The organism is Cellulophaga sp. BC115SP, from assembly GCF_009905545.1.
Lineage (GTDB): Bacteria > Bacteroidota > Bacteroidia > Cytophagales > Spirosomataceae > Flectobacillus > Flectobacillus rivi.
Genome location: NZ_JAAALB010000001.1, coordinates 115,344 through 173,014 on the forward strand (window position 1 = coordinate 115,344; position 57,671 = coordinate 173,014).

The following is a 57,671-nucleotide window of genomic DNA, read 5'->3' on the forward strand; positions in this document are numbered from 1 at the left end:
CTTTTATAATTATTCTTGGTGTATCTCCTTTTATTTACTTACTCGTAATCTATGTTATTTACGAAAGTATTCATGTCAACTTTGTTTTCTTTATCAAATACTACAACAAAGATTTTAGAAAAGTATGGTACTTTCCATTAAAATTTGCGATGCTTAACTTAAATAAACTCGAATATCTCAGTAATAATTTATATAAAATACAATTTGACACACGATATGAATCATTCGAAGACTTTAAACGAATTATCCGTAGTCCTGTAAAGTACGATTAATTTTATCCTACCAACCCAAATACCCCCCCCTTACCTTGGTATAGAATAATCAAACTATTCTATACCAATGAATCTTGTAGAAGAAAGCACCGTAGTTTTTCGCCTTGATGGGCGCCCCTTCCTTAGCGAACTCTCCCAAATAGAAGCTCAACTCGTAGAAGCCAAAGACAAACTTGCTGGCCTTGAAAAAGGAACCAAAGAATGGGCTGACCAAAAGGCTGTTGTCCGTGAGCTGGCTAGTGCTGTCGAAACAGCTCGTCACCAAATGGACCTTAGCGAGCTAACCGTTAAACAACTCACTGACCTTCAGCGCGACATGGTGAAAGTCATGAAGGATAGTGTTGTCGGCTCTGACGAATATAATGCTGCGGCTCAAAGGCTATCTGAAATCAATCCCATTTTACAAGGTGTACGAGACGATATGCGAAGCCTTGGCGAAGAACCCGAAAAGCAAAAAGGTATTTGGGAACAATTCAAAGAAGATTTTACTCGTGCCTTTTCGGTTGTTTCAGTTTTTGAAGCAGGAAAAGCCGTTTATGATTTCGTATCAGACAGTGTTAGAGAATTTAAGGTTTTCCAAAGTGCAGCGGCTGATTTATCTGCCGTTACTGGAGCAACAGGTGACGATCTCAAATATCTTACCGATACAGCTAAACAAACAGCACCAGAGTTTGGCATGATGGGAAACGAAATGTTAGAAGCTTACAAAATGATGGCTTCTGCTAAACCCGAATTGCTCGACCAAAAAGAACTACTTGCCTCTACAACCAACGAGGCCATCAAATTAGCTCAAGCAAGTAAAATGGAGCTAGGTCCTGCAACCGATGCCCTTGCCAGTAGCTTAAACCAGTTTGGAGAACCAGCCAGCTCAGCCAGTCGCTTCATTAACGTAATGGCAGCAGGTGCCAAAGAAGGCTCAGCCGAAATCAACGAAATGGCAGCCGCCCTCAAAAATTCAGGTACTGTGGCCTCTGCTTCCAAGGTTAGTTTTGAGCAAACCAATGCCATTTTACAATCCCTCAGTACGATTGCCTTAAAAGGTGGCGAAGCTGGTAATCAGCTAAAGAATGTTTTGCTAACCCTATCCGCAGGTGCTAAAGAAACCAATCCACAGGTGGTAGGTCTGGACAAAGCCATTGAAAATTTAGGTAATAAGCAACTTTCAACGGCTGAAATTGCCAAGCTTTTCGGTAAAGAAAACGTAGTGGCTGCACAACATATCATTACACATGGTAAAGAAATCACTGAATTAACCAAGAAACTTACTGGTACTTCTGAGGCTTATTCTCAAGCCGCTAAAAATACAAATACCCTTGATTTTCAAACAAAGCAAGCAAGTTCAACAGTTTCAACACTTAAAACAGAAATTGGATCAGGTCTTGAACCTATTTTAGTAAAGGTAACTGCAGGCTTTATCACTTTTATAAATACCATAAGGGCTGTACCCTCATTCGTTCGTGAAAATAAGGATATGTTCATTGCCCTTGGGGCGGCAATATTGGCTTTCAATGGGCATTTAATTGTAGCAACGGCCTCAAGTTTAGCTCATGCGGCAGGTGAAAAAGCGGCTACAATTGCCAAAACTGCAAGCACATCCGCTCAATGGTTGTTAAATACAGCACTTACAGCCAATCCCATCGGAGCAGTAGTAGCAGGTATCGCCTTACTAGTTGGTGGTCTAGTTACCTGGTACAAAAACTCTGAATCTTTGCGAGCTGTAATAAATGGTTTATGGGAAAGTATCAAAGTAGGGGTTGATTATGTACAAAAGCTCACCACTAAAATCACGTCATTTATCCAAGAATCAACCCTGATTCAAGGAGCTGTAGGCGTAATAAGTACGGGAGTAGAAAAAATGATGTCCATTCTAAATACAGGCTGGGCAATTGTTAGCACTGTGCTGGGATACCTAAAAACTGGAATTGTTGCTCTAACTGCTCCAATCAATAGTTTTATAGCTCTAGCGCAAAAAGCAGTTGGAATATTTACAGGACTATTATCTGCTATTACTCCAGATATATTCAAACAAGCTGGTAATAAAATTGGCACTGCATTTTCTCAAGGCTATGCAGAAAAGATGAACGAAGGTAGAAAAGCCCAAGAAAGTGAACATCAAAAGCATCTTAATAATACCGCCGACGCTTCCAAAAAGACTACAAAAGCCATTGCCGAAAATGACGTTTCGGAGCATAAAGAAACCCTTTCTAAAAAGGAAATAGCAGCGGCTAAACATCGTCAGGAGGAAATAAAACGTGCCAAAGAAAAAGCACAAAAAGAACGTGAGGACCAATTAAAAGAAGAAAATCAAGCGCTCAATGAAATCAAAAAGATGGATATTGAGCGTATCAAAGACGAAAATACCAGGGAAGTTGCCCAGCTCAAGTTTAAACACCAACAAGAATTGGCGCAAATTGCCCAATCCAAGGCTAGCCAAACTACCAAAGCTGCATGGGAAAAAGCCCTTAACGATAAACTCATTCGTGATATTGATGCACTAGAAACCAAAGCTCGAAACGAAAAAGTAGCCGATGAGAAAAAGGCAGCTAGCGAAATCGCCAAAGACCAAGATACTAAACGTCAAGCCAAAATAAAGAACTCATTCGATGCTGAAAAAGCCATTAATGAGTTTGAATTACTAACGGCTCGAAATAATCAAAACGAAATTCAAAGGTTAAAGCTTCAGCGCCTCGATATCGAAAAGCGAGAAACCTTGGCTAAACTTGATGCTGAATTACAAGCCGAAAAACGAACCCTTCAGGAAGCGTATGAATCTGAAGTAGCCAAAGCGGCAGCCTCTGGACGAGACACTACTGAAATTCATAGAAGGTACCGAGCTGACCAAATGAGTCTCGATCAAAAGTATTTGGCTGAAAGTTCGCTTGCAATCGCTAACTATCAACAAGTAAAAACCAAGGAGCAGGAAGACCACAACAAACTAAGAGAAGAAAATCACAAAAAGTTTTATGCAGGTCTCAAAGCCTTAATGGATGGCGATTATAATGGTTTTATCGATGGACTCACCGCCAAACTTGGAGCTGATACCAAAAACCTAGATGCTAGAACCAAAAATTTTATTAGTCATACCGATAAGGTTGGAGAATATGCCAATATGGGTTTTGACTTTTTGAAAAAACTCAGTGATTTGCGCCTACAACAAGATGTAAATAACCTCAACAAAGAAAAGGAAACTCAGCTTAAAGCTTGGGAGGAAAAGTACAGTAAAGGACTCATCAGTAAAGATGAGTACGAGTCTAAAACCGACGAACTTAACAAACAATATGCTGCCAAAGAACAACAGCTAAGAAAAGAGGCCTTCGAAAAGCAAAAGAAAATGGATATTGCCCAGGCACTGATTAATGGCGCTTTGGCAGTGGTAAAATCCTTAGCGATGTTTGGGTGGCCTTTTGGTCTCATTGCAGCGGCAGCAGCTGGTGTAATGACAGCAGTACAAGTGGCATCTATCAGCTCCAGAACTTTTGCCCAAAAAGGGGCAGTCATCAAAAACGCTGGTGTACCACAAGGCTCTAGACATGGAAACAAATATGGGGATGCAGGTATCCAACTAATCGACCGTACTACTGGCCATGAAATTGGAGAAATGGAGGGTGGTGAACCTATCATGATTTTGTCGAGGAATACCTACCAAAACAACAGGCCTGTAGTAGATAAGCTTTTACACAGCTCTCTACACCGGAACGGTGCACCTATTTACCGAGATGGTGGTTTGATGTTCGACAACGGTGGTACACTTGATGAAAGTGTACAAGACCGTATTCGAGAAAAACGAGAAGCAGAAAGACAACAACAAGAGGAAAAACAGCAAAGTGATGCAGTTCAAGCCGAAGCAAATACTACTGCAGGGGACGGCAATAGCCCAGCGGCAAACAATGGCATGGGCGATACCACTGCTCAAGAACAGGCCATTGCCGAAAATACCAAGCTTCAAAAGGAAATAGCTTCAGGGGTTACCAACACGGTACAAGAACTCAAGGATAGTAATCTAACCGAAAGAGAGATTTTGTCCGAGCTTAGAGGAATGCGAGGTGACATGAATCGTCTTTTGAATAGTATCAATTCAAACACCGCCAAAACAGCAGACCGAACCGCCAACCTTAGCTCTTTGGCAGTTATTGCTAGTAAGTTCAAGTAATCCTATAGTACTGGGAATGATTCCAAAATCTCAGATTCAAGGAACATTCCCAGGCTTTTCAAGTACTTATCAGTTTGCTCAAGTGAGCTATGACGGCACATTCTTTGAATCAGTTTAATATCCTTGGTAGCCCGATAGAGCGCAATTACACCAGTATCTTTCCACGAGTATTGAGAGTAATTTTTATTCTTCAAATTCAGTGCATCAAGTACTTTCGCATGCTGAAGATAAAACCATCTATCCCCTGGACACTTCAACCCCGGACGACCTTGTAAAGTAAAAATGTAAAGCTCTGGATCATAATCTCGGAGTTTGTATTCCTGTATCAATTCTTCAAGTCCTCTCGATATCTGAACATATTGAGTTTTTCTATTTTTGGCGTCATCAGAACGTACTCTAATATAGTGCTCTCCAATATCTCCAATTTTCAAATTACGAACCTCTTCCCCAGGGCGAAGGAAAGTATAATACATAATGGCCAAGTATAACCATAGTTGCGGATTTGGATTAGTTTCTGTAAGATATGTTTTAATTAATGCTCTATCAGTATCTGAAAAAGCCACTCGTTTTCCAATTTCTATAGGCAAACTTTCCATTTCAGTAAAGGGATTCTCTTTTACAATTTTCCGACGCATCAAAAAATTAAAGAAGATACTCATCGTTCCAATGCTAGTCTTGGTGGTCTTATTCGAGAGCTCCAAACCTCCCTCTCTCCTTGTCTTCAGAAGGTGGTCGAAAAACTCAAAAGCCATTTGACCAGAAAACTCCGTAACCTCTCTAAAATTTGGATAGTACTTAATCAGAAAATTAGTGTAGCGTTTAAGATGTGATTTATAAGTCCGTAGAGTATTTCGCTTTTTGGTATTTTGTGTAAACTTGAGAAACAAAGAAACATAATCAAAGACAGTACTTTTCTTTTCTTCAGCCTGAGGGCTTACGGGTAAAACCTTCTTTTTCTTATCAACGGTATAGGCTCCATTCTTCAACCAGGTACTTATCTCTTTAATAAGGTTTTTAGAATCCTTATAACGCTCTTGTGCTGTAGTTCCTTTAGGAGTCAAACGTTTCCTTTCAAGCTTCGCTAAATCAATATTCCAGATATAGAAAGTTATCAACCAAGGCTTAGAAACATCCCCGTTGTAGTCATTCAAACGGGGTAGTCTAAACTCGTATTTGTATTCCTCTTTTGATGCTTTTACTGCCATTTTTTGTCTGTTTACTGCCAAATTTTTGCCATTCCGAGGGGTATAAACGCAAAAAACCGCTTATACAGGCCGTATAAGCGGTTTTTAATAGTGGAGACGGAGAGATTCGAACTCTCGTCCAGACAAGGAAACTCATAGCTTTCTACACGTTTAGTCTTGATTAATTGTCGGGAATACTTTGGTTCAAGCCGGACCAAAAATACTCCTTAGACTCGGTATACTAAATTTTACTCAGAGACATCAGTAAAACCCGACTCTGCTTGTCGTCACCCCAATTCCACACGGCAGAGTTTGGCATGGAGGGATGTGGCAGGAAGCATCAACCTAGTTGAAAGCGACCTAAGACTTATCCTAAATTAGGAATTAAGCTGCCATGGCATACGAAGTATTGCCAGTTATTGTTTGAGTTGATTTTTAACAGGAGGTCTACCCTACTCCCGACGTGCTTACTATCAGAATACACAAGCTGTCAATACCGGTCGTCCCCAGTATTTTATCTTATTAAGGTGCAAATATAACAATAATTCATCAATTTCTAAAATTCAAATCAATTATGCGTATATCGCTCCTGCAAATCTCATAATCGGTGAGATTAAAAAATCTTCAATACTCTAATAGCTAATTATTTCACATTGGGTATTTGTCGAAAGCCTCAACATTTTAAATTCCCAGTTTTATACCTGCATAAATCGTCCTTCCCGCTGCTGGTTCATAATATCTGTTAGCAGTGGCATTGATTTGAATATTGGCAAAATAAGCAGTATCAAAAAGATTGTTTACTCCCACAAATGGCTCAATTATAATTCCTTTCAAATGTTTTTGCCAACCTGCACGCAAATTCAAGGTTTGGTATCCATCTACAGAAACACTATTGGCATCATTGGCATACATCGACGATACACTTCGGAATTGCGCTACTGCAAATAGTCCTGATTTTGGAAAATACCTTAACTCTGCGTACACTTGATTTGTAGGAATCCCAGGCAAACGATTTCCAGCAAATTCTCCTGCCAAAGTTCTATAACTTGAGTACACAAAATCTGAGTAAGTATAATTGAGATACGTCGTCAGTGCTGGGATAATTTGATAACTTAATCCCAATTCTACACCTTTTCGGACAGACTCTCCTGCATTTCTATAAAAAGTACGCCCCACTTGATTAGGTAATTGATAAGGGACAATTTCACCCTGAATATTGATCTGAAAAATGCTTAAGTCAATTCTGGTTTTATTACCTAACCACGCTTTATACCCTAATTCATAATTTTGCGATTTTTGAGGATTCAGGTCTGGATTGAATCCTCCTTGACCAGTTGGATTATTAGTCAATTCATTGAGAGAAGGAGTTTCGAAATTACTTGTAAAGTTGGCATATAAGGTATTTCGAGGAGAAAGACTGTATGATACTCCAAACATAGGGCTAAATCGTTGAAAATCTCTCTGAGCCGACTGATTGCCATCTGACAAAAATTTATCAACAACTCCTATTCTTATCCAGTCATAGCGTGTATTTAATACTACTCTCAAAGCTGGTAGTGGGGCAAATTCTTGTAAAATATATGCTCCCGTATTATCAAAACTCTCTTCTTGGTCGAGGCGAAGCGTAGTGCGTACTCCTAATTTGTTATCATATCGTTGACGATTATCGGTTTGATTTTCCAAATCTAAACCTGTTCGTAATTTATATCCTTTCGTAGAAAACTGATATGCAAGTCCTCCACCCCAAAATACTCGTTGAAAGGCTATTTGTCCACTTGCTTCAAAGGCTTGATTGGTATTGAAATCACGATTTATTACAAAGGCTCTTGCGTTGATAGCACTTTTTTCTCCAAGTTTTTGGTCAAAAATTAACGCATTCCTCAACTGATTAAAAGATTCAGTAGTATTATAATCAACATTGGCTTTTCGAGCTTGGGTTCGGTCTTTATTTACCTCCTCAATAGTCAAGCCTCCTGGGTCTTCAGCTTTAGGACTATTGATATAAGTGGTCAGCAAACTTAATTGTGTTTTTTCCGAGGGACGAAATCCTATCTTGAGATTCAACAAATTGCGTTCTAAAGCACTCTTTTGACGATAACCCACACTTTCTAGTCTTGATACACTTCCCAACACCGACCATGCACCCCAAGAAGAGCCAAACTTTACTTGATAGCGCTTTAGACCATAACTTCCAAAAGTGCTCGATATTTCAGCGTAAGGCTTAGTAGGCATACTTTCGGTCTGCAACGAAATTACCCCTCCTGAGGCATTTCCATAGATGCCAGCTGTTGCTCCTTTTAATACTTCTATTCTTTCTATTAATCCCACATCTATATTCCCCAATTTGGCGGTTCCATCTGGCGTTGATTCTGGCACGCCATCAAGGACAATTTTTAGCCCACGAATCCCAAAGGCAGCTCGAGCACCAAATCCTCTAATCGAAATTCTTAAGTCCTGAGCAAAGTTCTCAGAGTTCATGGCAAATACCCCAGGAACTGTATTGAGTGCATCAAACAATGACAATTTGGTTTGCCCTATTTGCAAACGAGCTTTTCCTAGTGTTGTAACTGATACTGGTAATTGGTTTTCTTTTTGAAGAATTCGTGACGAAAGTACGGTGACTGGCGCTAATTCTTTGGCTATATTGAGCGTATCCGGAGAAGGTTTTTGTGCCTGAATACTAAAAGGAATTAAAAATAGAAATAGGGCGCATTTCATGTGTTATACAGAAAAAGAAGGGTTGACTTGGTTGCATTAAGACTATTGTAACTCAAAGCATAAAGGTACAATCAAAAAAACAAAACCCCGAAAAGTTTAGCTCTTCGAGGTTTATTATTTGATTAGGTATTTACTGGTAAAGTAAGGATTAAGGTCTTTTGATAAATACAAATCATGTATTTGTATAGCAAGGATTACAATGCTTTTGATAAGGATGAAAGATGGGGTTCAAAGTCAAAACATCCGCCAATGTTTATAAAACCCCACCAATTCAAACCTGTTCTACATTGAGACAATCACTGCTTTATGCTCCAAACATCCGCCAATGAAAGAGCACGATTTTAAACAGATTGTCGCCAAAATATAGACTGAAGGTTACTTAATAGAAACCAAATATTGTTACCTATCCGCTATTGTGCGAAAGAGGAATTAAAGACAAAACAAATTTCATGTACGTCCAAATTAACTTTGGGTACAAAATCAAAAATTGAGATTAGTTGAAGTATTCTTTAAAGCAAGCTAACATCTTTATCAAAAGATGCTTTTTAAAGAAGTTTTAGCTAATAGACTTTCTGTATATTAGGCGAACACAAAAAATCAATAACTACTCCATGTGCTTTTGTAGCGGCAAAAGAATGGAATAAAAAATTAGAATAACCTAAGGCTCAATGTTATTCCAAGGCGATTATGTTATCTCAAAATACAATCATCATGCCAAATGGCAGAAAAGAAATGAAATCGTCCAAATTTTATAACTTTGCTCAGATTATTGGAGTCATTCACTCAGACGACTGAGATTGAAACGTTCACTACTAATTTTTATTTAAAATTACAACGTTTATACTAGGTATTGAAAAATATTCTAAAAAAACACATGAATTATTAAAATAATTTATGAACTGCATCTTAGCTACCAATCTTCTCGGACAAGCATCAAAATTGCTGACTGCGAAATGATGATATATTTTTCATGATCTACCTCTACTTCGATACCATTTCTCTTCAAAAACAACGCCTGATCGCCCTCTTTTACCTGAAGAGGAATGTAGCGTACTTGGTCTGAATCTTTCCAAGGCTCATCTTCTTGAACCGCAGGAATCGGAAATCCTGGGCCAATTTTGATGACATATCCTTTCAATATCTCCTCTTTTTCTTGAACTGTTGGGGGCAAAAATAAACCCGAACGAGTCACACCATTGCTTTCTTGTGGGCGAATTAATACCTTATCACCCATCATAATCACTTTATCCAAAGTATTGATACCTCCAATTGTTGTAATCATATTTTAAGTATTGCTAAGTAAAGTATTTTGTTTCTGTGCAAAATTAAACAATATTTTTTACTCAAAAATTTAATACAGGTCAAAGGAAAACTAATTAATTCTCGTTTTGGTTCTTGGCATACTTATTACTTCCACATCAAAAATACGCTTACCATCAATTTTTAGACGAATAGCCGTCTGCACTGGATGAAAACCATGTTGTCCTGCGGCGCCCGGATTGATAAACAACATCCCTTTTCTATTCAAATCTCGTTTGACTTGTAGGATATGTGAATGTCCACAGACAAAAATTTCAGGCAACTGTATATCAAAACATTTTAGTGCATCTGGTTTGTATTTGGAAGGAGCACCTGCAATATGTGTCATACCAACTAAAACATCTTCGCAATAAAAATGGTTTATTAGAGGATATATCTGACGAATGGGTGTACCATCGATGTTGCCATAAACGCCAAAAATTGGTTTTATCGCCGATAATGTATCTGATACCGCAACGTCGCCCCAATCGCCTCCATGCCATATTTGATCACACCATTCTACATGCTCCATCAATCTTGGGTCAAGGTAACTGTGTGTATCTGATATAATTAATACTTTTTCCATAATATCACTCGGTCATATTTTGTTAGTACTTCTTGTGATTATTTTATACATTTAAGTATATTTTTTCAATTACATTCATTGACTCTCAAAACTAAAATAAGTAGGTGACTAATCGTTCACCTCAGAATTGACCGGCTCCCCAACCTTCTGTTAATTCCTTTATGAGCACTCAAGCATTTGAAATACAGTTATATGAAAAACTCAACCAGTTTTTCTTTGAGCATGATTACCTGTTGATGGTAGATAAAAAGCAGTATAGAAAAATTACTAGCTCAGGGTTTCTGAACGTTATTTTTACCTGCACTTCATACGAGAATGAAATTTTGCTAGATGTAAATATCGGCTGCCGAAATGAAAAGATTGAGCAAATTGCCCAACAATACCTTGGAAACTCGCGTGATTACTGGGGAGATGCCAACACTTTTGTGATTTCGATTGGAAAATTCAACGACTCCAAAAACTTTCGATACAAAATTCAAACTGATTCGGATTTGGATGATGTTTGTGAAGAAGTACGAAGTTTTATGCTAACTCATGGCTTTGAGTTTTTAGAAACTCATTCATCGCTTGGAGCAATAAACCGTATGTTTAATGCAACTCCAAAGCTTTCCTGTAAATATGTTTATAATCAATCACATAGACGATTCAAGGGATTAATCGCATCAAAATTGGTAAATGACGAAAACTTTAGGGATTTATTCGAAAAGCATCAACGAGGTCTTATTTTTTCAGTAGCTCCTGAAGAAGAACTTCAAAAGTTTGATAGGCTTATGGGATTTTTGATGTATGTATCAGATAACTAAGATTTTTATATGATAGACACAAGGCAATATTAGACAGTTTACCTATTGCCTTGTATCTACAACAGCTTAGTTTATCGACTGTCCTACCGACTCAATCCACTGATTGAACAATGTAGTTTCTAATTGACAAGCAACTGAAGCATGTTCTTCCCAATTACTTGAAAACTCTTTTAATTGAGAAATCATTTCTGCCAAATGCCCTTCTTCTTCTACAATAATGGACTTCATATTTACTTTTGATTTGGCATGGTCTAATACCTCTTGGTACACAGGATATAACTCATCTGCACGAACCTCGATGGCATAAGTCACCAATAAATAAGCCGCGTATTTAAGTTCAACACCTGATAATTGTAAAGTAGATTTTAAGTATTTACAAACCTGCAAATCAAGCAAATTTAGATAAGAATAACTAGCAAAAGGAGCTATCAAGAACTCATCGTCATAGGTTGCATAATCATCTATTTGAGCAACTTTTTGAATTTGTTTCTTTAGATAAAAAGCGTGACGAGCCTCCTCGGCTGCGTGTTTCAACACAATATAAGAAACCTTTCTTTTGTGTTCAGATGCCGAAATTTTTCTAGCACCAGTGTTTTCCATCAACGACAAAGTATTCAAAAAACGAGCATGAATTGCATTGTCGGATACGACTTTTCCTAAAATTTCTTGTAATTTCATATTCAAAAATATATTAATCGCAGTACGCTGAGGTTTTCTTCGTCAAAAAATTAAACACTTTGTTGATTTTATGCAATTTCACTATGTAAACTATTCAAATCAAGAACTCGCCATCGTTCAGGAGTTATTTGAAGAATACTCTCGCGAACTTGGGGTAGATTTGTGTTTTCAAAATTTTGAGCAGGAGCTTCAAACACTCTCAAAAGTTTACGCTGCTCCTACAGGTTGCATAATTATTTTGTATCATGAACAACAACCCGCAGGTTGTGTTGCACTAAAGCCCATCGCCGAGGGAGTCTGTGAAATGAAAAGACTTTACATTCGTCATGCTTTTCGTGGTTTTAAATACGGGAAAAAACTAGCCCAAGAATTAATCTTATTTGCTTACAAAGCAGGGTATTCGACCATGAAATTAGATACCCTCACGACCCTTACAGACGCCATCGGACTGTATCGTTCGATGCAGTTTGTCGAAACAGCGCCTTATGTTTACAACCCGCTAGACAATGTTTTATACTTTGAATTAAACTTAAAGGACTATTTTCAATCCAAACCTGAGGAGCTTTTCAAATAACCATAAAATCAATTTTTTTGTTTTTGTTATTTGTATTTATCACATTACCTACAGCTCATTAGTTGTTATTTTAAAAATTTAATGAAAAAACTATTCATCACTTCTTCAGCAATCGTATTGCTTGTGGCTCTTGGCTCGTGGGGATTTTTGGTCCACCGCACAATCCACCAAATTTCAATTTACTCACTTCCAAAACCTTTACAGTTATTCTTTGGAAGCGAAATGGATTATCTAGTTTACAACTCTGTTCGCCCTGATGTTCGTCGTAAAGATGACCCCAAAGAGGAAACCAAACACTTTATCGACGGCGATGCGCCAGTTTTCGGCAAAGAAGGTCTCGACAATATTCCTCACAAGTGGGAAGATGCCGTAAAAAAATACTCGGAAGATACTCTTCGCAAATACGGTACTGTACCTTGGGAGGTTTTGTGGCTCAAAGATAAGCTCACCAACGCATTTAAGAACAAACAAAAAGACAGTATTTTGTATTATGCCGCCGATATGGGACACTATATTTCGGATGCACACGTGCCTTTGCACACTAGTTACAATTATGACGGTCAGTTGACTAACCAAAAGGGCTTGCATTCTTTATGGGAAAGTACTGTTCCTGAACTGCATTTAGACTCGTATAATTTATATCAAAAACATAAAGCTCGTTATTTGAAAAACCCTCAAGCTGAGATTTGGAAAGTAGCGAAAAAATCAAGCGAAATGCTTAAGGCTGTTTTTGAGGAAGAAATCAATGCTTCTGAAGGGTTTACTGAAGCTCAAAAATTCAAACGCTCAGAAAGATTTGGACAAATGCGTAAAAACTACACGCCTGAATTTGCGAAAGCCTATGCCAAACGTCTTGGTAATTCAGTAAATGAACGTTTATTAGAATCATCGCAATGTGTAGCTGACTTTTGGTACACTAGTTGGGTCGATGCTGGTTGTCCAGATTTGAGTGATATAACCAAAAACATGGACGCTACTAAGCAAAAAATCAAAACTGAAAGTAAAGCTTGGAAGAAAAATGAGCTTTTAAAGAATGGCTTACTTCAATCTCGCAAAGCCACTCCTGAGAACTAGGTTATTGAGTGATTTGTGATTGAATGAATGAGTGATTATTCCTTGAATAGTAGAGACTCAATGATTGCGTCTAAAGATATGTCATTCTGAAATATAGTATCAAAAAAGGCGGTCGAAATTAGTTTTTCGACCGCCTTTTTTTGGGTACACAGTTGGAAAATAAAATTTGAGGCGACTCATTTTTAGACTCAAAATATAGTCTCTATACACTTAAAATTCATCTTGAAAGTAATCACTCATTCACTCAATCACAACTCACTCAATAACTAAACCTTATCTCTCATTTCAGAAGGCGATTTGCCGTATTCCTTTTTGAATATTCTGGTAAAATACGATGGATCATTAAAGCCCACTTTGTACGCAATTTCTGAAACGGTATAACTTTCTGTTTCTAGCAACTGTACTGCACGCTTCAGACGAATATTTCTAATAAATTCATTACCAGAAAGATTGGTCAAGCTCTTGAGTTTTCGATACAACTGCATGTTACTCATCTTCAGCTCAGTTTCTAATTGTTGAATATCAAAAGCTGGATTATCGATATTTTCTTCAACTGTACGAATGGCTCGCTCAAGAAAATGCTCATCGGCTGTGTTCAGCGTAATTTCTTTTGGTTGAATTTCTACTTCTTGTGTAAAACGCTCACGGAGTTTACGACGAATTTCCAAAAGATTCTTCACACGAACTTCCAATAAATTTGCATTAAATGGCTTTGTGATATAATCATCGGCACCAACTTCCCAACCAACAATTTTACTTTCGTTATTACTTTTCGAAGTAAGAATAATCACAGGAATATGGCTAGTTTTAACATTTTCTTTTACCAAACCACAAAACTCAACTCCTGTCAACTCTGGCATCATCCAGTCTGAAATGATCAAATCTGGGATAAAATTGAGCGCTTTCTCCCAAGCTAATTTGCCATTATCTGCTTCTAATACCTCAAAATTTTCACTTAATACTTCTTTAATATACTCACGAAGCTCTTCATTATCTTCGGCAATTAAGACAATTGGTTTATCTGTATTCGTGTTTGGCTTATCATTTTTAGGAACTACCTTTTTCAATATAGTTGGCGTCTCGATACCTATTTCTTTGACTGTTTCTTTAATCCAACTTCTTTCGAAGGAATTGGCAGACACTGGTAATATAACTTTGAAAGTACTTCCCTCCTTCGGAATACTTGCTACCGAGATATCGCCTCGGTGTAACAAAATCAGTTCTTTACAAAGTGCCAAGCCAACCCCAGTACCAACGATTTGTGGTTGAGTAGACTCTTGAATTTGATAAAAACGATTAAAAATATTGGATATATGCTGTGATGAAATCCCTGAACCAGTATCTTTCACCAAAATTTGTACCTTATCTAACTGTCCATCTAGCTGATAAATAGGCTCAAGATTCACTTCGATTTTACCTTTTTCTGGAGTATATTTAAAGGCATTTGATAAGAGATTGGTTACGACTTTCTCCAAAATATCTGCATCGTAAAAAGCCATCAACTGTTTTGGCTCTGTCACAAATGTCAAATCGATTTGTTTTTGTTCTGCCAAGTTTTTGAAAGAAAAAGTAAGTTTTTCTAAAAACTCTACGATATCACTCTGAGAAATTTCAGGCGTAAACTTTCCTGCTTCCAATTTGGACAAATCCAACAGTTGGTTAATCAACTTGAGCAATTGTTTTGCATTGCGATGAATCAGTTTAAACTGAGATTTTTGTTTTTCGGGCAAATCAGGATTTTCAGCAAAGAATCGTTCCAACGGTGAAATAATCAACGTTAGAGGTGTGCGGAACTCATGCGAGATATTGGTAAAGAAATTGGTTTTGAGTTTGTCTAATTCTCTAATTTGCTCTTTCTCTTTTTCCTTCAATCTCAAATCAGATTTGAAACGCTCACGCATTTCAATCATTCTCCGAAGAAATACCAAGCCTGCCACCAACATCATGGCATACAGGAAAAATGCCCACCAAGTACGATACCATGGCGGTAATACCACCACTTGTATCTCTGCTGGTTTTTCATTCCAAACACCGTCGTTATTAGTAGCTTTTACTTTGAAGGTATAAGTGCCAGGGTTAAGGTTGGTATAACTGGCTGTTCGCTGCTTTCCAACGTAGTTCCAGTCTTTGTCGAAGCCCTCCATGATGTAGGCATATTGATTATTTTTGAGCTGTTGGAAATCCAAGGCTACATAATCGATAGCAAAGACATTCTGACTTGATTTAAAAACAATTTCCTCTGTTACCGAAATATCTTGCTCGAGAGGAGAATCTTCTCCAATAGAAACAGGCTTATTAAACAACTTTACGCCTGTCAGATAAATATGTGGTACCTCGTTGCTTCCTTTTAAGCTATCAGGGTTAAAAACATTGAGACCACCTGTTCCACCAAAAAACATATCGCCTTTTTGGTTTTTGGCATAGGCATTAATCAAAAATTCTTTTCCTTGTAAGCCGTCCGACTCAGCAAAGTTTTTGAACTTCCATTTTTTAGTATCAAAAACAGCCAAACCTTCATTGGTAGCAAGCCATAGGTTCTGGTGACCATCTTCCATAATACCTTTTACGGCATTATTGGGCAAACCGTCTTTGACTGTTAGGTTTTTGAAAGTTCTGGTATTGGGATAAAACAAGTTTAGTCCTCCACCATTGGTCCCTACCCAAATTCTTTTTCTAGAATCTTGAAAAATACGAAATACGGCACTTCCTCTCAAACTTCCTTCGGCGTCAGTTTGCTGGTAATGAGTCACGCGACGTGTACGAGGATTGTAGGCAAAAATGCCATTGTTATTTGAACCAACCCACAAATTTCCTAGAAAATCTTCCATCAAGGAGTTGACATTTACTCCTAATAGGCGACCTACTTTATTTAGTTCGGGAATAGGCGTAAACGTTTTAGCTTGTTTGTCAAAAAGCAAAACGCCAGAACCTTGAGTACCCAACCACACTTTATTGGGGTATCTTGACAGCGCAATGGCGGTCATATTCATTCCGTATTTACCTCTTAAATAAGTGAAATTTTCAAAACCTCCACTTCCTTTCTTCAATAACCTCAAACCAACACCCCAAACGCCTACAAACATATCGCCATCTCGGTCATGTTGAAGAAATACAATATCATTGTTATTCTGAATTTTGGCAGATTCTTGGTCGTTGATATAATGAGTAAATTGGTTATTAGCTCGGTCAAGTAAAGTCAAACCACTATTGCTACCTATCCAAATGCGATCGTTAGTTTCGCAACTTATAGAAGTTACGCGATTACTTAGTAAGCTTTGAGGGGAATTAGATTTATGACGATATAAAGCAAACTTTGAATGACGACTATAATGCACATTGACACCACCTTCCCAAGTTCCAATCCAAATATTATTGTCTCTATCGACACATAATGACATGATCGAAAACGAACTCAATCCTGTATCTGAATCGAGATTTGCTTGAACACGAGAGATATTGGCAAAGTCAGAGCTTTTTACCAAAATCGCCCCATTGTCAGTTCCTATCCATAATGTACCTTCCTTATCACGTACCATTGAGGTAATGATATTTTCTTTGTCTGTTACATAAGGATTATACAATAAGCGAGTGAATTGTTTGGTACGAATGTCAAATTTATAAAGACCATTACCACGAGTCCCGACCAACAAATCGCCATTGAGATCTTCAAACAAACAATTGATTTGATTTTTTTGTGGTGGCAGTTCGTTTTCTAACCTGAAAGTATGTGCTTTACGCTGGGTGTCGAGCATGGTCATTACACCATAGTGTCCTCCTAGCCAAAGGTTTCCTCTTTTATCTTTATAAAAACGAGTAATATCATTGGCATTGAGTTGACGAGACTCTGTCAAACGCCAAGCAATCGAGTTATCTTCGAGATTGAAACACAACAAACCATAGCCATACGTAGCAGCCCAAATTTTGCGGTCTTTGGTAGCCACAATGCCTGAAATACTTCTATCGCTAATGTTGGATTGATATTTGGCTTGTTTGAAGCGAATAAATTTTCCTGAAGCTACATCTAATTTATTAACTCCACCATTGATTGTCCCAATCCATAAATTACCATCGGGGTCTTCGGTGATACAAGAAATATTGCTGCTGGAAATAGAATTGGGGTCGTCGAAATCGTGACGATACACGGTGAAGCTGTAGCCGTCGTACTTATTGAGACCATCGGAAGTAGCAAACCACAAAAAGCCTTTACTGTCTTGAAAAATATTGAAAGCAGTACTTTGAGAAAGACCATGCTGAGTACCAATACGGTTAAACCTCAGTTGCCCTGTGGTTGTGTGTACGTATTGTAGTATTATCAATATAATCAGTAAACTTCTGACTCTCATTAATTTAAACCTCCTTGATGCAATTTAAAGGGAAAAGCGCAATTTTCGAAGCTTTTTTGCCTTTTGACTAAATCTCTTAGTTCATTGCTATCGTTCGCTCGATAAGATACGAATGTATTAAAGTGAATTTCGTTGAATAAAGCGAATAGGTGTTTTGATATGTTCTTTTTTACGTTGTAAAATTAAATCGGCTGCTTGTCGACCAAGTTCTTCGTAATTGATGGTTACAACAGATATTCCTCCAAATAAAACTTCTTTCAGAGGTGTTTCATTGTATGAAATGATACCAATATTTTTCCCTAATGATAATTGGAGCTTGGTACATAGTTTCAAAATATCTGCAAGTCCTTGTTCTGAAAGGACCAAAAATACTTGATTTGGTTTAACAACCTCTTCTTTTATCTCATTTATTACATGAAAGTCAAAAGAATATTGTTTGGCAAACTTCTGAATTCCTTCTTCTAGTGACTTCGCAATAGTATTGGATTCGTTTACAACCAAATTAATGGTTTGGTATTTACTTAATGAAGCATTCATTTCTGTAAATATCCGCTGAATTCCCTCCTCGAAGTCGTGATACACACAAGCATATTCGCCTCGGATAAATTCATTTCTTTTATCCAAAATTAGTAGTTTTTCCTTAGGAATACTATTAAGTGTTTTCAGAACATCTTCATGAAGATAGGACGAATGCAACAACACCGCCACATGATCATATTCGGTAATTCTTTCACGAATCACTTGATCAAAGTGCTGGGTTGACAGTGGCGTAACCTGATGAACATATACATCGACATGAGCTTTTTCTCCCAATTTTTCGAGAAAACTTTGGTAGATTTTATCTTTGAAATCACTCAGTTTGTTAAAGACTAGCAATACCTTCATGGAAGCAACACCAGTCTGATTGTCGATAATAGTTTGAGGTTTTGTCACGTGTATATGTGGGTACAATGGAATGCTATCTATTTTCAAATTTTTATTATTTTCTACTTATCCAAAAATACATTGTATATAATATAGGTAATGTCCTGCACTGTGCCGTAAAGAATATCTGAAGCATGACAGCCACCCACAGCAGGGTATTTCAGGACAGGGCTTGGATGACCGAAAGTCTACCTTTGATGGAAAGTTTTGGTTCAAAAACTTACTTCAACAATTCAATGAAGTTTTAAAGTTTTTGTTAATTAAAGTCCTTTACCTCTGGTATAGGACTTTTTTGTTTTCTGGGGTATTCACAGAAAAATACAAATTTAAAATTTCTATACTTCACTTGTCTCAAACCATATTTTCTTCTGACATTTTTTACACAATCTGCAATATATGTCCTACCAGATTCAAAAAAAGAACTTTTTGCAAGATATGTACTAGTATTTGCCAAATGTGTCCTAACAGAATCGAACTTTAATGGTCTATCTTTGACTTATCAAAAAACTGGATTTTATCATAATTTTTCGGTACTTATCCAATTCAGTAAAAAATTAAATCAAGCCCTTTTAGTCTTACCTCAATACAACTCGAAGGCATTTAAAACCTATAATAACTTTAGCAAGTACTATAAAGTGATATACCAGTTTTTTGAAAACCCTTTTTCGTCAAGTACCCCAATACCTTATAAAAACTATAGTATTTCCAAAAATTAACGTAATGAAGACTTTTGTAGAATTTGCCCAAATTAAGCACGACTCAAAAACCCCGAAGTACCAACAATTGGTAAACTCGCTTTTGACCGATATTGAATCGGGAGTCCTGAAAGTTGGAGAGCGTCTCCCTTCTATCAACGAAGCTAGCGAAGAATGCTATCTTTCAAGAGACACTGTAGAACGTGCTTATGCCGAGTTGCATCGTTTGGGGGTAATTACCTCTATCTTCAGAAAAGGTTATTTTATTTCTGGAAAATCTGCACAAAAGAAAACTAAAGTTTTTTTCTTGGTTGGTAAGATTACCGAAAGCAACAAAGCTATCTTCAATGCTTTTGTAAATGCAGCAGGTAAAGAAGTGATTGTAGATATTTTTACTTATAACTACAAGAGTGATAATTTCCGTGAGATTATCAACAACCATTTAGGTAATTATCACTACTACGTGATTATGCCTCACCTTATCGAGGAAAACGAAGAAAATATCAAATGCCTCAAGAAAATCTCTGGCGAACGCTTGATTTTGTTGGACAAATCTCTCCAAAATCTTAACGGTACTAACTCTTCAATCGTAAATAATTCAGGCGAGGAGATTTGTAATGTTATGCAAAGCCAATTAGAGGTATTTAAGAAATATAAAACACTCAACTTAGTACTAACAGAAGAAGAATATTTCGATGCTGAGTTGATTACAGGTTTCCGTAATTTCTGCGAAAATAATGGTTTCGACTTCCAAGTGTTGGATGGCTTAGAAGGAGAAGAAGTAGAAGAAGGAAATGCGTATTTGACGATGGATGATACCGATTTGGTATATGCCATCAAGTCGAGTACAACACAAGGATTTACTTTAGGAAAAGAAGTTGGCTTGATTTCACTCAATGATTCTTGTTACAAAGAAATCCTTGCAGGTGGTATCACAGTAATTTCAAGTCCACTGGAAGAAGTTGGCAAAATTGCAGCATCTGTTGTGGTAGAGGGCAAAAAAACCAGTACGCAGATGCCAATGCAAATCATTTTAAGAAATTCATTATAATAAGGTATATTAGAAAATAATAAAGCAACTTTCCCTTGGATTGTTGCTTTTTTTTGTGCCTTATTTTATTCTGAAGAATGTGTTTCGAGTAACATCTCTAGCCTCTTAACTGTATTTGGCAAATAAACTTTTTCTAATTGATGTAAAATATCTTTAGCTTGTAGTGGTGGATTTTTTTTATACTTGAGCATTTCTAAGAAAGCGACTAAGCAAACGTCAGGATTAAGTTCGATGATATTTTCTAGAAACTCATCCGCAGATAAAACCTTTATCCCAAATTGCTCAAGATAGTCACTAGGGAAGTCTTTTTTATTATTCGTAACAATTACTTGGGCTTTTGCCTTAATAGCCGCTGCCAATACATGACAATCATTCGGATCGGGGAGCGACAATGTTTCTATCAACACCTCATAATGCTCGACCAAGGCATCTGGAAATGCGAGATGAGCTCGTGCTATTCTATTTTGTGCTTGTTCTACAGTTAGACCTTTTCTCAACATAACATTTGACCACTCTTCAAATATATGCTTTGTCCATTTGGGAGTAAATAAATCATAGTGTGCAAACCAAAATAATATATCTCTTATTATGATAGGGTAGATAACATTTGTATCCAAAACTGCTTTAGTTCTTATATTATGAATCATAAAGTCCAATTTCTTCATCTAAGTTCATCATTTCAATTAGGTGTTTTTTCTGTTCCTCTTTCATGGACGCTTTAAACTGTAAAACATCTTCAAGTAAGATTCTACGATGTTTTCCAACTTTAGTAAAAGGTATTTTTCCTTCTTCTAATATTTTCACAAAATGTGGCCTAGAGCATCCCAGTATTTCCGCTGCTCTTTGAGTTGTCACTTCATGAGATACAGGAATAATAGAAATAGATTTTCCTTCTCCCATAGCTTTGAGTATATCTCCAAGCATTTTTAAAGCACTGACTGGAATTGAAATTTTGGATTTTGTTTCTTCTATTTCTATTTCTGTTTGCTCTGACCTGATAGTCTCAACAACAGATGCTAAAGACAAATAGGATTTGATGGCTACTAATTGTTCTAGCTTTGTAGGTATCTTTATTTCGTCTAATACTAACATAATTGTATAATTTTAAACAAAATAAACAAAATATTCGAAATAAACGAAATTAATTTTCCTACTTCTCATTCCATCCAATAAAATCAATATTTCTTTTCAGTCCCTCTAGTTTAGTTCTCTTAACTGGTGATTTTTTAAACACTTGGTTAAAAACCTCTGTGGTTATTTCTTCCCAATCTTTATTGGTAAAATCTTTCAAATCGGGATGTAGGTTAAAAAGGGGCTCTTTATGTGGTTTTGAAAAACGATTCCAAGGACAAACATCTTGGCAAACATCACAACCAAACATCCAATTATCAAATTTGCCTTTCATTTCGATGGGAATTGCGTCTTTGAGTTCAATCGTAAAATAGCTAATGCATTTTGAACCATTAACCACATAAGGTTCTACGATTGCCTCGGTCGGACAAGCTTCGATACAGCGTTTGCAAGTACCACAAAAATCTTTGACAGGACCATCAGGCTCTAATTCCAAATCGATAATGAGTTCTGCAATAAAGAAAAAGCTACCGTGACCTTTGTTGATCAGATTGGCATTTTTACCAACCCAACCTAAACCCGATTTTTTGGCCCATGCTTTATCCATCACAGGAGCCGAATCAACAAAAGCACGCCCTCCTACCTCACCTATGCTCTCGTGAATAAAGTCAAGCAACTGCTTTAGTTTGTCTTTTATCACAAAGTGATAGTCCATTCCGTAAGCATACTTGGAAATTTTATAGTCTTCCTCCTTTTCAGAAAGTTTTTCATCTGGGTAATAATTATAAAGCAACGACACCACTGACTTAGCATCATCGACCAACAAACGCGGGTCAAGACGTTTATCGAAGTGGTTTTCCATGTAGGTCATCGCACCATGATAATTATTGTTTAGCCACTTTTCTAATCGGGGTGCTTCTTCTTCCAAAAAAGTAGCTTTTGAGACTCCACAAAAATCAAATCCAAGCAATTTTGCTTGCTCTTTGATGAGTTGAGTATGATGTTGTTGAAGTTGATTCATAATGTCAAAAGCCTGTTTGTTCTATCACAAAGGTAGTTTGGAATTATGAAACTTGAAAAATCAGGCTACAATCTGTAATTTTGACAAAATTACAGTTATCTCTAATACTATCTGAATAATTATTTCATGTCTCTTACTGCTCCATTCTAGCGTAGAAGCTAGTGTCAGAATTTCTTTTTTTTGTTCTAGAAACATCTTTTCTCGAACAAAAGATGTCTTTATCAATAATATTTATCTAGTGTATAAAATCATGAATTGTATGAAACGAAGTTTATTACTCCTATCTATAGTACTACTATATTCATTAAGTTCTATAGGACAGGTTATTGGAACTACCAACTTTTCGGCATTGCCAAGAGATTATCAGTTATATCCAAGAGACAACAATAACCAAGGGCTAATCACCATAAAAGGCTCAACAACTAATCAAAATACCAATTATTACTCTGTTGTAGTAAATCGAGATAATGCAAAATATCTTTACCAAAAAGCAAATATCAACTTATCTTCTTCCCTGCAAGGGAATTTTGCCTTCCCGAATATTTTTATCAAAGCCGAAAAATCCAATTATGATTTCTACATTTACCAAGTATTAAAATCAGGAGACTCTACTCTAATTACCCAAGCAAAAAATGTTGTTGCAGGCGATGTAATTGTTCTTACCGGACAATCAAATTCGACAGGCTTTTTTAACGATTCCCGGACAAACCCTTTTTGCAGAACTTTTGGTAAAATTACAGACATATTTAATACAGCTTATTATAATGCCGCAGATACATTGTGGACCATTTCAAATAAGGAATCTTACACATTTGGAGTCGGAACAATGGGATTTGAATTACAAAAGCTCATATTAGACAATTATGGAATACCTACTTGTCTTATTAATGGAGGAACCCACTGGAGTGGTGCACAGCAACATGCTCTTCGTACTGTAGATAACCCTACAGACTTGACCAATACCTATGGAAGGTTATTATATCGTATTCAAAAAGCTGGCTTACAAAATGCTGTGAAAGCATTTATTTATAGACAAGGAGAAAGTGAAGCCTACGGTGAAGGAAGTAATTTTAAAAAATTCTTCAATATCATTTTATCTAATCTTGCTCAAGATTTGCCATCAATAAAAAAGCTCTATCTTTTTCAAATAGATATTATCGAAAATGCTGTAGGATATGCACCTTTTGTCCGTGAAGAACAAAGGGAGTTTGGCATCACAAACCCTTCTCTTATTGATGTCGTCCCTTCTATTGGTACAGTAGGTTTTGATGGACTACACTACTCCCCTGAGGGCTATCAGCAAAATGGAGCAGAATTGTTTAGACTCTATAAAAGAGATTTTTTAGGAGCTACAGACGATGGTAATTTCTCTGCACCAAATATTCAAAAGGCTTATTATACCACACCTCAAAAAAATCAAATTGCCTTAATTTTTCAGAAAGGTCAGCAACTCAAATGGCCAGATAACTTTAATGGTTTGAATATCAAAGATTTTTTCTATCTCAATGGTACCAATGGATATGTTAAGTCAGGAACTATTTACAAAAATACTTTATTGTTAGACTTAAATAATTCTAACTCTTCAACAACTATCGACTATTTACCTCCTATCGTTAATAGAGGTGACCCCATGTTCCCATATATAGGTCCATACGTCACGAACCAATTGGGTATGCGAGCGCTTACTTTTTATCAATATCCTATTGGGGAGTATGACCCCAAAAACTTAATTCCAGAAAATACTGACCCAGTGATTTCTTTCAGTAAAATTCCTCAAAACTTACAAATGTTCCCTCGGAATAGTAGTAATACTTCGGAGATAGAAGTTAAGGCTACCTTACAAGAAGCTCCAATAAAATATGATTATGTCTCTATTTTAACCAAAAGAAATAGTGTCAATTATAGCTACAGCAAAGTGGCATTAAACTACAATAATAGCAAAACTGATTTTAGTTTAAAAACAAATATCAAAGCAGAATTAGCTTCTTATGCTTTCAGTATTTATGCTGTAACAGGAACAGACTCTGTCCTTCTGGCGACAAGAACCGATTTGGCATCTGGTGATTTCTTTACGGTTATGGGACAAACAAATGCCAAAGCATGGCATACCGAAAATAATACTGTAACCTATAACTTTTACAGTCCTTACTGTCGCACATTTGGTACAAAAGCAAATTCAAATTATGCATTGACTGATACGACATGGAAAATTAGCGGTGATGTTCGTTCGGATGTTGGTGTTTGGGCTATGGAACTTCAAAGAAAATTGGCTGAGCAATATGGTATTCCTAGTACCATTATCAATGAGTCTGCAATATCGACACCTCTTTCACAGCAAAACATTACCAATTCATCTGGCGATGACATTAATACCGTTTATGGACGATTATTGTATCGAGTTAAAAAAGCTGGAATAGGAAACCAAATCAAAGCTGCCTTTTGGTGGGGTGGAGATGTTGATTCTCGAAGTGGCGCCAGCACTTCATATCCGAGTGAACTTGATAAACTTTATAAACGCTTGAGAAGCGATTTTCCAAGTACTATTCCTCTTTATACATTCCAGAGCAATATCTATTATAATGGCGTTCAAGATGCTGGAAAAATGCGTGATTTTCAAAGAACTATTGGTAATAACTATGCCAATACAAAGGTATTTTCAAGTTTAGGTTACGATGGTTTTGATGGTGTAACAGGTCAATATTCATTAGAAGGATACACGCAAATTGCTAATACCTTGTGGAATACCATCAACAATGACTTGTATGCTACAACTAAGACTAGTATTTCAACAAGTCCGCAAGTGCAGAAAGTATTTTATACTGATACAAACAAAAAAGAGGTTGTGGCCATTTTTGACGAAGGACAAACGCTCCAATGGCCAAACGATGTAGACCAAAATGGTAATAAATATGAAATGCGTTTTTACTTCTATCTCGATAAATCGTCGGCTGATATTGGTAGTGGAAGTGTAAACCAAAACCGTTTAACACTAACCAGTAATTCTAGTAGTTCAGCAAAAACACTTACTTATCTTCCAGATTTTATGCCTTCGAGTGGCAATACTTTTGATACTAGAGCAACCTTTAATGGTCCATTTCTAAAAAACTCTCTAGGTTTAGCAGCCTTTAGTTTCAAAGATTTTCCGATAGCTGATGCGCTAAATAGCCCCGTTTTGTCAGTTAGCAAAGCAACAGCTACGTCGTTAGACATCGCATGGTCTGCCATCGCTACGGCAACTAGCTATATCATTGAAATCTATAAGGCGGGCAATAATACCTTACTAAAACAGAACATTGTTTCAGGTACCACACTTAGTATATCTTTTACAGGTTTGGAAGACAAAACGCAGTATATCATCAAGGCGAAAGTAATTTCGGCAACTTCCGAATCACCGTATAGTTCCATTACAGCGCTTACTTTCAATCCCCTCAAAGCTCCAATATTAACTGGGAATGCGACTTACTTTAATGCCATCCAGCTAAATTGGGGAACATCAGATACCGATGTTACTGGATTTGTACTGGAGCGTAAAACACCTGATGCTTCAAACTACACAGTCTTGCTTCAGCCTAATATTGGAACAAATTCGTTTGCTGATGTTAATCTCACCGCCAATACAACATATCAGTATCGAATCAAAAGTAAGAACTCGGTCACTGAGTCACCGTACACAACGCTCGAAATCAAAACACCTGCGTTACTCAATACTCCAACGCTGAAAGCAACAGCGGCAAATGAATTCAGCATTAATTTATCATGGGAAAATATCGGAGGCACCAATACTTATCAAATTGAAAAAGACGCAGGCAATAGCAATTTCCAACTCTTAACAAAAACCGATGGAAATACCTTAACTTTTACTGATACTAAACTTGAAGCTAATACCTCTTATAGTTATCGGATAAAAGCATTTTCAAGTTTTTCAGAGTCAAATTATGCTTTTGCCACTGCCAGAACGCTAATTATTTTGGGGTTTGATGATCCTAGTTTTAGCAAAACGCTACTTTACCCTAATCCAAACAATGGGAAGTTTGTGATAAAGTTTGAAAAACCATATTCGGGAGAACTTCGTGTGATAGATTATTTAGGGCGTGAAAACTATAACATTAAACTAAATCAAAGTGTTGAAAAAGAGCTGGATTTATCACATTTACCCTCTGGCAATTACTTTATCAATTGTCAATCAGGAAATGTCTGGCACACGATAAAATTCCAACTCATTCAGAATCCTTAAAACTTTTCACCTGAAAACTGACATTCGGGAGAAAAGCCGTAACTTTGTGATTCTCTAAATCTGCCAAGTTGGCAGAAATCATGAAATGGCAAAAAAATTGAACATTTTTCAGAAAATTAAAAATAAAGCGAAAAGTTCACTGAATATGGAAAATAAAGAGGAATTACAGGCGGAAGAACAAGTTTTACAACAAGATACTGACAATCAGACAGTCGGAACAGAAGAGAATACTTCAGAAGTAGAAAATAAAGAAGCAAGTCAATTAGAGAATTTGTCCATCGAATTGGCAGAGTTGAAAGATAAATATATCAGATTATATTCTGACTTTGATAACTTCCGTAAGCGTACAGCGAAAGAAAAATTGGATATGATTCAATCTGCTTCGGAAGGAGTTATCAGAGATATTCTTCCAGTGGTTGACGATATCGAAAGAGCCGTTGCTAATGCGCAAGAAGGCGAAATTTCGGAAGGTGTTACTTTGATTTTCAATAAGCTAAATCATGCGCTTACGAGCAAAGGCTTGAAGCCAATGGACGCAAAAGGCGATGTATTTAATCCAGATTTACATGAAGCTATTACTCAATTCCCTTCTCCTACTGAGGAAGACAAAGGTAAAGTATTCGATGTAATCGAAAAAGGATATTACCTCAACGACAAGGTAATTAGATTTGCAAAAGTTGTAGTGGCTAACTAACATATCATGACATAATGCCACTGTGGCATTATTATCTATTATAAAATCATGGCAAAAAGAGATTATTATGAGGTACTTGGCGTAAGCAAAACTGCCAGCGATGACGAAATCAAAAAAGCGTATCGTAAGCTTGCGATTAAGTATCACCCAGATAAAAACCCAGGCGATAAGCAGGCTGAAGAAAGCTTCAAAGAGGCTGCTGAGGCGTATGAAGTATTATCAAATCAACAAAAACGTCAGCAATACGACCGTTTCGGACACGCAGGTATGGGTGGTGCCGCAGGTGGTGGTGGCGCTTATGGTGGCGGTATGAACATGGAAGATATCTTCAGTCAGTTTGGAGATATTTTTGGTGATGGCAGTCCATTTGGCAATATGTTTGGCGGTGGAGGCGGCGGTGGTCGCCGAGTACGTAAAGGTTCTGACCTTCGTATTAAGTTAAAATTAAACCTTGAAGAAGTAGCGAATGGTGTTGAGAAAAAAATCAAGGTAAAACGCCACGTGACTTGTAAAGCTTGTACTGGTAATGGTGCCAAAAATGGTACAGAAGTACAAGGTTGTCAAACTTGTGGAGGCTCAGGTCAGGTTCGCCGTGTTCAACAAACCATGTTAGGACAAATGGTAACTACCTCTACTTGTCCTACTTGTAATGGCGAAGGCAAGATGATTAAAACTCGTTGCGAGGTTTGTTTTGGTGAAGGTCGTGTACTTGAAGAAGAAATCATTCCAATCAAAATTCCTGCTGGTGTAGCCGAAGGTATGCAGTTGTCTATGGGTGGCAAAGGTAACGTGCCTCCTCGCGGTGGTGTAGCAGGTGATTTGTTGATTGTAATCGAAGAAGAGCCTCACGAAATTTTACACCGCGATGGTAACAATGTCATTTATGAATTGTATCTCAACTTTGCTGATGCAGCATTAGGTACTTCTGTAGAAGTTCCAACGATCGGAGGTAAAGCCCGTATATCAGTTGAAGCAGGTACTCAAGGGGGTAAAATTTTACGTCTAAAAGGAAAAGGTATCAAAGAAATCAATGGATATGGTACAGGTGATCAACTTATCCATGTGAATATTTGGACCCCGAAAACACTGAGTAAAGAGGAAACAGATATTCTTGAAAAATTAAAAAATTCACCAAACTTTGCACCAAAGCCAAGTAAAGGTGAAAAATCTTTCTTCGAAAAAATGAAAGACTTTTTTAATTAATCGATAAGTTTTTAAAAAAAAGGGTTCAATAACAAATCTGTTGTTGAACCCTTTTTCGTTGCTACTAACCACGTAAAACAATAAGCGATATAATACAACCTTAAGCATCAAAAAAAGCGTGATTTAGCTTTAACACTAAATCACGCTTTTTATATCAATTCTACTATATAATTTTTAGATAAAATTCTGACTTGCAAACTTTTAAACTAAAATTTAATACTCAAACATAACTATGAGCTAGCTCTTTGCAACTGACTATTGAACATTTGTTCATATTTTGCTGCTTCAGGCATTTTAGCTTCTTTCAAGCCATTTACGATAATTTGCATTTCGTACAAGGCTGTCTGAATCTCTCTAGTATCGCTACCACGACGTTCAGTCAAGTAATATTCTAGAGCTTTATTATTACGATTCATCATGGTATCTGCAATTTGAAGAGCCGTTTTCTTATCTCCAACCGCCAAGTATAAGGCTACATAATTAGCACTCAACTGATCATAAGGAATAGTCTTGTCAGGCATTACCTTCATTTCATAATCCAATGCTTGTTTTGCTTTTTGTAATTTACCTTCACGTACCAATTGGTCTACCAATCTTAAGAAGCTCAAGCGAGCTGTAACTACTGGTACTTCCAAATAGAAGTCTGAATGATAATACGTTTGAGGATTATCCAAATCACGCCAAGCCATTTTGGTGGTCATGTTGTTATACATGATATCTGTATTCACGAAACCGTCTTTAGCACCAGGAACCTTGAATGGCATCAAACGATACGCATAACCTTCCAACTGCATAAACTCTTTCATATTCAAATAGCTACTGCTTGCCAATGTTGTTGCAAAGTAAATTGGGCGTTTCCAACCCTGAGCAGCATTCTGTGCAATAATGTCTAATTGAATCAATTCAGGTTTCATAATACCACCTTTACCCACATTCCAGCTAATTTGATCTGTCAAGAACGGATCCATTTCTTTTGGAACAATACCTGATTTTTTCACTTGATCTACATTCACAGGAAGGAATACAGTTTCTGAAGGCATTGTATTAATCATAGAACCATCTTGCAATGGAACTTTAATCGCTGGATTATCATCCTTCACCAACTTCATATATTCTTGCAAATTGATACCTGTTTTTACATTAGGGTTTTCGTAGAACAAGATTTGGTCATTTACACCTTCTAAGAAACGATCTTTTGTCAAAGAAATCGGTAAAGCTTGAGACTCGTAAGTCTTACGTTTCATTTGGTCAATGTACCAATCAGTACCCAACAACGACAAGTTACATACTCGCACGTCTGTACGGAAACCTTCCACCTCTTGAACATACCATAATGGGAACGTATCGTTGTCACCTCCCGTAAATAATATAGCATTTGGCGCACAAGAGTTCAACATATTTCTTGCGAAATCTACTTGGTGATAACGATGATTTCTATCGTGGTCATCCCAGTTTTGCTGAATCAATATCACAGGAACAATCGCAGAAAGTGCTGTTGCAGCAATACCACTCGAAGCTCCATTTTTAAAGAATTTCGACAACCATTCTGCTAATTGCATTACCCCCAAACCAATCCAGATAGCAAAGAAATAGAACGAACCTACATAAATATAGTCACGTTCACGTGGTTCTGTTGGCGGTGAGTTTAGGAATACAACCAATGCCAAACCTGTCAGTAAGAACATTAGAATTGTTACCAAGAAATCTTTTTCGTTTTTACGATATAAAAGATAGAAACCTAATAGTCCTAAAATTAAAGGAAGATAGAAGTAATTATTTCTTGCTTTGTTAGTAGCCAAAAGCTCTGGTAAAGCTCCTTTTCTGGTATAGTCAATTACTCCAGCATCTTGAATGTCGCTTTCGCGTCCTACAAAGTTCCACAGCAAATAACGCATATACATGTGTCCCATTTGATGCGAGAACATGAATTTTAAGTTATCCCCAAAGCTCGGTTTTTGTCCTTCTGGAATACCCAACATTTCTCGATATAATTCAACGTGTTGTGGTGAACTAGAATAGATACGTGGGAAAAGCATCTGACCATCTTTTGAATACGTTACTTTTTGCTTGTGGTCATATACCACATATTTGCCATCCTGCATTTTGTAAACAGGAGCTCCTTGCTCTACACTTTCAACCTCTGCTGTATAGATAGGGCCAAACAACAATGAACGGTCTCCATATTGCTCACGACGCAAATATTTCAAGAAGTTGAGGATATTACTTGGGTCATTTTCGTTGATTGGTGTATTATAATTTGAACGAACTAAGGCCAAAGTATAAGACAAATAACCAATTAGTACGAATGACAACGCCAACATACCGATATTCAAATTAACCTTGTTTTTCTTCTGAGAGTAGGCAATTCCGCCCACCATAACTCCGATAAACAAAATTAAGAATACCACAACGCCAGAACCGTACGGCATTCCCATGCCATTTACCATTCCTAATTCAAAACTGAATGCAATTGATGGAAGTCCAGGGATAATTCCAGAGTTGATAACTCCTAAGATAACCAAACCCGCAAAAATAGAAGCAAACCCGCCAAGGTAAGTAGGTTTTGGATATTTTTTGAAATAGTATAACAACGCTAACGCTGGAACAGTAACCAAGTTCAATAAGTGAACTCCGATTGATAAACCAACGATATAAGCAATCAAAATCAACCAACGGTTAGCCGTAACTTCATCCTCAATGATTTCCCATTTAAATGCTGCCCATACTACCAAAGCTGTAAAGAATGATGACATAGCATATACTTCGGCCTCTACTGCAGAGAACCAGAACGTATCTGAAAAAGCATAAGCTAATGAACCAACAACACCTGAGCTTAACAAAATAAGTGCTTCGTTGAAAGTAAGTTCTTCAAATCGCTTGTTAAGAACTTTTCTACCAATCAACACAATAGTCCAGTGCATAAACAAAATAGTCAAGGCACTCGAAACTACCGATAACATGTTTACCCAATAGGCTACCTGCAATACATCACCTGCTGCAAAAAGGGAAAATAATCGACCCAACAAGAGGAATAATGGTGCCCCAGGAGGGTGTGGAACTTGAAGCTTGTAAGCACAAGCAATGAATTCACCGCAATCCCAGAAAGAAGCTGTTCTTTCTACAGTTGCAGCGAATACAATTAATGAAATAACAAAAACGGCCCAACCAACTAAGTCGTTAATCTTTTTAAAGTTGTTCATTAGGAGATACTTTATCTGTTTTAGAGTCTATGAATACTGTATCCGACAGTATTGTGCAAACGGAATATTTCGCCTTTCAAAGTCAAAAATAGCAAAATAGGCCGGTGTATTTACTTTTAGTTTAGTTAAAATGTGTTAAAATGACTGTTTAATGTCAGCTTTTCCAAAAGAAATGATTAACTGAAGTGGCTCATTATTCAATTATTTCAACCGTCTAAACAACAAAAGACCTCACAGAGAGTTGTCTGTGAGGTCTTTCTGAAGACATTTAGACACCTTCAAACTGGCGCAGGAATCGTACGTCGTTCTCGGTAAATAATCTTAAGTCTTTAATACCATATTTTAGCATGGTGATACGTTCGATACCCATCCCAAAAGCAAAACCTGTATATTCTTTCGAATCGATACCACAGTTTTCTAATACATTAGGATCTACCATACCCGAACCAGCAATTTCTACCCATCCAGTGTATTTACAAACGTTACAACCAACTCCTTTACAAATCAAGCAAGAAATATCGATTTCGGCTGAAGGCTCTGTAAAAGGGAAATATGAAGGACGATAACGTACTTTTGTATCTTTACCGAACATTTCTTTGGCAAAGTGATAAAGTGTATCTTTCAGGTCTTTAAAACCAACATTTTTATCAATATATAAACCTTCTACTTGATGAAACAAACAGTGTGCACGTGCCGAAATAGCTTCGTTACGATATACACGGCCTGGCATAATCGAGCGTAATGGAGGTTGCTTTTGCTGCATCAAACGAATCTGTACGTTTGATGTATGTGTACGCAACAATACATCATCTGCTACATTTCCACCTTTTTTCTCAATAAAGAAAGTATCTTGCATCTCACGAGCAGGGTGATTTTCTGCAAAATTTAAGGCTGTAAAATTATAGAAATCAGTTTCGATTTCAGGACCGTCAGAAACGTTGAAGCCCATTTTCTCGAAGATTTCGATAATTCTTGCACGAACTACATTCAATGGATGCAAAGTACCATTCTCTTGAGGAACAACAGGCAATGTCAAGTCAAACTCAATACTAACTGCATTCTCAGAAGAAGCCTCAAGCAAAGCTTGCATCTCGTTAAATTTGTTCTGAGCAAAGTCTTTGAGACCATTCAATTGCTGACCAATTTCTCTACGCTGTTCGGCTGCTACATTTTTTAGTCCATCGAAAAGCTCGCCAATAACACTCTTACGCCCTACGTATCCTATGCGGAATGCTTCTAGCTGGTCTTTGTTTTCAATCACGAAAGCATCAACCTGCTGATGTATTTCTTGAATTTTCTCTTGCATTTATTCTAAATATCTTAAGTAAATGGCTTTGTTCGAATCCCAAAATCTTGAATCTGCATCGCTAATTGATTCAAGCCAGTACAATGGGTCTGCAAAATTAATAATTTAAGCCGAAGCAACGAGGTTTTAATAGGAGGTTTTTCGAAAATGTCAATAGAAGTTATGAGTAGCGAAGCATTCGTGTTCTGAAATAAATTAAAATTAGATGAATCTTCTATTGCTTCTTCGTTTTGTCCGTATCATAGCCAACTTTTAAACGCACAGGAGGGTTATCCGAAAAATTCAGGATTGCATCTACCAGTCCTTTCACTTTTGCAAATACACTTTTCTTCTTAGCAGTAGAATCTTTCTCTTCCTCACTAAATACCAATTTTATCCTAAGTTTCTTTTTAGGATTATCCATAAATTTTTCGACTGCTAAAACTGGAGGAGCTTCCTCGGAAGCATAAATTGCTGTACCATTTCCGAGCATTGATATACTAAAAACTAATAGGACCGTTTTAGTAAAATACTTTTTTGAAGGGAGAGCGTTCATCATATAAGTTCAATTAGGTTGAGTCGATTGAGTACGTTCTAGAGCATATTATTAACTATATAACAAATTAATCATCAATCGTCCATAAAACCAAATCATAACAAAACAAAAAGCTCATCACCGAGTCTGATAATGAGCTTTTTGTCTATGTCTTAAATTTCAATCTTATGCTCGAACTCTCACACGATTAAAATGCTTGTATAACTTCTGAATTCTACCTTCTACATCTTTATCAGAATCAATGAGCACGCTGATATTTTGCACAGCATGAATAACAGTACTATGATCACGACCACCAAAATGATAACCGATAGATTTTAAAGGTAAATTGGTAAATTCCTTCATCAAATACATGGCTACCTGACGTGGAAATACAATTTCTTTTTTACGACTTTTACCTTTCAAATCAGTCATTGTGACGTCAAAATGAGCAATAATCGCATCAAAAATATTGTCTACAGTAATTTCTTTTTCGTTATCGACTACAATGTTTTTCAAGGTAGTACGAGCCAAATCCATATCAATTTCACGACGATTCAAAGAGGCATGTGCCATCAACGAAACAATCACACCTTCTAATTCACGTACGTTGGTGTCTACACTATGAGCCAAATATTCAATAACTTCGTCTTTGATATAAATGCCATCTGCTTGCAATTTCTTTTGAATAATGGCAATACGAGTCTCAAAATCAGGCTGTTGCAAATCTGCGGTCAAACCCCACTTAAAACGAGAAAGCAAACGGTCTTGCATACCTGCCAAGTCACGAGGAGGGCGGTCAGAAGACATAATAATTTGCTTACCTGATTGATGCAAGTGGTTGAATATGTGGAAAAACGACTCTTGCGTTTTTTCTTTTCCTGCTAAAAACTGAACGTCATCCAAAATCAATACATCAATCTGCATATAGAAATTCGTAAATGCTTGCAAAGTATTATTACGAATCGCATTGATGAATTGATTGACAAATTTTTCAGAAGACACATACAACACAAATTTGTTAGATTGTGTGCTTTTAATATAGTTCCCTATCGCTTGAATCAAGTGTGTTTTTCCCAAACCTACTCCACCATAAATCATCAAAGGGTTAAATGACGTAACGCCAGGGCGTTGTGCCACAGCCAAACCTGCCGAGCGTCCCAAACGGTTACAATCTCCTTCTACAAAATTGTCGAACGCATAATGTGGATTTAAGTAAGAATCCAACTCCAAAGAATCCAAGTCCTTTAATTGAAATGGGCTTTCGTAAATTGTTGGCTCAGGACGTCTCTGTACTGGTGGTGGTGTAGTACTTTTCTGATTAGGTACATTTAAAGCAATAGGAGGATTCTTACGATCGCCTTTATCTACGATAATAGAATACTCAAGCATCCCCTGACGACCCAAAGTATAATCAATAGCTTTGCGTAGGGCATGTACATAATTTTCCTCAAGCCATTCATAAAAAAACTGGCTTGGGACTTGTATGGTCAATGTGTTATGTTGAATTCGAAGAGGAACTATGGGTTCGAACCACGTCTTGAAGCTTTGTTCATTGACTTCTTGACGAATAATTTCGAGGCACTTAGCCCACACTTGCCTTGTTTCGGTTTGCATGGTTGGGGTAAATTTTTAAAATAATGGCGAAATCAGATGTCCTATACACAAACCTCTGGTAGTTAAGCATTTAACTTTTTTGTAAAAAGCAATGACTTGTCTTGTGCCAAATCAAGCCACAAAAATAGTAAATTTTATCATCAGAAAACGCTATTGGGATGAGATAAATCATTTTTTGAACAATCTCAAAACGATTCTCCTTACTCCTTTCCTTGACTATCTTATTTGAGCAGAGGTTTTGTTTATTTGAAAGATTTTACCGTATTTATCAAACAAAGTAAAGCCTAAATTATAAAAAAACTCAAAATACAACACACTATATTTCAGTATATTAATCAACCGTTTAATAAGTTATTGACTATTATGTCTGTTGAGTTCTCCCCAAAATAAAGTCATTCGTTCGTGATATCTACTATAGTTTTGTTCTATAAAAAATACAATAAAATCCTTTTGAATATCAAGTTTTGGAGATTTTTTGGTTTGATAAATCTAAGACATTACATTTGTCCAACTTTGAAAAATTAAATTATTTGAAATCTATTTTCAATATGGCAGCATCACTCTTTGAAGACTTTCAACCTCATTCTAAAGAGGTTTGGAAAAATCAAGCAATCAAAGATCTTAAAGGAAAAGACTTTGACCAAACGCTGATTTGGCAAGCCGAAGGCGACTTGCGTATTGAGCCTTATTACAATCATGAAGACTTATCTTCGTTGCCAATAGAGTTGGTACAAAGTGCGCAAAATAATGCGATTATTGCGACTTGGCACAATCGTGAAAAAATCATTTTTTCAACCGAAAAGGCAACAAATCAGCTTATTTTAGAAGCCATCGAGTGGGGTGCTGATAGTGTAATTATTGATTTTGAAGAAAAAGATATTACTTCTGTAGACTTCAAAAAACTATTACATCAGATCAAACTTTCTGAGATTTATGTCTTTTTTAAAGTCCAAAATCAGAGTGCACAACTACTAGAAACACTAGCGTCTTTGATTCCTTATCAAATGAAAGGAGGAGTACAAGATGACTATTTAGCAAGTTGGATGAATACTGGTGTTTTATCAAAAGATAGTACAACACAATTAACACAAACTATTAGAAAAGTACAAAATCATCCTCAGTTCAAAGCTCTTTTGGTATCGGGAGAAGTGTTTCATAATGCAGGTGCAAACAGCGTACAAGAAATTGCCTTTACTTTGGCCAATGCGCTGGAATATATTGACCAACTTACCGAAGCTGGTTTATCTTTGGAGGATATTTTGAACAAAATTGAATTTAGTGTTGCCGTTGGGACAGACTACTTTACTGAAATTGCCAAAATTAGAGCCATGAGATATTTATGGCAAAAAGTATTATCTGAAGGATACGGTTTTGAAAAAGCGAGTGAATTTCCAGTTGTGATTTCGGCGCATACTTCAACCTATTTTGATGCAGCCCTAACGCCAAATACCAATATGCTTCGTGCTACAACCGAGGCGATGTCTGCTATTGTTGGTGGTGCCAACGCCCTAGTTTTACATGCTTATAACTCGACCTTCGAAAATGAAGAGAGTTTTGGGAAAAGAATTGCTCGCAATATTTCAACCATTTTGAAAGAAGAATCGTACCTTGATAAAGTAAATGATCCATCGGCTGGAAGCTACTATATCGAGCATTTAACCTTCGAATTAGCTCAAAAAGCGCTACTACTTCTGCAAGAGGTAGCCTCATTAGGCGGCAGTATTGCAGCATTTGAACAAGGGTTCATTCAAAATACAATTGCTCAAAATCACAATAGTCGTCAAGAAGCTACAACTTCTGGCAAACGTGTTATGGTGGGTGTCAACAAATTTAGATTTGATGAAAAGCCGTTTGTTTATGAAGCAAAAGAAGCTCAAACATCAACAATACCATTATTAAGAGCTCAAAGATTATCAGAAGTTGTAGAAGCTCAGTAATCGTCTCAGTGAGGAATAACAAAACAAAGCTGTAAAACCAAAAATTTGTTTGATGACTTTATGAAACCAAACCTTTCAAATATTCAATTACAAGAAGGAAAAGCCAAGGCTGTTGCTTCTACGTCTTCCAAATTTTGGAAATCTCCCGAAGGAATTCCTGTAAAAGTGCATTTTACCCAAGCAGACCTCGACGATGCCGAGCATTTGAGATTTGCCGCAGGTTTACCACCTTATCTTAGAGGTCCATATTCGACCATGTATGTCCAACAACCTTGGACTGTACGTCAATATGCAGGGTTTTCAACTGCCGAAGAATCCAATGCTTTTTACAGACGTAACTTGGCAGCAGGACAAAAAGGACTTTCGGTAGCCTTTGACCTTGCTACTCACCGAGGTTATGATTCAGACCACCCACGTGTAACAGGCGATGTTGGAAAAGCAGGGGTAGCAATCGATTCGGTTGAAGACATGAAAATTCTTTTCGACCAAATTCCTTTAGACCAAATGTCGGTTTCGATGACCATGAATGGCGCTGTATTGCCCATAATGGCTTTCTATATTGTAGCAGCAGAAGAACAGGGCGTTGGTCCTGAAAAACTGTCTGGTACTATTCAAAATGATATTCTTAAAGAGTTTATGGTGCGAAATACCTATATATATCCGCCAGAGCCTTCAATGAGAATCATTGCAGATATTTTTGAATACACCGCTCAATTGATGCCAAAATTCAATTCTATTTCTATTTCTGGCTATCACATGCAAGAAGCAGGTGCTACCGCGGATTTGGAATTGGCATATACCTTGGCTGATGGTTTGGAATATCTTCGAACGGGTATTGCGGCGGGTCTAGATGTAGACAACTTTGCTCCTCGCCTCTCCTTTTTCTGGGCTATTGGAATGAACCATTTTATGGAAATTGCCAAAATGCGAGCGGGTCGTTTGCTATGGGCAAAAATTGTGAAACAGTTTAACCCAAAAAATGACAAATCCTTGGCTTTACGTACGCACTGTCAAACGTCGGGGTGGTCATTGACGGAGCAAGACCCATTCAACAACGTTACTCGTACTTGTGTGGAAGCCATGGCTGCTGCTTTGGGCCATACCCAAAGTTTGCATACCAATTCACTTGATGAGGCTATTGCACTTCCGACTGACTTTTCGGCTCGTATTGCTCGTAATACGCAATTGTATATTCAAAACGAAACTAATATTACCCGTGTTGTTGACCCTTGGGGAGGCTCGTATTATGTAGAATATTTGACTAAAGAATTGGCTAAAAAAGCTTGGTCATTGATTGAAGAGGTAGAAAGTTTGGGAGGAATGGCAAAAGCAATCGAAACGGGCTTACCCAAAATGCGTATTGAAGAAGCGGCAGCTCGTAAACAAGCCAGAATCGATTCAGGAAAAGATATTATCGTTGGGGTAAATAAGTACAAATTGGCAGAGGAGACTCCAATCGAGATTTTGGAAGTAGATAATCAGGCTGTACGCTTATCGCAAATACAAAGATTAGAGCAAATTAAGGCTGTCCGTGATAATGATAAAGTAGCAAAAGCTTTAGAAAAAATCACAGAAGCTGCCAATACCAAACAGGGAAACTTACTAGCTTTGGCTGTAGACGCCGCTCGCGAGCGTGCTACACTCGGCGAAATATCTATGGCACTCGAAAAAGTGTATGGTCGCCACAAAGCTATTATTCGTTCAATTTCAGGCGTATATTCATCAGAAGTGACAGACGACGAGAATTTCAGAATTGCCAAGGAAATGGCAGACGATTTTGCCAAATTAGAAGGTCGCCGACCACGTATTATGGTAGCAAAAATGGGACAAGACGGTCACGACCGTGGCGCCAAAGTAATTGCCACAAGCTTTGCCGACTTAGGTTTTGATGTGGATATTACCCCACTTTTTCAAACACCAGAAGAAGTTGCCAAACAGGCCGTCGAAAATGACGTTCATGTAGTTGGAGCATCAAGCTTGGCTGCTGGACACAAAACGCTTGTTCCAGAGCTTATCAATGAACTTAAGAAACTCGGTCGCGAAGATATTATGGTAATTGCTGGAGGAGTAATCCCTGCCCAAGACTATGCATTTTTGTATGAATCGGGTGTAAAAGGTGTTTTTGGTCCTGGTACAATCATATCAATTGCAGCACAAAAGATTTTAAAAGAATTGATGGACTAGTTCATTTTTATGAGACATTACTAATTGAGTGAATGGTGATTGAGTGATTATTTCATAAAGAAATTTACTAAATCACCATTCACTCAATAGTAGAGTTCTTATACCTTTTTGGCTTTATAACCTTGCTGAATTAGCCATGTAACTACCTTTTCTCTAAAATCACCTTGCAAGATGATTTCGCCATCCTTCACAGAGCCTCCACAACCACAAAGATTTTTAAGTTTTTTACCCAAAGTATTCAAGTCATCATCATTTCCAACAAAACCTGTAACAAGTGTTACTTGTTTGCCAGCACGAGCCTTTTTATCTAGTAAGGCTTTCAAATTTTGTTGATTAGGAGGAAGTGTTTCCGCCACTTCTTTTTCCTCAAATTCATATTCAAAATCAGGATTTGTAGAATAGACAACTCCTAATGGTATTTTTTTATTTTTTGACATGGTTTTTCTATTTTTCAAAATACGAATAACTCACTTACTCCACTACCCCAGCCACAACTTTTAGCGATTTTGGTTTGATATATACCCGAATCTCGTTGGTATCTAACTGTAAAGGTTCGCCATCAAAGTGAATCAATAAAGGCTTTTCAGACTTGAGAACATAGTCTTCCGAAACCTCCATATCAATGTAACGAGAGTTAGGCAATGTTCCTCTAAACAAACGTACACCAATAATTGGAGCTGCTCCAAAAGGGAATGGCTTCAATACAACGAGGTCGATTAAGCCATCATCGATTTTAGATTTTGGCGAAATCAAGGCATTATTTCCATATTGTGTAGCATTCGCAAAGGTGATAGAAAAGGCCATTTTAGCATAATCTTTTCCTTGATGCGAGATCACATAGGCTTCGGGCTTATAAGTTCTAAATGACTTTAAAGACATTTTAGCATACGTTTTCAAACCTCTTGACTCCTGTTGAGCAAACTCATTTGCCACAAAAGCATCAAACCCAACTCCTGCAGTACAGAAAAAGGGAATTTCATTCAAATAACAAGCATCTATTTGGGCAGTAGGTTGCTGAATAGCAAACTGAATCGCTTTATCAATTTTTAAAGGTATATTCAGGTGACGAGCTAAACCGTTTCCAGAACCAATCGGAATGATACCAAGCGCAGTGTCTGAACCCACCAGCCCTCGAGCTACCTCGTTGACTGTACCATCGCCACCGACTGCTACAACACGGCTAATACCCTGCTGAACGGCCTGTTGAGCGATTTCGGTTGCATGACCTGCATATTCTGTTAAGATTAATCTACAATTTGCCTGTTTGTTGATAGCTTGAATTATTTTATTTCTCTTTGCTGGGGTTGTGGTTCCAGACTTAGGATTTAAAACAAACCAAATCATAATATTATGTGAGTTTACGAGACCTACGCCCGATCTATAATTTATAAGTGTTTTAATCAATCACCCAAAATCTCTTGGAAGCGTATTTCTATGGTTGAGTTGCGAAAAGCATATACTAACTGAAAAACACAAACATGAAGATAATCATTATAATAAAAGAAAGATACATGAGGCCATCTACCAAATAGTAATCTTTATATTTATCCACAAATTCTTTGAATTTCATAAAAATAATTATCTTTATTTGAGCTGAATTGATAAGAATTCAAAACTACAAAATTTTGGAGGGATGTATTCTATCTATTTGGATAAATCTCATATTTAGCACCCTAATTTTATCTATTTCACATGACAAAGCGCTTCATCTTTTCTGTATTATTTTGCTTAATTGGTTTTATCAGTTTTTCACAAACGAATAAAGACCGTCAAAAAATTCTAGAAATCTTAGACAAACAAAATCAAGCTTGGAATCGAGGCGATGTAGTCGCATTTATGAAAGGTTACTGGGAGTCTGATTCTTTGATGTATATTGGTAAAAGCGGAGTAACGTATGGTTATCAAAAAACATTGGCTAGTTATCAGAAAAATTATCCTGACAAAGCCAGCATGGGTACTCTGAAGTTTACCATTATCAAAGTAAACTTTCTAGGACCCAACAATTGCTTGTTAGTAGGAAAATGGGCTTTGACTCGTCCAGAAAAGGGTGATATTAGCGGTCATTTTACCCTGACATGGCAAAAAACCAAAGGCGAATGGGTTATTATTGCCGATCATTCTTCATAAGGGATTTTTGTAAGAAGTAACAACATATTGGTTATGATTACAGTACTAGAGAACACTCAACCAATCACGTGTTATTACTAAAATCAAAATACTCGAAGTATATTTGTAGAAAATTAAGAAATGAAGTGACCAACAAATTGATAGCACTTTATTCAAAAAATCTTTTCATTCATGATTGCACTCAATACAGTACATCGTCATAAGTTTTCTTTTACACAAGATGACGTAATTTTATTTGCAAAAGTATCTGGAGACCATAACCCTCTTCACTTAGATGCTGAATTTGCGGCTACAACTCCATTCAAGCGCCCAATTATTCATGGGGCGCTAGCTTCGAGTATTTTCTCTAAAGTAATGGGTACGGAATTTCCTGGTTTTGGAAGTGTTTATTTAAAACAAGTTTCCGAATTCAAACGCCCAATGTTTGTTGATACAGATTATGAAGCGGTATTTACAGTAGTAAATATTGATGAGAAAAAGCATATAGCCGAAGTCAAATGTGAAATATTTGATGTTGCGACCAACAAGAAGACTACTGATGGTATGGCTACGATTATGAATGCTGAACAGTTTTAGTAAACCGAATAAAGCCCATCACCGATTTAGTCGATAATGGGCTTTATTAAAAGCAAAAGGCTAGCAATCAAAACTGCTAGCCTTTTTTATTTGCTTGAATTATTCACTTTGGTTTTTCTTGTTTTGGATTTCAGTACGAATCTCTTGAGCCAAAGTTTTTAATGCTTGCATGCCACCTCTCACACGAGTTCCAGCAGCTTGATTGCCTTTTTCATAGAACTTTTCGAAGTCACCCTCTAATGACAAAATCAAGTCTTTTACTTCTGAGAATCTGCTCATATTTGTAATTGGATTTAGGTTGGATAAATTGTTAAAAAAGCCTCATACGAAGTCTGTAGGCATTTTTTACGACCGAAATATAGTCAATTTCCAACATGATGCAAATTCTTTTATCAAAAAAAGCATGAAAAAAGCACAAAATCGTATTAAAATTATGCTAATACTGATTTAAACTGCTCAGCTTGTGCTTTATAGAAGCCTTCAGCTAATCTTTTCTGTACTACTTCAAACTGATTCATAGTGTATTCTACGTCCTCTAGCGTGTGTGCTGAAGTAGGAATAATACGCAACATAATCTGTCCTTTTGGTACTACAGGATATACTACAATCGAGCAGAAAATACCCATATTTTCACGTAAATCTCTAATCAAAGACGTTGCTGTAAGAACATCATATTCACCATGCAAAAACACTGGAGTTACTGGCGAAGTTGTATCACCAATATCAAAACCTCTTTTGCGGAAACCATCTTGTAGAGCACGTACGTTTTCCCATAATTTCTCACGCAACTCTGGATGTTTTTTAATCAACTCCAAACGCTTCATACCACCAATTACATACGGCATAGGAAGTGCTTTTGCGTAAGTTTGAGAACGCATATTATATTTCAAAAACATGATAATGTCTTTCGGAGCAGCAACGAAACCGCCGATAGCAGCCATTGATTTTGCAAATGTTGAGAAGTACAAATCAATACCTTCGATACAGTTCAAATGTTCGTGAACACCACGGCCATTTTCACCCATTGTACCAAATCCGTGAGCATCATCTACTAAGATTCTGAAGTTAAAATCGCTTTTCAATGCAACGATTTCGTCCAAAGAACCTACTTTTCCCGACATACCAAACACACCTTCTGTAATAACTAAGATACCACCGCCAGTTTCTGCAACCTTCTTAGTAGCACGCTCAAGGTTTTTACGCAATGAGCCCATATCGTTGTGATTGAACTTATAGTATGCACCCATTTTAGCTTTGTGCAAACGGATACCATCAATCAAACAAGCATGGCATTCTGCATCGTAAACAATAATGTCACGGTGGTCAACCATACATTCAATAATAGACATTACACCTTGATAGCCGTAATTCAACAAGAAAGCATCCTCTTTACCTACAAATTCAGCTAATTGACGCTCAAACTCCTCATGCAAATCAGAGTTACCTGACATCATACGAGCACCCATTGGATAAGCCAAACCATAGTCAGCAGAAGCTTGTGCGTCAGCCTCACGAACTTCAGGATGGTTAGCTAAACCAAGGTAGTTGTTCAATGACCAGTTAAGCATACGCTTGCCATTGAAGTTCATATAAGGGCCTAATTCGCCAGTCAATTTAGGGAATGAAAAATAGTGGTGGCCAATTTTGTGGTAAGAACCTAGCGGCCCCATGTTGTTTACGACTTTCTCAAAAATATCCACTTTATATCTGCGTTTTAGATTTATGAATAGTGTCAATTATTTTCAAAGCAACAAGTTTTTCTGCCTAATATATTAGCGGAATATGTGCAGTGAAAATCTTAAAATAATCTCAAAGTTAATTCTTTATTTTTTAACTGCCAAATATTGTATTAAACAAAGAATAACAAGACTTGATTTGGTTATTACTTGCAATATTTCAAGAACTTTTTTCGCTAAATACATATTTATCGATTCGTTTTATATCTTGTATCAAAATTGGGTAAAGGCAGCACTTTTTCAATTGTAAGATTTCAAGTTGAATCCATCTTTGAAAAATCCAAATGAGCCATGAGTCTAAATAGTAAACTTACCATTTGCGAAGACCAGAGCACTATCCTAGACTTTTTGGTTGATAATCAGGAGTTACCACAGGATTTTAGCCAAAATATGGTTAAAAGTGTTTTGAAAGATGGCGCTTTTTATCTGGCCATCTATAAAGCCTACGAAAAGGAGGATAGATTTACGCTTTATCGAATTGATGATTTTGCTTATCAGTTTGATGATTTGCTGTATTTGTGGCGTTTTTTTGATGAAAAATCATTAGAAAAACAACATGCTCAAGTCATGAAAAAAGCTAGAAATATTGTTCATGATATCATTTCAATGCTTGAAACATTAAAGTCCTTATTTGAACCTCCACAGAATATTTAGGTTGAAAAATAAGACTAAAATTCAAGCAACTTTAAATATAAAATACTGATAATTAAAAATTACATTCTCAACTTATCATTCTGCATTAATACATTAGTAACAACAAAACAAAATCGAAGAAACCAATCAATGAAAAAAATTCATAAGCTCCTCGTTGCCAACCGTGGCGAAATTGCTTTGCGTGTGATGCGTACTGCTCGTGAAATGGGTATCAAAACTGTTGCTATCTATTCGGAGGCCGATCGTTTGGCACCACATGTAAAATTTGCAGATGAAGCTGTTTGTGTAGGTCCTCCCCCATCCAATCAATCGTATTTATTAGGTGATAAAATCATTCAAATTTGTAAAGATTTGAACGTTGACGCTATTCACCCAGGTTATGGATTCTTGTCTGAAAATGCAGCCTTTTGTAAAAAAGTAACAGATGCAGGCATCATTTTTATTGGTCCGTCGCCTGAGAGTATTGAGGTGATGGGTGACAAACTTTCTTCGAAACACGCAGTTGCTAAATATAATATTCCCATGGTCCCAGGCACACCTGATGCCGTGACCGACCGTGAAGTTGCTAAGCAAAAATCGAAAGACATTGGTTATCCAGTCCTCATCAAGGCATCTGCTGGTGGTGGCGGTAAGGGTATGCGTGTGGTAGAAAATGAAGAAGAGTTTGACGAACAAATGGACCGTGCAGTTTCCGAAGCCATTGCATCTTTTGGAAATGGTGCTGTTTTCGTAGAAAAATATATCACTTCACCTAAGCATATCGAAATTCAAGTATTAGGCGATAAGCATGGCAATATTGTTCACCTTTTTGAAAGAGAATGTTCAGTGCAACGTCGTCACCAAAAAGTAGTAGAAGAAGCACCTTCGGCTGTATTAACACCCGAAATTCGTGCAGCAATGGGACAATGTGCCGTGGATGTAGCTCGCGCTTGTAATTACTATGGCGCAGGTACAGTAGAATTTATTGTAGACGAAAAGTTAGATTTTTATTTCTTAGAAATGAATACTCGTCTACAAGTAGAACACCCAGTGACAGAACAAATTACTGGAGTAGATTTAGTAAAAGAAATGATTCTGATTGCAGAAGGACATCCTATTTCGTTCAAACAAGAAGATCTAACAATTAATGGTCATGCCGTTGAATGTAGAGTTTGTGCAGAAGATCCTCGCAATAACTTTTTACCAGATGTGGGTACACTTACGACTTATGTACGACCACAAGGCAATGGCGTGCGTGTAGACGATGGTATGGAACAGGGAATGGCTATTCCTATCTATTATGACCCAATGATTGCTAAGTTGATTACCTATGGTAAAGACCGTAATGAAGCTATCGATAAAATGATTCGTGCAATTGATGAATATCAAATTACAGGAATTCAAACAACACTTCCATTTTGCAAATTTGTATTGCGTCATGAAGCGTTTCTTTCTGGTCAATTCGATACACGTTTTATCAGTCTTTATTATACTCCTGAGGTTTTGGATACTGCGCCAGATGCAGATGAAGAAGCTATCGCAGCAGCATTGGCAGCACACTTGATTCTTCATAAAAAAGCAACGCCAAGTCAAGAAAGTACTGGTGGTCAATTGGTTAAAAGTCAATGGAAATCTAACCGTACTGCTTTGAGATAGTGTTGATTGAGTGGATTTTGATTGAGTGATTGGCGATATTCTTTATTCGTGGAGATGCAATATTTTACGTCTAAATAAGAGTCATCCAGTATTGTAGTATCATTAAAAAAGCGGTCGAAAAGTAATTTTCGACCGCTTTTTTAATGATACTATCTTGAGTTTCACTTGGCTTAAGACACTAAACATTTCGTCTTAAGTTGAGCATACAAATTTTAACCCAATTACTCAATTAGATAGAAGTACTATTTCTTCACTACTTTCACTTCAATTCTTCTATTTTTTGCTTTACCTTCCTCTGTGGTATTTGATGCTACAGGAACAAATGGACCTTTACCGTCAAAGTCAATACGAATAGCGCTAATACCGTTGGTAACCAACATATTACGAATAGCAAACGCACGCTTACGCGACATTGTCTTATTCTGAAGAGTATCGCCAGTATTGTCTGTATGGCTAGTAATTTTTACTTGAACCTTTGGAAAAGCTGTCATGATTTTTGCTAAATCTTGAATATTCTTTTCTCCACCTGCTACCAAAGTTGCTGTATTACCTTCGAAAGCCACATTCTCTAATACAAACACTTGTGAAGGACGACTTGCAGTGTCTGCCACATATTTAGTAAAACGCTCCACAAATGATCCTGGTAGTGTTTCAATGGTTTGTCCATTAGGCAATGCAATACCAGTCAACTTAACTTCAGCAGCTGTGTTTGACGAGTCTAACTTTGATACAGCTGTATCTTTTGGCAAAGCTGTTGTATCGATTTCAGCACCTGTTACTTGCTCAACTTGCGTGCTATCTACTTCATCAGCACTACTAGAAAATGTTGATTGCCAATCATAATTTACCAAAAAATAAGCGGCTACTGCTACTACTAAAGCTATAATACTGGCAGGAAATACCCATTTTGGAAGTGGTTGGCGTTCTTCATCTTCAGACTCATAATTTTTGCTAGAGTAAGTAACAACCTTATCTTTATCATCAGAGATTTTTGGCGCTGTTGGAGCAGGCACACCCGGAGAACGTAAAGGAGCGCCAGATGCAAACTGTACAGGCTTTAACTCTTGACTCATGAATGTTGCCAAGCCTAGAACATCAATCATTTTTACTTGAAGACTTTCTGGCGTTTCACCTAATAAATAACTCTTCAATTCGAGAACCGTATTGGCTAGTGTACTTTTATCGGCATTCTGATTTGTAACTACTTTACCAAGTCTTCCAATCACCACTGGCATCACAAAAGCCAATAATGAAGTAGCTGAAGAATTACGAACACCTGCAAACTGAGAAATCAAGGTAGCAATAGAGCTTTTTTTATCAGGAAGCAACATGCTTACCAAGCTATGACCTTTTTCAACTACTTTGGCAAAACTTTCACGATCCTGAACAACACTTGAAATTTCAGAAAGAATGGCACCATCGTGACCTCCCTTTTGGATAACATTCATGAGTGTAGTAGCGCCAGCCTCATTTGTAGCTCTTTTCATAATACCTCCAATAATGGTTGGTACTAGCGCCTCTATCGCCAACTTTACTTTGTCTTCTTTTTCACCTACTAGCGAGGCAGCTTTTACACTGATGTCTCCCCCTAATAACTCTTTCAACTCTACAATTAAATTCATATCAAATGTTTTAAGATTATTCTATCGAGATTTTAGATAAGCAATAGGCACTGTTTGTATGATAAGGTACACAACAACTCCATTTTTTTGCTCAAAAATACAATCCTTCCTTGATATTTGGCGCATATTTTCCAATATCTTATCAAATCATTTTATCAACGCCCTTGTTGACTTGTTTAATGCAAAATAGATGTTAAAAAAGTGAAATTCTTCGAAAAAAATTTAATTACCAAAACATGAACCTTAACTTTGTGGCTCCATATAAAAAGGATAGCTCAAATTTTACCTCCAAAGGCTCTATCCTCAGACGCAATCACAAAAACAATGAAAAAAGTTTTATTTATCGACCGTGACGGTACTATCATTCAGGAGCCTCCTGTCGATTTTCAAGTTGATTCATTAGAAAAATTAGCTTTTTTACCTAAAGCCATCTCTAATCTTCGCAAAATTGCTGAGGAAACTGACTATGAACTGGTTATGGTAACCAATCAAGATGGTTTAGGCACAGACTCTTTCCCTGAGAATACGTTTTGGCCTGCTCACAACAAAATGATGGATACCTTGACAGGTGAGAATATCATTTTTGCAGACGTACATATCGACCGTACATTCGAACATGAAAATGCGCCTACTCGTAAGCCTTCAACAGGGATGTTGACTAAATATTTTGATAGCACACAATACGATTTGGCAAATTCTTACGTATTGGGAGACCGCTTGACTGACATTCAATTGGCTATCAATCTCGGAGCAAAAGCTATTTATTTAGGAGAAAAAGCCATTGAGCAACCAGAACATATTGACGCTACAGCTCTAGTTTCGGCTGATTGGGATATCATTTATGAGTTTTTACGTTTGCCCGAACGCAAAGCTTCGGTAGAAAGAATTACAAAAGAAACTCAAATTTGGGTTGAGCTAAACCTAGACGGTAAGGGAAAATCTCAAATCGAAACAGGTTTGGGCTTCTTTGACCACATGCTTGACCAGTTGGCAAAACACTCTGGCGCAGATTTAAAGGTAAAAGTTGTTGGTGATTTACATATCGATGAGCATCATACCGTCGAAGATACAGCTCTAGCGCTTGGAGAAGCCTATTTGAAAGCTTTAGGTGATAAAAAAGGTATTGCTCGCTATGGCTATTTCTTATTGCCAATGGACGAAGCCCTCGTACACGCTGCGATTGATTTCTCTGGACGTAACTGGATGGTTTGGGATGCAAAATATTCTCGTGAGAAAATTGGTGACGTTCCAACTGAAATGTTCTTCCATTTTTTTAAATCATTTACTGATACAGCCAAGTGTAATTTGAATATCAAAGCAGAAGCTGACAACGAGCATCACAAAATCGAAGCGACTTTCAAAGCCTTTGCAAAAGCTATCAAAATGGCAACAAAAAGAGAAATCAAGGATTTGGACATTCTTCCATCTACCAAAGGAGTTTTATAGTTAAACACGAAAATATAAGTTCAGATAACTTTCTTTTTATTGACTTAACAAAAAACTACCCAAAGTTTAGCAGTTAATATATGAATCTTTCAGTTTTGAATTTTATCTTTGTGGTATCAAAACTGACTGTTCATTTTCATAAATCTAAAATATAAATACCATGGGTGTTTCAGGAGCTTTATTCTTTATCGTTCTTTTTGTGCTAGCAGCAGTTGTAGGTTCGAGATTACAAAAAATCTATAACGAAAGAGGCAAATAAGATGTCAAGTATAAAAAAAGAGGACTAAAACAGTTCTCTTTTTTTGTTTAGTTACGCTTCTAAATTACACAGTTTCTACTCTATACGTCGCTCGTCCCCCAATAGTACTTTTGAGCTTGTCTCCAGCTCATTTATTCACTCAAAAATACCCAATTTGTAATTACTTAAATATCAGTAGTTTAATTACTAAAAAATCAATAATCATTTCTGGTTAGTATTTCCCTATTTGAATAGCAAATTTCAATACTACTGCGTTCGTGTAATTCAGGGTTTTCAATGACTAATTTGGCATAATTACTGCTCGTATTTACGCATTAACTTCTTTAAATTCAAGACAATACGGTTATTTTTCCTATTTAAAACTATGCTGATTATTAAACTCAAATATTTATTTCGACAACCGTCTTCATACTATCTCTCCCTCCTCAATAAAGTCATTTAAACCGCATTATAGCACTTACTACGCCTAGCTGTAAATGTCCCATGTTTAAAGCGCCGTCAAGCAAATGATTTTTCACAATTTAAAACCAAGTAGCCATGAAACAACGTGTTTTCTTCTTATCCGCTCTCGCACTTTTCTTGCTTTCTAAAATCGAAGTCGTTGGCCAAACAGACTCGCATACCATAGGCATTACGATTCCAGCAGTTACAATGCTAAGAATTGCACCGACTGCCAGCAAAAACATAACTATGAATTTTACTTCGCCAAGTACCGCTGGAGATCCCATTGTAGCCCCTAGCAACAATACCTCTCTGTATTTGCAGTATAGTTCGATTATGACTGCTCCTGCTACGGGTCGTAAAATTTCAGTACAAGCTTCTGCTACGGTAGCAGGTTTGACGATTGCGGTAACCGCAGCAACCCCTAGTGCAACCAATTTGCAAGGTGCTGGTGGTACAGGCAGTACAATCTCTTCGTTGGGTACTACTGCTGCCGACATTATTACAGGTATTACAAGTTGTGCAACAGGAACAGGTACTACTGATGGTAGTAATTTAACTTATAGTATTGCTACGACTAGTGCTTCGGCGTACCAAAACCTTCGTTCTGGAACGTCAAGTATTACCGTAACATATACTTTAGCTGACAACTAAAAGTATCTAAACTCTTTGACATTCAATGACCGTATCTTAAAGAAAAGAAGCTTGTTTGGTCATAGCTTATACTTTAAGATACGGTTGATTTTCCGTACCCATATTAATTTATTTTGCTTATGAATCAACTCATTAAGTGGGCTTTGTGCTGGGCGATTATTTTCTCTTCCTTAACTGGATTTTCAAATATTTTAATTTTGAACGGACTCACCCATGAACACGCCATTTTGGGAGAATCTGCTCAAGTAAATGGAGTCATAAAACTAAAAAATGATGCTGAGACTGCCGTCAAAGTCCTATTTTATAAACAAGAGTATTTACTTGCCTGTGGTCAAGAATCCAATTTTGCGAGTACGCCAACACACTCGTATTCGTTAGGGCGTTATCTCACAACTCCGTTATCAGAAAAAATATTAGCGCCCAAAGAAGAATTTGATTTGCCTTATTCTATAGCATTGCCACAAAGCTCTGCTAATGGAAGCTATTGGTCTGTTATCATGGTTGAGGCTGCTGACCCCATTACAAGTAGCGATCCTTCAGGGGTAAGTATCAACTCAAAAGTACGATATGCCATTCAGGTAATTGCCAATAAAGGTGCTTTTGAAAGTCCAAAGCTTTCGTTTTTAGATGTTCGCTATAATACTAAAAACCAGCAGGTTTCAAATAGTCAAGTAGTAGTTTCGCTCAAAAATGAGGGACGTTTTTCGGCCAAAACCAAGGTGTCATTGGAGATTTATAATGACAAAGGTGAAAAGATAAAAGTGTTTGAAAGTTTGTCAAGAAGAATTTATCAAGACAAGTGTAATACCTTCGAAGTGGACATTGTAGGACTGCCCAAAGGTAAATACGAGGGAATTTTAATTGCAGATAACGGCACAGATTTATTTGCCTCCAATCTTGAATTATCTATTGAGTAAAGTAGCCTAGGTTGATCAATGTGTTCCCACAAGTACATATTATCCCAAAAAATCTTTATTCTATTTCTAGTAGTAGAGATATTCGGTGCTTTAAACAAAGTGCATGGACAAATATTGCCCAAAATTCAACATTTAAAATATCCCTCAGATATTTCCCCAGGCGAACACTTCACGGTTTTTTGTGATGTCAAGCATCCTGTAAAACAAGGTATTGTACCCGTTCAGTTAGTTTCGCCTCCCAATTGGGCAACGATTTTGACCAAGCAAATTCCCATCAATGATAGTACAAGTAGGTTTGTTCAAACGATGGTATGTCCCAATAAAGTAGCGATTCGGCCTTATTATTTTGTATTTCAGTATCAAGCAAAATCCATTGCGAATTTTCCCATTACTATTAGAAAGGTTCACCAACTAACTATTACTCCCATGAATCTCCCTGATTTTGCCAAAGAAGGGGATACATTGAATATCTCCTTCTCTATTCAAAATGCAGGCAATATTCTCGAAAAAGCTACAATTAGTCTAAATCAAGGCAAAATATTTAGTCAAAAAGATACACTTGATATGCCAATTGGAGCGAATGAAAGTTTCACCATTTTTACAAGGCATATTATCCCAAGCACTAATCAAGGCAATTGGAACTATAATCCGATTCTGACGCTCAAAACGAAAGATACCTCCATGATTAGCGTTGTATCCATTCCTGTATACGGCACAACTCGCAAAGAAGATAATTCATGGCTCAGATTTCCCTTAGAGATTGGAGGCGTCTATATTGGAACCAAACAAGGAGATTTATCAACTTCCGCTTACCAATTTGATGTGAAGGGTAAGGGATTTTTAGATTTTTCTAGTAAGCATTATATCGATTTTACGGCACATGGACCTAATCAATTTCAAATCCCGATGATTGGTTCGTATGAGATATATTCGATGAAATATGATTTCAGAAAAGCGCTTTCTGTGCAATTAGGCGACTATAATTTAAGACTTTCTAACTTACTAGAATTTGGTCGGTTTAGCAGAGGAGCAAAAATAGATTGGCGAAATGAAGTAATAGGAACGAGTTTTTACTATGCAAAACCTCGTTTCGAGTCTGACCTCAACTATCAATTAGGAGGTAATATTTCGTGGTTTTATTCAAAAAATAATTTTCTTACCGTTGGCTATCAACGGAAAGGCGTTTTGCTCAAAAATCAATCATTTGATGCTAATATCTTAAATTTATTTTCAAGTATTACTACTGCAAAAGTTCATTGGGAAACCGAATTGGCACAAAGTATTTCTCTGAATGGAACAGATTATGCCATTCAGAACAATTTTAATTGGTATAATAAATGGATAGCGATTTCGAGTAATTTGATTTATGCAGGCAAAAATTTTTACGGATTTTATAAAAGTGGCTGGCAGACTTTCAATTCCATTAATTTTACCATCAACAACCATCTTTCCTTCGGAATAAGCCATAACCTTACGAGAATAAATCCTTCGTTTGACCTATTGGTATATAATTCTTCGCCCTATATTAAAAGTCTCATTGGGCAGTTGAATTACCGATTCAACTACCGAAGTATGTTGCGACTTAGCTATAATATTCTTGAAAGAGAAGACCGATTAGAGCCTATGTCATTTTATTATAGAGAATCATTTGGAGGGTTAGGTTATGATTATAACGGAGAAAAATTTGCGCTTTCCTACAATGGGAGATGGGGTAATGCCGAAAATCTATTAATTCCTAATGATGAAAATATCATCAAAATGTCTTTTTCCAATGCCATTAATCCTCAAATTAGACTGATTCCTGCGCTCTGGCTTGGAGGAATTTTTGAGCATCTTTATACCAGTAAATATTCGGCTACCAATAGCAATACCAATTACTATTTTTATGGAGGTTCGTTCAGGCTTAATATTCGTCCATGGCTCAGCGCAATGGCAACATATCGTAACAACTTTACGCCTGAAGCACTTGTCCAAACACAAAGCTATTTAACTGGAAATCTCAATCTAGATTTTAAACATCATGCTGTGAGTCTGATGGTTGGACAGTCTTTTATTCCACAGGCAATCAATCTTGGAAATATCAATAGAGATGCTATTTATTTTTCTTTGAAATATACCTTGAAATTGAATTTGCCATTAGCAAAAGACAAACGTCAAGGTACAGTAATAGGTCAATTGAATAGCTCAGACAATACACTTTCGGTAGGGAATGTGATGGTTTCTTTAGGTGAAAAAAAGGTATTGACCGATGCCAGTGGCAAGTTTACTTTTAATAAAATTATTCCTGATAAATACATTTTCAGAGTAGAACCCAATCCCAACTATTATAATGTTTCGATTACACCTCGCGGACCAATAGAAGTTCAGGTCAAAAACGATAGTGTTCATACTTTGCGAATAACCATTGCCAGAACAGGACTCATCAACGGGATTGTTCAATTGGTAGACCAAAATGGAAACCGAAAAATCGATAGCACTTTGGTATTTCCTACTATCTTTATCAAAATACAAAATGACCAAGGCGCTATTACCACCAAAGTAAACGCACTTGGCGAATTTAGCTTTAGTGATGTTGTCCCTGGTTCTTGGAATTTATCGGCATGGCTTGTCAACAATCAAAATACATTTCAATTAATAGATGCCAATCAGAATGTCCAAGTAAATCCAAGCAAAACTGTTGATATCGCCATTGGCTTACAGTCACTCCAACGCAAATTGGTGTATGGTAGTAAAAGTTTTCAGGTAAGATTACAAAATAAAAATCCCTGAATAGTAGCTTATGGTATCCAAATATTGAACCTTAATATTGGTCAAAACGAAAAGCCTACATGATGAAATTGCTGTTATTTGCTAAAATATTGATTTTACTATTCCTAGGTGTACAAATTAATGCCCAATCTACTGTATCTATAGGCATTACGTTGAACTCTGTGGCATTGCTAAAATTAAGTCCTAATAGCAACTCTATTACCTTTAGTTTTTCAGCACCTTCTACCGCAGGTGGAGCTATTAGCACTTTGACAAATACGACCAAATGGCTCAACTTCAGTTCGGCTGTTGCGCCTAGTGCCTCTAGAAGAATCACAGCACAAATTTCGGGGGGCACAGTCCCAAGTGGCTTACAACTTACTGTACTGGCAGGAACTGCTGTAACAAGTACAGGAACAGTTGGTTCGTCATCAGGCATAGTTACCTTATCAACATCTAGCAATACAATTATTAACAATATTGGCGGCGCTTACACAGGAAGTGGTTCAAACACAGGATATAACCTCACCTACTCTTTAATTGTAAGTAGTTATCAACTATTACGCTCAGGAACAAGCTCATTTTCAGTAACCTATACGATGGTCGATAATTAAAGAAAAAGTTTCAGTATATGCTCAAAAATCTGTCATATTATCTCCTCTTTGCGCTTTTCTTTTTTGTTTTTCAACAAAAAGGCATTACACAAAGCATTGCCATTCAATCAGGAGGAACCTCTTGGTCTGTTACTGTACCTGCCAGTAATATTACCACTGCTGGACTTGACTACAGCATCAATATGACCAGCGCAACCAACCAATCCTTAATGAATATCAGTACTCTTTTGACTTATGAAGTTCGAGCCAAGAAACAAGATACACTTTGGGATGGTAGATTAGAGTTGTATGTACGAAAAACAGGAGATGGAACTCCCGTGCTTCTTGCCACCATAAGCCCTTCGGGAGTTGGCAGCTATAATTTACTCGGAAGCTCCGACGTAACTCTTTTCTCAGGATTGTTGAGTAGAACAGGGGTTCCGCTTCAGTATGAAATCAGGGGAATTTCAGTTGTAGTACCTGTTCGAACTTATTCGACTACCGTTGTTTATACTTTTGTAGGGTTATTATAATATACCTTCATCAGCAAAACTGAGATACGTTTTATCGGTAAAAATCAAATGGTCCAAGACAGGCATATCCAAAAATTTTCCAGCTTCCACCATTTTCTTTGTCAAATCTTTATCAGCTTGACTCGGCGCAGTATTTCCTGAGGGGTGATTGTGAGAAAGAATCATAGCACTAGCCAGATTCTCTAAAGCAAGTTTAAAAATCAATTTTGGATCAGCAACCGTCCCTGCCACTCCACCCGAACTAATACACTGACAACGAATCACTTGATTGGCTCGATTAAGCAAAATCACCCAAAACTCTTCGTGCGATAAATCTAGCATATAAGGCTTCAGTACTTGATAGGCATCGTTCGAAGAGGTAATTCTTGGTCGTTTGGGAATTTCAGCTTCTTTTCGTCTACGCCCTAATTCCAAAGCACTTACAATAGTAATTGCCTTTGCTTCGCCGATTCCTTTAAATTTGGCGAGTTCTTTGACTGTGAGTCGAGCTAATTGATTCAAATCACCACTCACACCTTGTAATATCAGTTTGGCAATGTCAACGGCTGTTAGTTTTTGAATACCCGAACCAATTAGGATACCCAATAATTCAGCATCCGAAAGGGCTGCTTTTCCTTTGAGAAGTAGTTTTTCACGCGGGCGATCTTCCTCTGCCCACTCTTTGATATTGAGGTGTTCACTAGAATACGATGACATAGGTGGATATATTTACTATAGTTTTTTAGGTAAATATGTAGAAAAGTATTGTAATCAATCGTATTTTTCTGAAAATTTTAGTATTTAAACGATTCCTTCAAAAGGAATTAAGTTAGTGGGCAAAATTAAAATAATTTTACCCGCATTAAGCGTTAGGCTTTATGCTGTAGGCTAAAAGTTAAATAGTATTTCTCATGAAGTAATAGAAACTTTTTTGCCTAATGCCTACGGCTTACAGCCTAAAGCGTATTAATGCAATTTTATTTTGCATTAATACTTAAGCTAAAAGTTAAAAATGTTTTTAATGAAATCATAAATACATTTTGCCTACTGCTTGTAGCCCCAAGCGTATTAATCATACAAAAAGGGTCTCATTCGAAAATGAGACCCTTTCTAGACTTAGTATTTTGAAGCTGATTAAGCTGCTACTTTACTCACCAACTTAGCTAACTTTGATTTCAAGTTAGAAGCTTTATTTTTGTGAATAATGTTCTTCTTAGCCAATTTGTCTAAAGCTGAAGAAACTTTCTTATAGAGTTCAGAAGCTACTGCTTTATCGTTAGTTTCACGTAAACGTTTTACCATTGTACGAGTAGTCTTGTGTTGGTAACGGTTACGCAATCTTTTAGCTTCGTTCGCTCTAATTCTTTTTAACGCTGATTTGTGATTTGCCATTTTTATTTCCCGAATAATATTGGTTTTCTAAATTGAAGTGCAAAGGTACAGAAAAAGTTAGACTTCCACAACCTAATTGTAGTATTTTCTTTTCAGATTTACCAATAATATACTCAATATTAATTGAAAAATTGATTTTTGCGGTGCAAATGTCGTTGAAATAAATTGTATTTCCAAGATTAGCCGTGTAACTTTAATCAGTTTATTCATCTTATTTCAATAGTTCTCACATGAAACCTACCCTATTCGTACGAAGTTTTTTACTTCTTATGCTTTATAGCTACTCTTTCCCTGCTAATTCAGACCAATTTGCTCGTTGGGGATTTTTTGGGCATCAATTTATTAATCGACTTGCGGTTTTTACACTCCCTCCAGAAATGATTATTTTTTATAAAAAACATCTTGGGTATATTGTCGAACATGCTGTAGACCCCGACAAACGACGCTATGCGATTCCTGATGAAGCACCAAGGCATTTTATCGACTTAGATTATTATGGCGACAGTGCGTTTTTTCATTTGCAAAAACCTTGGGAGCAGGTGGTGGAAAAATACTCGGAGGATACCCTCAAAAAGCATGGTATTGTACCTTGGCATATTCAGTTTATGAAATATCGACTCACTAAAGCATTTGAATCCAAAAATTTACCCCTTATCCTAAAATGTTCGGCGGAAATTGGACATTATATTGGCGATTCTAATGTTCCTCTGCATACTACCTCCAATTATAATGGGCAAAAAACACAACAAGTTGGGATTCATGGGCTATGGGAGTCCAGACTTCCTGAGCTTTTTGCGAAGGATTATGATTTCTTTGTAGGAAAAGCCGAATATGTAAAATCTCCACAAAAACGTATTTGGGCACATATTAGGGCTGCCAATGCTTGTTTAGACTCAGTTTTTAGATTTGAAAAAGCACTACAAACTCACATTTCATCTAACAAGCAATTTAGTGTAGACGAACGAAATGCGATAAATACAAGAACCTATTCACGACTCTACAGTCAAACTTACCACAATCTTCTTAA

43 protein-coding genes and 1 other RNA gene (2 of these 44 cut by a window edge) are annotated in these 57,671 nt (G+C 37.0%); 22 read left to right on the forward strand and 22 right to left on the reverse strand.

The features are described 5' to 3' along the window. A protein-coding gene (locus GVN22_RS00565; protein WP_166549125.1) for a hypothetical protein crosses the window boundary here: on the forward strand, positions 1-272 show its end. Its footprint begins 598 nt before the window's first position; the window shows 272 of its 870 coding nt (coding positions 599-870); its start codon lies beyond the left edge, outside the window; the stop codon is at positions 270-272. Between the two features lie 67 nt (positions 273-339). Beyond that, the gene (locus GVN22_RS00570) at positions 340-4,422 is read left to right on the forward strand and encodes a phage tail tape measure protein (protein WP_166549126.1); all 4,083 of its coding nucleotides are present in this window, start codon (positions 340-342) and stop codon (positions 4,420-4,422) included. A gap of 2 nt (positions 4,423-4,424) precedes the next feature. Here GVN22_RS00570 and GVN22_RS00575 read toward each other — a convergent pair whose 3' ends face one another. The 5 genes from GVN22_RS00575 to GVN22_RS00595 form a co-directional block, all read right to left on the reverse strand. Further along, entirely contained in the window at positions 4,425-5,627 is a 1,203-nt protein-coding gene (locus GVN22_RS00575) for a site-specific integrase (protein WP_166549127.1), read from the reverse strand. Between the two features lie 88 nt (positions 5,628-5,715). Further along, positions 5,716-6,114, reverse strand: a transfer-messenger RNA (tmRNA) gene (ssrA, locus tag GVN22_RS00580). A gap of 173 nt (positions 6,115-6,287) precedes the next feature. Continuing rightward, entirely contained in the window at positions 6,288-8,324 is a 2,037-nt protein-coding gene (locus tag GVN22_RS00585) for a TonB-dependent receptor (RefSeq protein ID WP_166549128.1), read from the reverse strand. Positions 8,325-9,234: 910 nt separating this feature from the next. Continuing rightward, positions 9,235-9,606, reverse strand: coding sequence for a co-chaperone GroES family protein (locus tag GVN22_RS00590; protein ID WP_166549129.1), 372 nt, complete (start codon positions 9,604-9,606; stop codon positions 9,235-9,237). 90 nt (positions 9,607-9,696) lie between these two features. Further along, entirely contained in the window at positions 9,697-10,209 is a 513-nt protein-coding gene (locus GVN22_RS00595; protein WP_166549130.1) for a metallophosphoesterase, read from the reverse strand. A 161-nt stretch (positions 10,210-10,370) separates the two neighbouring features. Between GVN22_RS00595 and GVN22_RS00600 the strand changes: the two genes are divergently transcribed. After that, on the forward strand, positions 10,371-11,012 hold the full coding sequence (locus tag GVN22_RS00600; RefSeq protein WP_166549131.1) for a hypothetical protein: 642 nt from the start codon (positions 10,371-10,373) through the stop codon (positions 11,010-11,012). A 66-nt stretch (positions 11,013-11,078) separates the two neighbouring features. Here the strand turns inward: GVN22_RS00600 and GVN22_RS00605 are convergent, their stop codons facing one another. Continuing rightward, positions 11,079-11,690 (reverse strand): hypothetical protein, encoded by a 612-nt coding sequence (locus tag GVN22_RS00605; protein ID WP_166549132.1) that lies wholly within the window; start codon positions 11,688-11,690, stop codon positions 11,079-11,081. A gap of 70 nt (positions 11,691-11,760) precedes the next feature. Here GVN22_RS00605 and GVN22_RS00610 point away from each other — a divergent pair, with 70 nt between their 5' ends. Together GVN22_RS00610 and GVN22_RS00615 are read left to right on the forward strand one after the other, a co-directional pair. Further along, complete coding sequence (locus GVN22_RS00610; protein ID WP_166549133.1) at positions 11,761-12,264, forward strand: GNAT family N-acetyltransferase; 504 nt, start codon at positions 11,761-11,763, stop codon at positions 12,262-12,264. 81 nt (positions 12,265-12,345) lie between these two features. Further along, positions 12,346-13,338, forward strand: coding sequence for a zinc dependent phospholipase C family protein (locus GVN22_RS00615; RefSeq protein WP_166549134.1), 993 nt, complete (start codon positions 12,346-12,348; stop codon positions 13,336-13,338). A 266-nt stretch (positions 13,339-13,604) separates the two neighbouring features. On the opposite strand, the gene GVN22_RS00620 is transcribed toward GVN22_RS00615, so the two are convergent. Continuing rightward, positions 13,605-17,681 carry a hybrid sensor histidine kinase/response regulator transcription factor gene (locus GVN22_RS00620; RefSeq protein ID WP_166549135.1) on the reverse strand — a complete coding sequence of 1,359 codons (4,077 nt, stop codon included), beginning with the start codon at positions 17,679-17,681 and terminating at the stop codon, positions 13,605-13,607. Between the two features lie 117 nt (positions 17,682-17,798). Next, positions 17,799-18,653 carry a substrate-binding domain-containing protein gene (locus GVN22_RS00625; protein ID WP_166549136.1) on the reverse strand — a complete coding sequence of 285 codons (855 nt, stop codon included), beginning with the start codon at positions 18,651-18,653 and terminating at the stop codon, positions 17,799-17,801. Positions 18,654-19,325: 672 nt separating this feature from the next. Here GVN22_RS00625 and GVN22_RS00630 point away from each other — a divergent pair. Then, positions 19,326-20,351 (forward strand): GntR family transcriptional regulator, encoded by a 1,026-nt coding sequence (locus tag GVN22_RS00630; RefSeq protein ID WP_166549137.1) that lies wholly within the window; start codon positions 19,326-19,328, stop codon positions 20,349-20,351. Positions 20,352-20,416: 65 nt separating this feature from the next. Here the strand turns inward: GVN22_RS00630 and GVN22_RS00635 are convergent, their stop codons facing one another. From GVN22_RS00635 to queG, 3 genes are read right to left on the reverse strand one after another with little or no spacing between them, the layout of a single operon-like run. Further along, positions 20,417-21,016 (reverse strand): putative toxin-antitoxin system toxin component, PIN family, encoded by a 600-nt coding sequence (locus tag GVN22_RS00635; protein ID WP_240915538.1) that lies wholly within the window; start codon positions 21,014-21,016, stop codon positions 20,417-20,419. Further along, positions 20,988-21,443, reverse strand: a complete 456-nt coding sequence (locus tag GVN22_RS00640; protein WP_166549138.1) for a helix-turn-helix domain-containing protein — start codon at positions 21,441-21,443, stop codon at positions 20,988-20,990. The genes GVN22_RS00635 and GVN22_RS00640 overlap by 29 nt, the downstream gene beginning before the upstream one ends. Before the next feature lie 58 nt (positions 21,444-21,501). Further along, positions 21,502-22,443 carry a tRNA epoxyqueuosine(34) reductase QueG gene (gene queG, locus GVN22_RS00645; protein ID WP_166549139.1) on the reverse strand — a complete coding sequence of 314 codons (942 nt, stop codon included), beginning with the start codon at positions 22,441-22,443 and terminating at the stop codon, positions 21,502-21,504. 259 nt (positions 22,444-22,702) lie between these two features. Between queG and GVN22_RS00650 the strand changes: the two genes are divergently transcribed. The 3 genes from GVN22_RS00650 (at position 22,703) to dnaJ (ending at position 28,574) form a co-directional block, all read left to right on the forward strand. After that, on the forward strand, positions 22,703-26,677 hold the full coding sequence (locus GVN22_RS00650) for a sialate O-acetylesterase (protein ID WP_166549140.1): 3,975 nt from the start codon (positions 22,703-22,705) through the stop codon (positions 26,675-26,677). A gap of 145 nt (positions 26,678-26,822) precedes the next feature. Then, positions 26,823-27,371: a nucleotide exchange factor GrpE gene (locus GVN22_RS00655; protein ID WP_166549141.1), complete on the forward strand. Its 549-nt coding sequence runs from the start codon at positions 26,823-26,825 to the stop codon at positions 27,369-27,371. Positions 27,372-27,419: 48 nt separating this feature from the next. After that, positions 27,420-28,574: a molecular chaperone DnaJ gene (gene dnaJ, locus GVN22_RS00660; RefSeq protein WP_095162467.1), complete on the forward strand. Its 1,155-nt coding sequence runs from the start codon at positions 27,420-27,422 to the stop codon at positions 28,572-28,574. Positions 28,575-28,804: 230 nt separating this feature from the next. Here the strand turns inward: dnaJ and GVN22_RS00665 are convergent, their stop codons facing one another. The 4 genes from GVN22_RS00665 to dnaA all read right to left on the reverse strand — a co-directional run bounded on the left by GVN22_RS00665 (position 28,805) and on the right by dnaA (position 35,211). Then, positions 28,805-31,774: a DUF2723 domain-containing protein gene (locus tag GVN22_RS00665; protein WP_166549142.1), complete on the reverse strand. Its 2,970-nt coding sequence runs from the start codon at positions 31,772-31,774 to the stop codon at positions 28,805-28,807. Positions 31,775-32,042: 268 nt separating this feature from the next. Then, entirely contained in the window at positions 32,043-33,080 is a 1,038-nt protein-coding gene (pheS, locus tag GVN22_RS00670) for a phenylalanine--tRNA ligase subunit alpha (RefSeq protein WP_166549143.1), read from the reverse strand. Positions 33,081-33,294: 214 nt separating this feature from the next. Then, on the reverse strand, positions 33,295-33,618 hold the full coding sequence (locus GVN22_RS00675; RefSeq protein WP_166549144.1) for a hypothetical protein: 324 nt from the start codon (positions 33,616-33,618) through the stop codon (positions 33,295-33,297). A 162-nt stretch (positions 33,619-33,780) separates the two neighbouring features. Beyond that, positions 33,781-35,211, reverse strand: a complete 1,431-nt coding sequence (gene dnaA / locus GVN22_RS00680; RefSeq protein ID WP_166549145.1) for a chromosomal replication initiator protein DnaA — start codon at positions 35,209-35,211, stop codon at positions 33,781-33,783. Positions 35,212-35,759: 548 nt separating this feature from the next. Between dnaA and GVN22_RS00685 the strand changes: the two genes are divergently transcribed. Next, complete coding sequence (locus tag GVN22_RS00685; protein ID WP_166549146.1) at positions 35,760-37,148, forward strand: methylmalonyl-CoA mutase family protein; 1,389 nt, start codon at positions 35,760-35,762, stop codon at positions 37,146-37,148. A 45-nt stretch (positions 37,149-37,193) separates the two neighbouring features. Then, positions 37,194-39,332 carry a methylmalonyl-CoA mutase gene (gene scpA, locus GVN22_RS00690; protein ID WP_255494234.1) on the forward strand — a complete coding sequence of 713 codons (2,139 nt, stop codon included), beginning with the start codon at positions 37,194-37,196 and terminating at the stop codon, positions 39,330-39,332. A 98-nt stretch (positions 39,333-39,430) separates the two neighbouring features. Here the strand turns inward: scpA and GVN22_RS00695 are convergent, their stop codons facing one another. Both GVN22_RS00695 and GVN22_RS00700 read right to left on the reverse strand, forming a co-directional pair. Then, positions 39,431-39,769 (reverse strand): translation initiation factor, encoded by a 339-nt coding sequence (locus GVN22_RS00695; RefSeq protein ID WP_166549148.1) that lies wholly within the window; start codon positions 39,767-39,769, stop codon positions 39,431-39,433. 34 nt (positions 39,770-39,803) lie between these two features. Further along, a complete protein-coding gene (locus GVN22_RS00700) occupies positions 39,804-40,676 on the reverse strand; it encodes a diacylglycerol kinase family protein (protein WP_166549149.1) in 873 nt (290 codons plus the stop codon). A gap of 348 nt (positions 40,677-41,024) precedes the next feature. Here GVN22_RS00700 and GVN22_RS00705 point away from each other — a divergent pair, with 348 nt between their 5' ends. Then, complete coding sequence (locus tag GVN22_RS00705) at positions 41,025-41,459, forward strand: DUF4440 domain-containing protein (protein ID WP_166549150.1); 435 nt, start codon at positions 41,025-41,027, stop codon at positions 41,457-41,459. A gap of 171 nt (positions 41,460-41,630) precedes the next feature. Beyond that, complete coding sequence (locus tag GVN22_RS00710; protein WP_095163336.1) at positions 41,631-42,035, forward strand: MaoC family dehydratase; 405 nt, start codon at positions 41,631-41,633, stop codon at positions 42,033-42,035. A 99-nt stretch (positions 42,036-42,134) separates the two neighbouring features. Here the strand turns inward: GVN22_RS00710 and GVN22_RS00715 are convergent, their stop codons facing one another. Together GVN22_RS00715 and GVN22_RS00720 are read right to left on the reverse strand one after the other, a co-directional pair. Continuing rightward, on the reverse strand, positions 42,135-42,314 hold the full coding sequence (locus GVN22_RS00715) for a histone H1 (protein WP_095162445.1): 180 nt from the start codon (positions 42,312-42,314) through the stop codon (positions 42,135-42,137). Between the two features lie 152 nt (positions 42,315-42,466). Further along, positions 42,467-43,705, reverse strand: coding sequence for a pyridoxal phosphate-dependent aminotransferase family protein (locus tag GVN22_RS00720; protein ID WP_205690748.1), 1,239 nt, complete (start codon positions 43,703-43,705; stop codon positions 42,467-42,469). A gap of 357 nt (positions 43,706-44,062) precedes the next feature. On the opposite strand from GVN22_RS00720, the gene GVN22_RS00725 reads away from it, so the two are divergent. Further along, positions 44,063-44,425: a hypothetical protein gene (locus tag GVN22_RS00725; RefSeq protein WP_166549152.1), complete on the forward strand. Its 363-nt coding sequence runs from the start codon at positions 44,063-44,065 to the stop codon at positions 44,423-44,425. Between the two features lie 129 nt (positions 44,426-44,554). Beyond that, positions 44,555-46,060, forward strand: coding sequence for an acetyl-CoA carboxylase biotin carboxylase subunit (gene accC, locus GVN22_RS00730; protein WP_166549153.1), 1,506 nt, complete (start codon positions 44,555-44,557; stop codon positions 46,058-46,060). A 242-nt stretch (positions 46,061-46,302) separates the two neighbouring features. On the opposite strand, the gene GVN22_RS00735 is transcribed toward accC, so the two are convergent. Next, a complete protein-coding gene (locus tag GVN22_RS00735) occupies positions 46,303-47,682 on the reverse strand; it encodes a DUF937 domain-containing protein (protein ID WP_166549154.1) in 1,380 nt (459 codons plus the stop codon). A gap of 324 nt (positions 47,683-48,006) precedes the next feature. On the opposite strand from GVN22_RS00735, the gene hisB reads away from it, so the two are divergent. The 6 genes from hisB to GVN22_RS00765 all read left to right on the forward strand — a co-directional run bounded on the left by hisB (position 48,007) and on the right by GVN22_RS00765 (position 55,273). Continuing rightward, entirely contained in the window at positions 48,007-49,128 is a 1,122-nt protein-coding gene (hisB, locus tag GVN22_RS00740) for a bifunctional histidinol-phosphatase/imidazoleglycerol-phosphate dehydratase HisB (protein ID WP_166549155.1), read from the forward strand. A gap of 796 nt (positions 49,129-49,924) precedes the next feature. Continuing rightward, positions 49,925-50,482, forward strand: a complete 558-nt coding sequence (locus tag GVN22_RS00745) for a hypothetical protein (RefSeq protein ID WP_166549156.1) — start codon at positions 49,925-49,927, stop codon at positions 50,480-50,482. A 119-nt stretch (positions 50,483-50,601) separates the two neighbouring features. Next, positions 50,602-51,399, forward strand: coding sequence for a hypothetical protein (locus GVN22_RS00750; protein ID WP_166549157.1), 798 nt, complete (start codon positions 50,602-50,604; stop codon positions 51,397-51,399). Between the two features lie 114 nt (positions 51,400-51,513). Continuing rightward, positions 51,514-54,168: a hypothetical protein gene (locus GVN22_RS00755; protein WP_166549158.1), complete on the forward strand. Its 2,655-nt coding sequence runs from the start codon at positions 51,514-51,516 to the stop codon at positions 54,166-54,168. Between the two features lie 59 nt (positions 54,169-54,227). Continuing rightward, positions 54,228-54,761: a hypothetical protein gene (locus GVN22_RS00760; RefSeq protein ID WP_166549159.1), complete on the forward strand. Its 534-nt coding sequence runs from the start codon at positions 54,228-54,230 to the stop codon at positions 54,759-54,761. Positions 54,762-54,778: 17 nt separating this feature from the next. Continuing rightward, entirely contained in the window at positions 54,779-55,273 is a 495-nt protein-coding gene (locus tag GVN22_RS00765; protein WP_166549160.1) for a hypothetical protein, read from the forward strand. Here the strand turns inward: GVN22_RS00765 and radC are convergent. After that, a complete protein-coding gene (gene radC / locus GVN22_RS00770) occupies positions 55,268-55,969 on the reverse strand; it encodes a DNA repair protein RadC (protein ID WP_166549161.1) in 702 nt (233 codons plus the stop codon). The two genes, GVN22_RS00765 and radC, sit on opposite strands and share 6 nt — an antisense overlap. Positions 55,970-56,386: 417 nt before the next feature. Further along, on the reverse strand, positions 56,387-56,644 hold the full coding sequence (gene rpsT / locus GVN22_RS00775) for a 30S ribosomal protein S20 (protein WP_095162422.1): 258 nt from the start codon (positions 56,642-56,644) through the stop codon (positions 56,387-56,389). Between the two features lie 230 nt (positions 56,645-56,874). On the opposite strand from rpsT, the gene GVN22_RS00780 reads away from it, so the two are divergent. Then, positions 56,875-57,671, forward strand: partial view of a zinc dependent phospholipase C family protein gene (locus GVN22_RS00780; RefSeq protein ID WP_166549162.1) — the 5' portion only. The gene runs 199 nt beyond the window's last position; only the first 797 of its 996 coding nucleotides appear in the window; it begins with the start codon at positions 56,875-56,877; its stop codon lies off the right edge, out of view.

What these genes read in the sequence shown, in the direction of transcription:
- GVN22_RS00715 (WP_095162445.1), bottom strand. Translation starts at nt 42,314, where the DNA reads ATGAGCAGATTCTCAGAAGTAAAAGACTTGATTTTGTCATTAGAGGGT.
- GVN22_RS00585 (WP_166549128.1), bottom strand. Translation starts at nt 8,324, where the DNA reads ATGAAATGCGCCCTATTTCTATTTTTAATTCCTTTTAGTATTCAGGCA.
- GVN22_RS00735 (WP_166549154.1), bottom strand. Translation starts at nt 47,682, where the DNA reads ATGAATTTAATTGTAGAGTTGAAAGAGTTATTAGGGGGAGACATCAGT.
- GVN22_RS00685 (WP_166549146.1), top strand. Translation starts at nt 35,760, where the DNA reads ATGGCAGCATCACTCTTTGAAGACTTTCAACCTCATTCTAAAGAGGTT.
- rpsT (WP_095162422.1), bottom strand. Translation starts at nt 56,644, where the DNA reads ATGGCAAATCACAAATCAGCGTTAAAAAGAATTAGAGCGAACGAAGCT.
- hisB (WP_166549155.1), top strand. Translation starts at nt 48,007, where the DNA reads ATGAAAAAAGTTTTATTTATCGACCGTGACGGTACTATCATTCAGGAG.
- queG (WP_166549139.1), bottom strand. Translation starts at nt 22,443, where the DNA reads ATGAATCAACTTCAACAACATCATACTCAACTCATCAAAGAGCAAGCA.
- radC (WP_166549161.1), bottom strand. Translation starts at nt 55,969, where the DNA reads ATGTCATCGTATTCTAGTGAACACCTCAATATCAAAGAGTGGGCAGAG.
- GVN22_RS00745 (WP_166549156.1), top strand. Translation starts at nt 49,925, where the DNA reads ATGAAACAACGTGTTTTCTTCTTATCCGCTCTCGCACTTTTCTTGCTT.
- GVN22_RS00760 (WP_166549159.1), top strand. Translation starts at nt 54,228, where the DNA reads ATGATGAAATTGCTGTTATTTGCTAAAATATTGATTTTACTATTCCTA.
- GVN22_RS00640 (WP_166549138.1), bottom strand. Translation starts at nt 21,443, where the DNA reads ATGTTAGTATTAGACGAAATAAAGATACCTACAAAGCTAGAACAATTA.
- GVN22_RS00605 (WP_166549132.1), bottom strand. Translation starts at nt 11,690, where the DNA reads ATGAAATTACAAGAAATTTTAGGAAAAGTCGTATCCGACAATGCAATT.
- GVN22_RS00665 (WP_166549142.1), bottom strand. Translation starts at nt 31,774, where the DNA reads ATGAACAACTTTAAAAAGATTAACGACTTAGTTGGTTGGGCCGTTTTT.
- GVN22_RS00620 (WP_166549135.1), bottom strand. Translation starts at nt 17,681, where the DNA reads ATGAGAGTCAGAAGTTTACTGATTATATTGATAATACTACAATACGTA.
- dnaJ (WP_095162467.1), top strand. Translation starts at nt 27,420, where the DNA reads ATGGCAAAAAGAGATTATTATGAGGTACTTGGCGTAAGCAAAACTGCC.
- dnaA (WP_166549145.1), bottom strand. Translation starts at nt 35,211, where the DNA reads ATGCAAACCGAAACAAGGCAAGTGTGGGCTAAGTGCCTCGAAATTATT.
- GVN22_RS00720 (WP_205690748.1), bottom strand. Translation starts at nt 43,705, where the DNA reads ATGGGGCCGCTAGGTTCTTACCACAAAATTGGCCACCACTATTTTTCA.
- GVN22_RS00710 (WP_095163336.1), top strand. Translation starts at nt 41,631, where the DNA reads ATGATTGCACTCAATACAGTACATCGTCATAAGTTTTCTTTTACACAA.
- GVN22_RS00705 (WP_166549150.1), top strand. Translation starts at nt 41,025, where the DNA reads ATGACAAAGCGCTTCATCTTTTCTGTATTATTTTGCTTAATTGGTTTT.
- GVN22_RS00725 (WP_166549152.1), top strand. Translation starts at nt 44,063, where the DNA reads ATGAGTCTAAATAGTAAACTTACCATTTGCGAAGACCAGAGCACTATC.
- pheS (WP_166549143.1), bottom strand. Translation starts at nt 33,080, where the DNA reads ATGCAAGAGAAAATTCAAGAAATACATCAGCAGGTTGATGCTTTCGTG.
- GVN22_RS00695 (WP_166549148.1), bottom strand. Translation starts at nt 39,769, where the DNA reads ATGTCAAAAAATAAAAAAATACCATTAGGAGTTGTCTATTCTACAAAT.
- accC (WP_166549153.1), top strand. Translation starts at nt 44,555, where the DNA reads ATGAAAAAAATTCATAAGCTCCTCGTTGCCAACCGTGGCGAAATTGCT.
- GVN22_RS00630 (WP_166549137.1), top strand. Translation starts at nt 19,326, where the DNA reads ATGAAGACTTTTGTAGAATTTGCCCAAATTAAGCACGACTCAAAAACC.
- GVN22_RS00595 (WP_166549130.1), bottom strand. Translation starts at nt 10,209, where the DNA reads ATGGAAAAAGTATTAATTATATCAGATACACACAGTTACCTTGACCCA.
- GVN22_RS00750 (WP_166549157.1), top strand. Translation starts at nt 50,602, where the DNA reads ATGAATCAACTCATTAAGTGGGCTTTGTGCTGGGCGATTATTTTCTCT.
- GVN22_RS00570 (WP_166549126.1), top strand. Translation starts at nt 340, where the DNA reads ATGAATCTTGTAGAAGAAAGCACCGTAGTTTTTCGCCTTGATGGGCGC.
- GVN22_RS00675 (WP_166549144.1), bottom strand. Translation starts at nt 33,618, where the DNA reads ATGATGAACGCTCTCCCTTCAAAAAAGTATTTTACTAAAACGGTCCTA.
- GVN22_RS00615 (WP_166549134.1), top strand. Translation starts at nt 12,346, where the DNA reads ATGAAAAAACTATTCATCACTTCTTCAGCAATCGTATTGCTTGTGGCT.
- GVN22_RS00655 (WP_166549141.1), top strand. Translation starts at nt 26,823, where the DNA reads ATGGAAAATAAAGAGGAATTACAGGCGGAAGAACAAGTTTTACAACAA.
- GVN22_RS00575 (WP_166549127.1), bottom strand. Translation starts at nt 5,627, where the DNA reads ATGGCAGTAAAAGCATCAAAAGAGGAATACAAATACGAGTTTAGACTA.
- GVN22_RS00610 (WP_166549133.1), top strand. Translation starts at nt 11,761, where the DNA reads ATGCAATTTCACTATGTAAACTATTCAAATCAAGAACTCGCCATCGTT.
- GVN22_RS00765 (WP_166549160.1), top strand. Translation starts at nt 54,779, where the DNA reads ATGCTCAAAAATCTGTCATATTATCTCCTCTTTGCGCTTTTCTTTTTT.
- GVN22_RS00700 (WP_166549149.1), bottom strand. Translation starts at nt 40,676, where the DNA reads ATGATTTGGTTTGTTTTAAATCCTAAGTCTGGAACCACAACCCCAGCA.
- GVN22_RS00650 (WP_166549140.1), top strand. Translation starts at nt 22,703, where the DNA reads ATGAAACGAAGTTTATTACTCCTATCTATAGTACTACTATATTCATTA.
- GVN22_RS00635 (WP_240915538.1), bottom strand. Translation starts at nt 21,016, where the DNA reads ATGAAGAAATTGGACTTTATGATTCATAATATAAGAACTAAAGCAGTT.
- GVN22_RS00600 (WP_166549131.1), top strand. Translation starts at nt 10,371, where the DNA reads ATGAGCACTCAAGCATTTGAAATACAGTTATATGAAAAACTCAACCAG.
- GVN22_RS00590 (WP_166549129.1), bottom strand. Translation starts at nt 9,606, where the DNA reads ATGATTACAACAATTGGAGGTATCAATACTTTGGATAAAGTGATTATG.